Raw genomic sequence first — 57,671 nt, 5'->3', positions numbered from 1 at the left:
TGCTGCTCACCGGCGACCAGCGTGAGTTTCTTGCCGAGCAGTTCTTTTGGCAGATTGAGCCGGCTGATCTCCAGTCGCTCACCACCCCAGGCGTAGCTGTTGAGACCGAAACGCGGGGCCGCGACACTGAACTCGGTTTCGCCGCGATAACGTCGGGCAAGAAAACCGCCGATGACCGGGAAGGTATTGGGGGTGACATCGATATCCAGGCGCAGGTCATCGACCGTTTTGCCGATCACCGCGCGGGACTTGATGATGCCGATTTCGGTCACCGAGGGCGATTGCCCGCCGAGCATGCTGTTGAGATCGGAAAACCCGAGCATGTCGTTCTTCTTCGGCTCGACCTGCACCAGCGCGTTCGCCAGGTACACCGGTGTCGCCAAAACCGCATAGGCAACGCCGGTCACCATAAAGGCTCCGGTGAGCGCGCCGATCAACCATTTCTGATCGATCAAACTGCCAAATATACCGAGAAGATCAATGCTGTCTTGATCGTTGTCGCGGGTGCCGATTACGGACGGTAACTGCATAAGTCTGTTCTTACCATTCATTGATCTGAAGAATATTCATCAACGCGCGAGGCGTTGCGCCCATGAGCTAACAGCATCTTCAATCAATGCATGGGCATGAATAAAAGCGGCCTTGCCTTGACGATATGGATCTTGTATTTCGCGCTCGCTCTGCCATTTACCGAGCAGAAAGACTTTGCCTCTGGCGTGAGAGGCAATATTCAATACTTGTTTTACATGCTGTTTTTCCATGACCAGAATCAGGTCTGACTCATTGACGATGTCGGGCGTCAATTGCCGCGCCTTGAAGGCTTCGGCACAGTGCCCACGGTCTTCGAGAATCTGCCGGGCTGACGCTTCCATGGACTCGCCCACCCTTGCGGACAGCCCTGCGGAGGCCACTGCGATCGTTGTAGAGGCCAGCGCGTCACGCAGCAAAAGCTCTGCTGTCGGACTTCGGCATATATTGCCCACGCAGACGACCAGGATCTTTTTGAACAAGATTTTACTTTCCCGAGTAATGTCAAACGGCCAACATGTCGCGAGGGTTTTAATGAACCCCACGAATCTTCCTGAACTCAGAAATAGATTCACCTGTTAGTACCGAAGCATTAAGTACCACAGCACTTAAAAGGCACCCAACCACAATTAGCGGACTAAAAATAACTGTGATTTTCAGCTGATAGATTTCCGACAAAAAATAACATTCACGCACTTCATACCTGCTTCATTATCGAAACATGAGTAAAGAGATATCTATTCGAAGTTGTCACTTCTCATCAGGAGAGCAGACATGAAATCAGCACATCTCAAACGACTCGGCGCGCTAAGCCTGATCGCGCTGGGTGCAACGACTCAGGTTCAAGCCAGCGAACTGTTCCCTAACCTGCCTACCAAGACCATTGGTGTGCAGGTCAAGATCCAGAGCTTTTCCGCTGCCGACGCCGCGCAGATCAAAGCAGCGGGGTTCAGCTTTGTACGCTTCGGTGTATGGAGCGACAGCCTGACTGCTGCGGCCTATCAGAAACAGGTCAGCGATGCCTTTGCGGCGGCCAGGTCCGCTGGCCTGCCGGTTTTGCTCACCGTACGCGCCATCAAGCCGTTGATGGCCGCGACAGGCAATATCAGTGAGCTGACAACGGCTGGCGAATCGTTTGCCAACACGGTGTCGAGACTGGAAACCTCCTACAGCACGCAGCTGGTGGCGATTGAAATCTGGAATGAACCCGATCTTGAGACCTATTGGCCGACACGCAATTTCGACACGACATTCGTGCCGTTCATGAGCGCCATGTGCAAGTCGCTGCAAGACAAACCGCAATCGGCGCCACGGGTCGGCTTCGGCTTCGCCCGCCCACCGACTGCGGGCTCCGCCTCGACGGTCGCGCTGAACCGCATCGTCAGCGAATACCCGAAATGCCTGAATGCCATCTCCTACCACCCCTATGGCATGACGAGCACCCAGATCAGCAACGCACAGACGTTTATCCAGCAAAACTTCCATTTGCCGGGCGTCATCAGTGAATGGGGTGTTTCGGCGCTCACTTCCAATGGTGGTGCTGAAGGACAAGCCAGCAAAATCGCTTCGTTCATTGCCGATGTGAAACGGCTGAATATCCCGCTGACCTCCATCTACGAATGGAGAAACACTGAATCGGGCAGCAATGACCGGGAGAAGAATTTCGGCCTGCTGACCTCCGACGGCCAACCCAAACCGGCGAAAATCACAGTCGAAACCCACCTGAACGCCGAGTAGCCACCGTGCAATCGCGACCGGTCTGTTCGCAGGTCGGTTGCTTTGAACCTGTGAGCTGTTTTGGCATCGTATTCATCGATACCTCGCCCCGCCTTTAAAACAATCGTTGTCTGGTTGTTGCCGCAGGGGCCATCGATACACGTACACACCCTTGAGTGGCTGTCAGCGCTCGGGTAATGTCATCAGACCCACAGGACAGAGCACGCCCATGACTTCCAAGCTGGAACAACTCAAACAAATGACCACCGTGGTTGCCGACACCGGCGACTTCGAAGCGATCGCTCGCGTTAAGCCGGTAGACGCCACCACCAACCCTTCCCTGCTGCTCAAGGCTGCGGCCATCCCCGCTTATGCCGAACTGCTGAACGCTTGCGTCAATGACTGCAAGGGCGATGTAGGCCTGGCCAGCGACCGATTCGGCGTCGCGGTGGGGCAAGAAATCCTCAAGGTCATTCCGGGCCGTATTTCCACCGAAGTGGATGCACGCCTGTCGTTCGACACCGATGCCGTGCTCAAGCGTGCGCACCGCCTGATCGAACTGTACGAAAAGGCCGGCATTGGCCGCGACCGCGTGCTGATCAAGATCGCCTCCACCTGGGAAGGCATCCGCGCTGCCGAGATCCTGGAAAAGGAAGGCATCCAGACCAACCTGACCCTGCTGTTCTCTTTCGCCCAGGCCGCGGCTTGTGCCGACGCCGGGGTGTTCCTGATTTCGCCGTTCGTGGGCCGCATCTACGACTGGTACAAGAAAGCCACCGGTAACGAGTTCACCGGCGCGGATGATCCGGGCGTGCAATCGGTGACGCGTATCTACAACTACTACAAGGCCAATGACTACAAAACCGTGGTCATGGGCGCCAGCTTCCGCAACCTGAGCCAGATCGAACAACTGGCCGGCTGCGATCGTCTGACCATCAGCCCGGACCTGATCGACAAGCTGGCGGCGGACACCGGCAAGCTGGAGCGCAAACTGGCGCCGGGTCACGCCGGTGAAGCACGCCTGAACCTCAACGAAGCACAGTTCCGCTGGCTGTCCAACGAAGACGCCATGGCGACCGAAAAACTGGCTGAGGGCATTCGTCAGTTTGCTCGTGACCAGGAAAAACTCGAGGCACTGCTGCAAGCCAAGCTGTGATCTGAGTTGGCGTAATGCAAAAAAGGGCGAACCCTGGTGGGTTCGCCCTTTTTTATGGTGCTGTGGCAAATGAGATGTGTGGCGAGGGAGCTTGCTCCCGCTGGGCTGCGAAGCGGCCCCAAAGGCCACAACCGAGTAGCATCAGGCATACAATAGTCGAAGGTTTTACGGCTGCTGCGCAACCGAGCGGGAGCAAGCTCCCTCGCCACAGTTCAGCGGTGTTCTAAAGGTTTACATGGAATCAGTGCCGCTCCAGCGCATTCACCAGGTCATGGAACGCTTCACGGTTGGAATCGTTCAGGCCCATGAGGATCTTGTGCGCTTCGAGCACTTTGATACGCACCACTTCTTCAGACTGATCCTGATCTGGCAGGTCATCCAGGCATTCCGGGCACGGCACAGGCTTGTCAACGATGTTGAACACCTGCTCGAAGCCCATGGATTGCAAAAGACGGGTAATGTCTTCGTGGGTGGTGACGACGGTCGGCAGCAGGCCGACCTTTTGCCGCGAAAGGATCGACAGCTTGGCCAAAAGGCCCAGGGTGGTGCTGTCGATGCTGCGGGTTTCGGTCAGGTCGATCACGATGGCGTTGAAGTTCAACGCCGTGAAGATCCGATCAATAGTCGCATCCAACGCCGAACACAGGGTCAGGCGAACTTCACCGACGAACTTCAGGACAAAGGTGCCGTCCTGCTCGGCGAACTGGATTCTACCGGTACTCATTGAAGATTCCTGCTCAACACCAACAGGGCGATATCATCCGGCATCTCCCCTAGCGTGGCCAATCCAAAAACCTGCCGCAGACCATCCAGGCTGCCGCCCGCTGCCTTGACCCGTTGGGGCAACGCAGCTTCTTTTTCTTTGAGTGTGGGTTCTGGCAAAAGGTCCAGAATGCCATCAGACATCAGCGTCAGGCTGAACGTCGGCGGCAGTTCCAGCACGTGGTCTTCGTAGGTGGCCTCGTTGAAGAGGCCAACCGGCAAACCACGCCCTTCCAGATAACGAACACTGTCGGGTGTGTACAACACTGGCAACGGCAAATGACCGCCGATGCTATAGGTCAACAAACCTGTCTCCTCGTCGATGACTCCACCGACCATTGTGACGTGCTTACCCAGCTTACAACTGATCAGCCCCCGGTTGATATGACCAAGAACTTCTGAAGGCTTGAATTCCGGCAATGTGCCGCTGCGCTTCGATTCGAACAGCAGGCGCGTGGTCATGAACTTCAGCAACACCGTAACGAAGGCTGAAGAGGCGCCATGACCGGAAACGTCGGCCAGATAGAACGCGACTCGACGCTCGTCCACCCGGAAATAGTCGACAAAATCACCCGACAGATACAGAGACGGGATGATCTGGTGGGCGAACTTGAACTCGTCAATGGTCCAGGGGCTGACCGGCAGCATGTTCATCTGTACCTGGCGACCGGCGTTCTGGTCTTCCTGGAGCAGGTTAAGGCTGGCGGCGAGTTCGCGGTTGGCCTTCTCCAGCTTCTCGCGGTAGCGCTGGTTTTCCAGCAGCAGACGCGCTCGATCCAGGGCTCGACGCACAGAGTGCTCGAGCACGGCCAGATCTTCGAGAGGCTTGATCAGGTAATCCGCCGCACCGAGGCGCAAAGCCTCGACCGCATCGTTCATCACACCGGCACCGGATACAACGATCACTGGCGTCTGCGGCGCGAGTTCGGTGACCTGGCGAATGAGTTCGAGTCCGCCCATCTGTGGCATGCGCAGATCGCAGATGACCAAGTCGGGCTTGTCTTGCTCGAATACCTGAAGACCCTGCTGGCCATTGCTGGCCTGCAAGACGCTGAAACCACTGTCTTCCAAATAGGCGGCGAGGCTCGCGCGCACTACTTCGTCATCATCGATTATCAGCAGCGTGGCACTGGTTTTTGGCATGTGGGCAAACGGCGCCAGAATTAGGTTGGCGTAGCGGCTCGGATTTTAGCCCGGCTCACACTACTGGATTCGCTTCTAGCCTCTCTGTTGCACTGTTTTCGAGCATTCGCCCTATTCGCATGTACACCAGAGGTGCCCTTCTAAGGCGCAGACGGTACTCCCATCCGCGAGGCGTTTCAAGCTCACGCCGATGGTCGCTTGACATCCATCCATGTCAAATCACCGGGAGTTATAAAAACCGCCAGAACCGAAACTCAATGTAAGGACCGCAGTCGCTCAAAAACGCAGAAGGCGGCTCGATGGCCGCCTTCTGTCTTAACCGGTAAAGATCAAAAATCGTCTTCAACCTGACCGTCTTTCACCTTGAATTCACGGTTCTGCAAGTACGCATTACGAATGAAGGTGTACTTGTCACCCGTGATCAGCTTCTCGGACGACAACAGGTTCGCGCGAGTATCGACGATGTTCAGACCGAAGATCGAGTTACGCACCGGCACATCGTTGATATAGCGGTACGGGCCGGTGTAACCGTCGACATACTTCGACGGCGCATCACGCAATGTGCTCGGCCCCAGCAGCGGCAGCATCACGTATGGACCACTGCCGACACCCCAGTAACCGAGCGTCTGGCCGAAGTCTTCGTCGTTGCGTTGCAGGCCCATCTTGGTACCGACGTCGAAGAAACCGAGAAGGCCGAAAGTGGTGTTGAAGATCAAACGAGCGGTGTCGACACCGGCCGCCGCAGGTTTGGCCTGCAAGATATCGTTGGCGAGGTTGGTCACTTCACCGACGTTGCGGAACATGTTGTGGATGCCGTCTTCAAGGAACTGAGGCGTCACGAACTGGTACCCCTGGGCCAAAGGCTTCAGGGCATAAGTGTCGAGCACGTCGTTGAATTTGTAGATCGGACGGTTGATGCTTTCCCAAGGGTCGTCTTCCGACGCTGCCTGGGCAACGAACGGAACCAGCAACGCGCTGGCACACACACAAAGCTGAGCGAAATGGTTGCTCCAGCGCATATAAAAACTCCTTGGATTGTACCGTCGCCTAGGACTGAGCCGGGCGCAAAGACCGCTAGTATAAGATGTAAAGGCTACTTTAGGCAGCATCCCCCTTGGGTGCGCTCGGGATTCGTGTGGCTGTCATCGATTCACCTCCGTGTCACTCAACTGTCATCGCTGCCCGCTAGCCTCGAGGCTATTTCAGGGTCGTCGACATGCCGCACGCCGAAACCAAGCCTCAATCTGCGCCAAACCTGACGGCCGTGCTGTTCGGGCTCAGTGGTTGCCTGGTGGATTTCGGCGCTCATACGCGTCTGAACGGCAGTCATTCAGTCGAGCACACCGAAGCCACTCCGGGCGCCCTCGAAAGCCTGCACAGTTTGCAGCGCCAACAAATACCGTGCGCATGGCTTGATGAGCTTTCGCCGGCCATCAGCCGATCCCTGGCGATTGCGTTGCCGGCATGGATCAAATCTTCGCAACACTCTGCAACAAACAACCCCTGGCCGGCTCCAGATGCCTGCTGGCGAGCATTGATGGCACTGAATGTCGAGAGACTGGACGGCTGCGTGCTGGTCAGTGGCGAACCGCGTCTTCTGCAATCGGGGCTGAATGCCGGATTGTGGACCATCGGGCTGGCGTCCTGCGGTTCGCTCTGCGGCTTGTCACCCGCACAATGGCAAGCCCTGTCCCAGCAGGAACGGGATATCAGGCGCGGCAAGGCGACCCTGCAACTGTTTAGCCTGGGGGTGCATTCGGTGATCGATCATCTCGGTGAACTCGACACCTGCCTGGCAGATATCAGCTTGCGCCGGCTCAAAGGCGAAAAGCCCTGATTGCGACCCTATGAAGCATGCAGGTTACGCAGGAGTGGATTAATCTTAAGGTCAGCCATAGACCTTTGGCGCATCGCTGCGGTCTATGCCAGTGCCATTTGAGAGAAGGAAGAACGCCATGCCTGCCCGCGAACTGCAAGAACAGCTCAATGCCCTGCGCGAGCAATTGGAACAGAATCCTCCGCTGTCCGAATCCGAGCGCGAAAACCTGCACGAACTGATGCAACAGATCGAACTCAAGCTCGAACTCGAGACCAAGACCCAGGACGCCAGCCTCGCCGACGGTGTCAACCTGGCCATCGATCGCTTCGAACTCGAACACCCTACCCTTGCCGGCACCTTGCGCAATATCGGCCAGGCCCTGGCCAACATGGGGATCTGACCCGCCAAACGCAAAAAGCCCCGCTAGCGATAGCGGGGCTTTTTAATGTCTGCTGCCTGAAATGCAGTCCACTGTAGCAGCGAGCCTGCTCGCGATGACGGCGTGTCAGTCGACATCAATGGTGTCTGACATACCGCTATCGCGAGCAGGCTCACTCCTACAGGGTTTCGTTACTGACGGACCAGGCGATGGTTCGGCAATTGAACCTCTTCAGTGCTGCGGTACGGGTTGATGTCCAGCCCGCCACGGCGCACATAACGCGCATACACCGTCAGTTTTTCCGGCTTCAGCAAGCGCTGCAGATCGAGGAAAATGCGCTCTACGCACTGTTCGTGGAAGTCCGAGTGCTGGCGGAAGCTGACGATGTATTCAAGCAAACTCGCGTGATCCAGCGCCGCGCCACGGTAATCCACCACCACGCTGCCCCAATCCGGCTGGCTGGTGACCGGGCAATTGGATTTGAGCAAATGGCTGTGCACGCTCTCTTCAACAGTGCGCGAGTCATCACACCGCAGCAGTTCCGGGCGCGGATGCTCGTAGTTGCTGACGCTGATATCCAGTTCGTCGATGCACACGCCGGGCAGCGCCACGACGCCTTCGGCTTCGACATCCTTGAGACTGCGAACGCGCACGCCAACCGGTTTGCCGGCAGCGGCCGACAGGTCTTTGACCAGCGTCGCTTCGAGGGTTGCGGTGTCGGCGAACGGCGTCTGGTTCAACGAGTTGAGATAGAGCTTGAAGGATTTCGACTCGATGATGTTCGGCGAATCCGCCGGAATACTGAACTCACCGATCGCCACCACGGGTTTACCCGAGGGCAACAACCACGACAGCTCGAAACAGTTCCAGAAGTCGACGCCTTTGTAAGGCAAGGTTTCAGCCGTCAAGCCGAGTTCGGCCCACTTCGCGGTACGCGGGATCGGGAACAGCAAGGACGGCGTGTAAGTGGCGATGTATTCGCTGGATTTACCCAGCGGCGAGTGTTCGGCTGCGGGATGCATGGCGGAAACCTGACTGAAGAATCAGCGGATTCTATCAGCCTTTGCTTGCGCCTTTGAGTGCTTACTGACTGACAGTCAATTTGCCGACCATGCCGGCCTGGTAATGACCGGGGATATTGCAGGCAAATTCGAGGTGAGTGGCCTTGTTGAAGGTCCAGGTCAGTTCGGCTGTTTTCCCCGGCTCCACCAACACACTGTTGGGATCGTCGTGTTTCATGCCGCCCTTCATGTCATGTCCCATCGAACTGTGATCCATACTGGCCATTGCACCGTGGTCCATTTCTTTCACCCCAGTAGGCGTGAACATGCCACTTTGCTGCATTTGCACCATTTCCTGCTGGTGCTTGGCATGCATCGACGCGTCACCCAGGTTGAATTCGTGCAGCAATTGGCCTTTATTCACCAGCACGAAACGCACGGTCTCGCCAGATTTGATCGCAATGTTCCCGGGGGTGAACGACATGTCACCCATTACCACTTCAATGCTACGGGTCGCCTTGGCGGCAGAGGCCGGCTGGCCAAAATCGTAAGGGTGCGCCGGCGCAGCCCATGCGGGCGAAGTCAGCGCCATCAAACCCGCGACTGCCGCCAGCGTTTTGCGCAAAAACATAGTCATACTCCAACCAGGTAAGGTTCAGCCTGTGCAAAACTCTAAACGGCGATCACTGCCCGCAACCTGACAGCCAGATTACAACTTTGTCAGGTGGGCCCGCGCCGTTGACGCCCACGGTATAAAGCCTTCTCAATTGACCCGAGCCACCCATGAAACTGCTGATCGTCGAAGACCAACCGAAAACCGGCCACTACCTGCGCCAAGGCCTGGCCGAAGCCGGGTTCAACACCGAACTGGTGGCCGACGGCAACACAGGCCAGCAATTGGCATTGAGCGGCGATTACGCCTTGTTGATTCTCGACGTGATGCTGCCAGGTCGCGATGGCTGGCAGATTTTGCAAGCCGTGCGCAGTGCGGGTCTTGATACACCGGTCCTGTTCCTGACCGCGCGGGATGCGGTGGAAGACCGGGTCCATGGCCTGGAGCTGGGCGCCGACGACTATCTGGTGAAGCCCTTCGCTTTCTCCGAACTGTTGGCACGGGTACGCAGCCTGTTGCGCCGTGGCAGCGCATCGCCCCAGGAAACCAGCCTGCAACTGGCCGATCTGCGCCTGGACCTGATACGCCGTCGGGTAGAACGCAACGGCCAGCGCATCGATCTGACGGCCAAGGAGTTCGCCCTGCTGGAAATGCTCCTGCGTCGCCAGGGTGAAGTCCTGCCCAAATCGCTGATCGCTTCCCAGGTCTGGGACATGAATTTCGACAGTGACACCAATGTCATCGAGGTGGCGATCCGCCGATTACGCCTGAAGGTCGACGATGAATTCCCCAACAAACTCATCCACACCGTGCGCGGCATGGGTTATGTGCTCGAGGAGCGCCCTGCCTGATGCGTCGACTATCCTTGAGCAGTCGTCTGGCGTTGTTGTTCGCGGCATGCACGGCTGTGGTTTCGCTGTTCGCCGGGGTGTTGTTCAGTCGTGCCAGCGAAACGCACTTCATTGAACTCGACCAGCAATTGCTGGATGGCAAGCTAATTGGCCTGCGCCGCGCGCTACACGAAATTCAATCGAGTGACAGCAAAATCAAACTGGCCGATGAGTTGAGCCGCCAGGCTGACCTGTCACTGCGCATCACCGGAAGCGATGGCAAGCGCTGGTACGACAGTTCGGCAAGCCTGCCCGACAATCTCCCGCAACAATCGGGGCTGTCGACAATCAACAACGACGGCACCGATTACCGCGTCCTGAATGCGCCACTATTTACCGACAAGCCCGACTCGCCGCAGTTGACTCTGTTGCTGGACATCACTCACCACCAGCATTTCCTGCAACGCATGCAGCACCTGATCTGGCTGACGGTGGGTCTATCGGCCCTCGCCACTGCACTACTCGGCGCCTGGGCCGCACAAAGCGGTTTGCGGCCGTTGCGGCGCATGAGTGCGGTCGCCAAGGGTGTTTCGGCACAATCGCTCAACGCACGCCTGCCCGAAGCGAACATGCCGCCGGAACTGGCGGAACTGGCCCACCACTTCAACGCCATGCTCGGGCGCCTCGACGACGCCTTTCAGCGGCTATCGGCGTTCTCCGCTGACATCGCCCATGAACTGCGCACTCCACTGTCGAACCTGTTGACTCACACTCAAGTCACCCTCACCCGCCCCCGGCCCATCGAAGATTATCGAGAAGCACTGCACAGCAACCTCGAAGAACTGCAATGGATGGCGCAACTGGTCAATGACATGTTGTATCTGGCGAAAGCCGATCATGGCCTGCTGATGCCCCAGTGCGAACCGTTGGAATTGGCCGACGAAGTCGATTTCTTGCTGGATTTTTTTGCGCCGTTGGCCGAAGACGCGCAGATCAGTTTAAGTCGCGAAGGCCGCGCCCTCATAATGGGGGATCGCAATATGCTGCGCAGGGCATTCTCCAACCTACTGGACAATGCGCTACGTTTTACACCGCCAGACGGTCAGATCCGAGTGGTTATCGTCGACTCGGCTGACAGTTCGATTCTACGTTTTGAAAACACCGGTGATCGTATTCCCGATACCCTGCTTCCACGCTTGTTCGATCGTTTCTATCGTGCGGATCCAGCGCGGCGAAAAGACGACAGTGAACACGCAGGACTGGGTCTGGCAATTACCCAGTCAATTGTCCATGCGCACGGGGGTGAAATCTCCTGCACATCCAGGCAACAATCGACTTCATTCATAATTCAGTTCAACAAGCGCGCATAGTGCCTGCGCACAGCCAACACATAGTTCATTACAAACAACTCCACTCGATAGCTCCTCATTAAATCATCCTCGCTATATAGTTTTTTCACTCCTTACCAAGAGTTCACGAATACCTATTGCGAGAATAAAACCATGGAAGAAAAAACAACCGCAACACTGGTAGCTCAGACAATGCTCGCCAGTGACTTTAACGCACAACTTGGCAACCGAGGTGCTTTCGCAGACGACAGACCTCGCATCACGATCATTGCTGGAGGCGCGTTGATACTGACCGCCGCGCAAAACAAGGCCACGTCCCCGCATGCCCAGTTGTTTTATTTCGGCTTGAATCCAAACATTCGTAGTGGCACCCACACGATTCCTGGGCCAATGATAACAAGCCTGGTCTATCAAGAAAGAAAGGAAAGTCAGTGGACGTCGTTCGGTGCCATAGAGGGTTCAATGACACTGGAACTGGATCAAGTGCGTAAACGTTTTAAAGCGACATGCTCGTTTACTGTTAAAAACATCAACGAATCAATTGAGGGTGTTGCCAACATGGATGTTTATATTAGCGAGTGGCCAACAGCAATCTGATTGAGCAACACTTTTGCAGCAAGCGACGCTCCTGCCGGAGCGTCGCTTGCACTGGTAATCCTTATGAATACCGCAACGCATGCGCCGGCTCGATCTTCGCCGCTCGCCACGCCGGGTAAACCGTGGCCAGGAAGCTCAGGACAAACCCCGCGGTGCAGATCAACGCAACATCAGCACCTTGCAACTCGGACGGCAAGTTGCTGACGAAGTACACATCGGAACTGAAGATGTGCTGCCCGGTTACCCGCTCTACCCAGCCCACCATCTCGCTGACGTTCAACGCCGCGATCACGCCGAGCACACCGCCAATCAGGGTGCCGACGATACCGATAACCGTGCCCTGCACCATGAAGATCGCCATGATCTGCCGTGGCGTGGCACCGATGGTGCGCAGGATCGCGATGTCCGCGCCCTTGTCGTTCACCACCATGATCAGGGTGGCGATGATGTTGAATGCCGCCACCGCAACGATCATCAGCAACAGCAGGCCGATCATGGTTTTTTCCATTTTCATCGCGCTGAACAGGCTGCCCTGGGTGTGGGTCCAGTCATCGGCCTTGTAGGCGGCACCGAGCCCGGTGGCGATATCGCCCGAGACTTTTGGCGCAGCGTACAAATCCTTCACCGCCAGACGCACGCTTTGTACCTGGTTCGGCTCCCAATGCTGCATCTGCGCAGCATCGGCAAGGTGGATAAGCGCCATCGAGCCATCCAGCTCGGCGCCGACCTTGAACACACCGACCACGTTCAGACGCTGCATGCGCGGAGTAATCCCACCCGGTGCAGTGCTGACTTCCGGAACGATCAGGGTGATTTTGTCGCCGACGTTCAGGCGAAAGCGCCGCGCCGTGATCTCGCCGATCACGACGCCGAACTCACCCGGCTTCAACGCATCGAGACGCCCCTGGACGATGTGCTTGGCGACGATCGACACCTGACCTTCCAGCGCCGGATCGACACCGCTGACCTGGATCGGCTGCATCGTGCCCTTGTAGGACAGCATGCCTTCCATCTCGGTGAACGGCACGGCTGCGGTCACTTCCGGGTTTTTCATCGCCGCCGCCGCGACCGGCTGCCAATCATCGATCGGGTTTACACCGACGATGGTGGCGTGCGGCACCATGCCGAGGATGCGCGAGCTCATTTCACGCTGGAAGCCGTTCATCACCGACAGCACCACGATCATCGCCAGCACCCCCAGGGCGAGGCCGATCATCGAAGTCATCGAGATGAAGGAAACGAAGCGATTGCGGCGCTTGGCGCGGGTATAGCGCGTGCCGATAAAGATCGATAACGGTCTGAACATTCGCTGGGGCACCGTATAAAAATAAAAGACCCGAGGCCTGTTCAGGCCTCGGGTTTCAATCCGTCAGATGGGCGTCAGGCAACCTTCCTGCAAGTGCAGGACGCGGTCCATCTGGCGGGCGAGGTTCATGTCGTGGGTCACCACCAGGAACGCTGTGCGCATCGAGGTGCTGAGTTCCAGCATCAAATCCTGAATGCCTTCGGCGGTGTGTGAATCGAGGTTGCCGGTCGGCTCATCGAGCATCACCAGACCCGGATTGTTCACCAGAGCCCGGGCAATCGCCACGCGCTGCCGCTCGCCACCGGACAACTCGGCCGGTTTGTGCTCCAGGCGATGCCCCAGCCCTACCCGCTCCAGCAACGCCGTGGCACGCTGGCGCGCTTCGGGGATCGCAGTCTTGCCGATCAGCAGCGGCATGCAGACGTTTTCCAGCGCGGTGAATTCCGGGAGCAAGTGGTGAAACTGGTACACAAAGCCAAGCGCGCGGTTACGCAGCAAACCGCGCTTCTTCTCGCTCAGCGCCGAGAGTTCTTCACCGTCGAGCCAGACGCTGCCCGTTGACGGCGTATCCAGACCACCCAACAAATTGAGCAAGGTACTCTTGCCCGAACCCGACTTGCCGACAATCGCTACACGCTCACCCGGGTGCAACTCCAGTTGCAGACCGGCCAGTACCTCAACCGACTCCGGGCCTTCCTCGTAGGACTTGCCCAGGCTGCGGCAGCTCAAGATTGCTTTTTCACTCATGCCCGACTCACTCATAACGTAGCGCCTCCGCAGGCTGGGTGCGCGCGGCACGCCAGGCTGGATACAGGGTGGCGAGAAAACTCAGGACCAACGCCGCAGAGCAGACCATCACAACGTCCTGGCTCTGCACCTGCGACGGCAGGTAATCAATGAAGTACACGTCGGCGTTGAGAAACTTGTGCCCGATCAAGCCTTCGAGGGCGGAGATCGCGGCACTGACGTTCAACGCGGCGAAGATCCCGACCACCGCGCCGATCGCCGTGCCGACCACGCCGATGACCGTGCCTTGCACCATGAAAGTGCGCATGATCGTGCCCGGCGTGGCACCCAGCGTGCGAAGGATCGCGATGTCGCCCTTCTTGTCGTTCACCACCATCACCAGGGTGGAAATGATGTTGAAAGCGGCGACGGCAACGATCAGCAGCAGCAACAGGCCGATCATGGCTTTTTCCATGCGGATCGCCTGATACAGGTTGCCGTGGGTGCGCGTCCAGTCGCGGGCGTAGAAATGATCCTCGCCGAGCTCCCGGGCAATATTCCACGCGGTACGCGGTGCCTGGAACAGATCATCGAACTTCAGGCGCAGGCCCTGGACCTGATCCGGTTTCCAGCGATGCAAGCGCGCCAGGTCCTGAAGGTTGGTGATGCCCAGGTAACCATCGAGTTCGCCCGCGCCAACGTGGAAGATGCCCACCACGGTAAAGCGCTTCATGCGCGGGAACATCCCGGCCGGGGTCACCGTGACTTCGGGCGCCACGAACGTCAGCTTGTCGCCAACCGCCGCACCGAGTTTCGCCGCGGCCTTGTCACCGATGACAATGCCGAACTCGCCTGGCACCAGGTCGTCGAGTTTGCCCTGCTGCATGAAGTGATCGATGATCGACACCTGACGCTCCAGCGCCGGGTCAATGGCATTGAGCAGTACTTTCGAGACCTTGCCGTTGTTGGTCAGCAAACCCTGCATTTGTGTAAATGGCGCTACGGCCGTCACCTGCGGGTTCTGCTTGACCTTGGCGGCCAGGCTTTGCCAGTCGCTGATGGCTTCACCGGATTCGATGGTCGCGTGGGGCACCATGCCCAGCACGCGGGTGCGCATCTCATGATCGAAGCCGTTCATGACCGACAGCACGACGATCATCACGACCACGCCGAGGGCGAGCCCGATCATCGAAGTCAGGGAAATGAATGACACAAAATGATTGCGACGCTTTGCACGGGTGTAACGCGTGCCGATAAATACGAAGAGAGGTCTGAACATGTCGGGGCTTGTTCGGAGGGAAAAGGAACGTCCTTGTGGCGGGGGTCGATAACCAGCTTTACACTCAGACCACCGCCGCTACCATGGGTTCGCCATGTCGACATTAGATGAAGAAGATCGCCGCGAATACTACCGTATCGAGGACACGATCGCACTGGAAATTCGGCCCCTGTCCGCTACCGAAGCCACAGGCCAGGAAGTGTTGCAGGATGCTTCCCCACTCTTCAACCTGCTCAGCGAATTGCACCTGAGCGAATTCGAGTCGCAGCACCTGTTGCGCCAGATCAATGAGCGCGACCGCAACATTGCCGCGTTCCTGAAGTCCCAGAACAAACGCATCGATTTGCTGAGCCAGGTCATCGCCCTGACGGTGCTCGGGCAAATTGGCGAACCGCAGCCGGTGATCATCTCCGAGGGTGGCATCGACTTCCAGCACCCCACGCCAATCGCCGCCGGCTCTCGCCTGTCGGTCAAGCTGGTACTGATGCCACAAGCCTTGGGTTTGTTGCTGCGCGCTCGGGTCACTCATTGCGACCGCAAGGGCGATGGTTTTGACGTCGGCACCGAATTCGAACACCTGACCGACGCCCAGCGGCAACTGTTGGCCCGGCATATCTTGCAAAAGCAGGCCCAGGAAAGACGCCTGGCCCGCGAACAACTCGAATCAGGCAATTAATTTAAGGAAGAACCGTGACCCTCATCTACGGCCATCGCGGCGCCAAGGGCGAAGCACCGGAAAATACCCTGACCAGTTTTCAGGAATGTCTCAAGCACGGCGTGCGCCGCTGCGAACTGGACTTGCACCTGTCCAAGGACGGCGAGTTGATGGTCATCCACGACCCGACGCTCAAACGCACCACCGACCGGCGCGGCAAGGTCGCCGAGCACACGGCCGCCGAACTGGTGACGTATGACGCGCGCAAGGGTGGCCCTGGCTGGATCAAGCCGTGCCCGATCCCGACCCTGGAAGAGCTGTTCGAAAAATGCGATTTCGAGCATTGGCAACTGGAAGTCAAAAGCGCCTCACGCACCCGCGCCGCGACCACCGTTCTGGCGATCCGCGAAATGGCGCAACGTCATGGTTTGCTGGACAAGGTGACAATCACCTCAAGCTCCCGTGAAGTGCTCAAGGCCGCGCTGGACCTGGTGCCGGACGTTTCCCGTGGCCTGGTGGCCGAGTACGCCTGGCTCGACCCGTTGAAGGTCGCGGCAAGCTATGGCTGCGAGATTCTGGCGCTGAACTGGACCCTGTGCACGCCGGAACGCCTGCAAAAGGCGCAGCGCCAGGGGCTGCATGTGTCGGTATGGACAGTCAACGAGCCCGCGCTGATGCGCAGACTCGCCGACTTCGGCGTTGACAGCCTGATTACAGACTTTCCCGGTTTGGCCACTGCCACGCTCGAGAATTGCTGAAATCGGTCTCCCCGGCCGGCTCAGGCCACCGGCCGGAGCCGCTCAAAAAAGCCGGTTGAGGCCATCGTACGCCGCGACCCGATAGGCTTCGGCCATGGTCGGGTAGTTGAACGTGGTGTTGACGAAATACTTCAGGGTATTGAGTTCGCCCGGCTGGTTCATGATCGCCTGGCCGATGTGCACGATCTCCGAGGCCTGATAACCGAAGCAGTGCACGCCCAGCACTTCCAGGGTTTCGCGGTGGAACAGGATCTTCAGCATGCCTTGCGGCTCGCCGGCGATCTGCGCACGCGCCATGCTCTTGAAAAACGCCTTGCCCACTTCGTACGGCACCTTGGCCTGGGTCAGTTCTTGCTCGTTCTTGCCGATCGAGCTGATCTCCGGAATGGTGTAGATGCCGGTCGGCACGTCGTTGACGAAACGCCAGCTGCCATTGTCGACGATACTGCCCGCGGCGGAACGGCCCTGGTCATGAGCGGCACTGGCCAGGCTCGGCCAGCCGATCACGTCACCGGCGCCATAAATGTTCTGGATGCCGGTGCGGTAATTTTCGTCGACTTCGATCTGGCCACGGCCATTGACCTTCACGCCGATGTTTTCCAGACCGAGCTGATCAGTATTGCCAGTACGGCCGTTGCACCAGAGCAGGGCATCGGCCTTGATCTTCTTGCCGGACTTGAGGTGCAGGATCACGCCGTTGTCCACGCCTTCGACGCGGTCGTAGTCTTCGTTGTGGCGAACCGTGATGTTGTTGTTGCTGAAGTGGTAGCTCAACGCCTGGGAAATTTCCGAGTCGAGGAAGCTCAACAACTGGCCACGGTTGTCCACCAGTTCAACCAATACACCCAGACCACTGAAGATCGAGGCGTATTCGCAACCGATCACGCCGGCGCCATAAACGATGAGTTTGCGCGGGGTGTGGCCGAGGCTGAGGATGGTGTCGCTATCGTAGATACGCGGGTGGTGGAAATCGATGTCCGCCGGGCGATACGGACGCGAGCCGGTGGCGATGATGATGTGCTTGGCCACCAGTTTCTCGACCACGCCATTGGCGCAGACCACTTCGATGGTTTGCTCGTCGGCGAAGCTGCCGGTGCCGAAGAACACGTCGACGCGATTACGGGCGTAGTAGCCGGTGCGCGAGGCGACTTGTTTGGAGATGACTTTTTCGGCGCTTTTCAGCACGTCCGGGAACGAGAACCAGCGCGGCTCACCAATGGCCCGGAACATCGGGTTGGTGTTGAACTGCATGATCTGCCGGACCGAGTGACGCAGTGCCTTGGACGGGATGGTGCCCAAGTGAGTGCAGTTGCCGCCGACCTGGCGACGGCTATCAACCATCGCCACCTTGCGCCCTGCTTTGGCGGCGTTCATTGCCGCGCCTTCTCCCGCCGGGCCGGAACCCAACACCACCACGTCGTAGTTGTAGACAGCCATGCGTACTCCTCAGAACAGGCCGTGGCGCCATCGGCACCTGCGGCTAAATCACGCCAATCTGTGGCATGAAGGAACAATTTGGGGCCAGTGCAGAACCCGGACACAGTCTATAGAAGCGTCAACGCCGCGCACATTAACCCTTGGTCGCGTCGTAGGCTAGTTTTGCCTGCACTACAACGCCACTTTTCAGTGCTTGAAGCGCCGCAGTCATTCGGTTTTTCCAGCGTTGATGCGTTCAAAAGCGTGACTGGTACGTGTGACGAAACCTGTATCGGCACGGATCACAAAAAATGCGCCGATATCGTGTTTTTCCGCGTAATCCCAACCGCGCTCCGGGCCGAGTATCAACAACAGCGTCGATAAGCCATCGGCCATCAACGCCGAAGGATGAATCACTGTGACCGACGCCAGTGTGTGTGCGACCGGTGTACCGGTGCGGGCATCGAAGGTGTGGGAATAACGCTTTCCATCCTGCTCGAAATAATGGCGGTAGTCGCCGGAAGTGGACAGGCCGTAACCGTCGATGGAGACAATGCGCTCCACCACCTGCTGATTATCTCGTGGTTCTTCCAGTGCGATGCGCCATGGCGAACCGTCGGCCTTGTTGCCGGAGGCCTTGAGTTCACCCGTGACCTCGGCGAGATAGTCGTGGATGCCCATCGCCTCGAGTCGTGCGGCAATCGTGTCCACCGCATAACCGGCGGCGATGCTGTTGAAGTCGACCTCGACGGCGGCGTCCTTGCACAACTGGTCGCCGTCGATACGCAGATGGGCATATCCCACGCGCTGCCGCACTTCGGCAAGCGCTTGGGCGGTTGGGACTTTTTCCTCGCGAGCCTGAGGGCCGAAGCCCCAGAGATTGAGCAGCGGCTCCACGGTCAAATCGAACGAACCTTCACTTTGCTCTGACAGCTGCTCGCCGACGCGAACCAATTCGAGAACCGGCGCGGGCATTTTCTGACAACTGTCGACGGGCAACCGGTTGAAGCGTTCGATATCGGAGTCGCTTCGGTAAGTCGACATTTGCCGATCCACTTCGGCCAGGATCTTTTCGACTTCGACCCGCACCTCTGCCGGAGCGGGAATACCGACGTGACGAACGTATTTGATCGAATACGAGCTACCCATGGCCTGGCCGCCAAAGCTTTCCATGGCGTCGCCATGACCGCAGCCCGCTAATGCCCCGAACAACAGCAGATGCACCCAATGCCAACCTGTCAACAAGCCCGACACTCCCGAAGACATCCCCTGACACCGCGCCAGAGCCCATCATTATGCATGTCCCTGCAAGGGCTGCCCTGCCTGCCCTTCCAGACACTGCACAAACAAAAACGCCCCGACCAAAGCCGGGGCGTTTTCATCTGCAGCTAAAGCTTAGCGCGGAAATGCTGGCGGGTTTACACCGGCCATGTCTTCCATCACGCGAACCACCTGGCAGCTGTAACCGAATTCGTTGTCGTACCAAACGTACAGTACAACGCGGTTGTCTTGGGTGATGGTCGCTTCAGCGTCCACAACGCCTGCGTGGCGAGAGCCAACGAAGTCGGTGGAAACCACTTCCTGAGAGCTGACGTAGTCGATCTGCTTGTGCAGATCCGAATGCATGGCCATCTGGCGCAGGTATTCGTTGATCTCTTCGCGCGTGGTGGCTTTTTCCAGATTCAGGTTCAGGATCGCCATCGACACGTTTGGCGTAGGAACGCGAATCGCGTTACCGGTCAGCTTGCCCTTCAACACTGGCAATGCCTTGGCAGCCGCTGTGGCAGCACCGGTCTCGGTGATAACCATGTTCAGCGGCGCGGCGCGGCCACGACGGCTGCCCTTGTGGAAGTTGTCGATCAGGTTCTGGTCGTTGGTGAACGAGTGAACGGTTTCGACGTGGCCATTGACGATGCCAAACTTGTCGTTGACTGCCTTGAGCACCGGCACGATGGCGTTGGTGGTGCAGGAAGCCGCCGAGATGATCTTGTCATCAGGGGTGATGTCGCCATGGTTGATGCCGTGCACGATGTTCTTCAGCGCGCCCTTGCCAGGTGCGGTGAGGATCACGCGGGCAGCGCCCGGGCAGGCCAGGTGCTGGCCCAGGCCATCGGCGTCACGCCATACACCGGTGTTGTCGACGATCAGCGCGTTTTCGATGCCGTACTGGGTGTAGTCGACTTCGGCCGGGCTCTTGGCGTAGATAACCTGGATCAGGTTGCCGTTGGCGGTGATGGTGTTGTTGGCTTCATCAATGGTGATGGTGCCATCGAACGGGCCATGAACCGAGTCACGACGCAGCAGGCTGGCACGCTTGACCAGATCGTTCTCGGCGCCCTTGCGGACAACGATGGCGCGCAGGCGCAGGCCGTCGCCACCACCGGTTTTCTCGATCAGGATGCGCGCCAGCAGACGGCCGATACGACCGAAGCCGTACAGGACAACGTCAGTGCCTTTGCGGGCGGAAGCGTTCTGCTGGCCAACCACGTCAGCCAGTTCTTCACGAACGAACTGCTCGGCAGTACGGTCTTTGCCTTCGGCCTTGAATTTGGCCGCCAGCTTGCCCAGGTCAACCGAAGCGGCGCCGAGCTTGAGCTCGCTCATCGCTTTGATCAGCGGGAATGTTTCGTGGACGGACAGCTCGGAATCGTCGGACTGACGGTGACGAGCAAAGCGGTGAGCTTTGAGAATCGCAATGACTGAACGATTGATCAGGCTGCGGCCATAGATCGAGCTCACCACGTTGTTATTGCGGTAGAGCTGACCGATAAGCGGAATCATCGCTTCTGCGAGTGCTTCACGGTCGATCCATTCACCAAGACACTGGTCGGGCTTCTGAGTCACGGGAACCTTCCACATGTAGGGGCAGAAAAAAGGGGCTACATTATGCCGCCGAGTGACGCGTGTAGCAATGCGCGCCTGTCGTGCGACCCGTAACATTTTCCTGTTCAAAAAAATTGCGCAGCGCTAAAGCCCAGTAAAACCGGGGCTTTCAGAAGAGTCAATTTTTTGGAGATATCGTTACCTTGTCCGTAACCCTCCGTAACACCCTGACGTTTTACCACTACATAATTGGATTTTTCCGTTAAAAAACCACGGTATTTTGTCTTTACCACTACATTTCACCAAACCTGCGTAATAGACACAGTCTGCAACTGACAGGCGGCACTCCGGGCCGCTACAATTACCGACTTTGTCGCAACGCTTGGAGCTCAACCTTCCGTGCCCGTTCTGCGTCTACCGCTTCTCCCTGCCGCGGCAGGTAAACAGCACTGGGGCAATCTGCCCGGTGCCGCCCTGAGCCTGGCCATTGCCGAGGCCGCCAGCGCTGCCAAGCGCTTCACCCTGCTGCTTACAGCCGACAGCCAAAGTGCCGAACGACTGGAACAGGAGCTGGGGTTCTTCGCCCCGGATTTACCTGTGCTGCATTTCCCCGATTGGGAAACGTTGCCCTACGATCTGTTCTCGCCGCACCAGGACATCATTTCCCAGCGCATCGCCAGCCTGTACCGGCTTCCGGAATTGAGCCATGGCGTGTTGGTGGTGCCGATCACCACGGCCCTGCATCGCCTGGCGCCGACCACCTTCCTGCTGGGCAGCAGCCTGGTGCTGGATGTCGGGCAAAAGCTTGACGTCGAGCAAATGCGCACCCGGCTTGAAGCCAGCGGTTATCGCTATGTCGATACGGTGTACGAACACGGCGAATTCACCGTGCGCGGTTCGCTGATCGATTTGTTCCCGATGGGCAGCAAACTGCCGTATCGCATCGACCTGTTCGACGATGAAATCGAAACCCTGCGCACCTTTGACCCGGAAAACCAACGCTCCATCGACAAGGTCGATTCGGTCAAGCTGCTGCCGGCCAAGGAATTCCCGCTGCAAAAAGAAGCGGTCACACGCTTCAAGGCGCGCTTTCGCGAACGCTTCGATGTCGATTTCCGGCGCTGCCCGATCTTCCAGGACCTGAGCAGCGGCATCACTCCCGCCGGCATCGAGTACTACCTGCCACTGTTTTTTGAAGAAACCTCGACCCTGTTCGATTACCTGCCCCAGGACACGCAAGTGTTCTCGCTGCCCGGCATCGAACAAGCCGCGGAGAACTTCTGGAACGACGTGCGCAATCGCTATGAAGAACGCCGCGTCGACCCGTCCCGTCCTTTATTACCGCCCGCTGAACTGTTCCTGCCGGTTGAAGATTGCTTCGCACGCCTGAAAAACTGGCCGCGCGTAGTGGCCAGTCAACAGGATGTAGAAAGCGGCGCTGGCCGCGAACGCTTTCCCGCCCGGGAGTTGCCGAACCTGGCGATCGAAGCCAAGGCTACCCAACCGCTGGCGGCACTGGCGGGCTTCCTCGATCAGTTCCCGGGCCGCGTGCTGTTTACCGCGGAATCCGCCGGCCGTCGCGAAGTGCTGCTGGAACTGCTTGAGCGTCTGAAGCTGCGACCAAAAACCGTCGACAGCTGGCCGGACTTCGTCGCCGGTAAAGAACGCCTGGCAATCACCATCGCACCGCTGGATGAAGGTTTGTTGCTGGACGATCCAGCCTTGGCGCTGGTGGCCGAAAGCCCGCTGTTCGGTCAGCGCGTGATGCAGCGTCGGCGCCGCGAAAAGCGCGCCGACGCCAACAACGACGCCGTCATCAAGAACCTCACCGAGCTGCGTGAAGGCGCCCCTGTAGTGCATATCGACCACGGCGTCGGGCGCTATCTCGGGCTCGCGACACTGGAAATCGACAGCCAGGCCGCCGAATTCCTCGCTCTGGAGTACGCCGAGGGCGCCAAGCTCTACGTGCCGGTGGCCAACCTGCACTTGATCGCCCGCTACACCGGCAGCGACGACGCCCTCGCCCCGCTGCATCGCCTCGGCTCCGAGACCTGGCAGAAAGCCAAGCGCAAGGCTGCCGAGCAAGTACGCGATGTCGCAGCCGAGCTGCTCGACATCTATGCCCGCCGTGCCGCCCGCGAAGGCTATGCCTTTGCTGACCCAAAAGCCGATTACGCCACCTTCAGCGCCGGTTTCCCTTTCGAAGAAACCCCCGACCAGCAAACCACCATCGAAGCCGTGCGCGAAGACATGCTCGCGCCAAAACCGATGGACCGACTGGTCTGCGGTGACGTGGGTTTCGGCAAGACCGAAGTGGCGATGCGCGCCGCGTTCATCGCCGTGCATGGCGGTCGCCAGGTAGCGATTCTGGTGCCGACCACCCTGCTCGCCCAACAGCATTACAACAGCTTCCGCGACCGCTTCGCCGACTGGCCGGTGACCGTGGAAGTCATGAGCCGCTTCAAGTCGGCCAAGGAAGTGAACGCGGCAGTGGCGGATCTCGCCGAAGGCAAGATCGACATCGTCATCGGCACACACAAGCTGCTGTCCGACGATGTAAAAATCAAAAACCTGGGGCTGGTGATCATCGACGAGGAACACCGATTCGGTGTGCGCCAGAAAGAACAGCTCAAGGCCCTGCGCAGCGAAGTCGACATTCTCACGCTGACCGCCACGCCGATTCCGCGCACGCTGAACATGGCGGTATCGGGCATGCGCGACCTGTCGATCATTGCCACGCCACCGGCCCGACGCCTGTCGGTGCGAACGTTTGTCATGGAGCAGAACAAGAGCACGGTCAAAGAAGCCCTGCTGCGTGAGCTGCTGCGTGGCGGCCAGGTCTATTACCTGCACAACGACGTGAAAACCATTGAAAAATGCGCCGCCGAACTGGCTGAGCTGGTGCCGGAAGCAAGGATCGGCATCGGTCACGGGCAGATGCGCGAACGCGAACTCGAACAGGTGATGAGCGACTTCTACCACAAGCGCTTCAACGTGCTGATCGCCTCGACCATCATCGAGACCGGCATCGACGTGCCGAGCGCCAACACCATCATCATCGAGCGTGCCGACAAGTTCGGCCTGGCCCAACTGCACCAGTTGCGCGGCCGGGTCGGTCGCAGTCACCACCAGGCGTACGCCTACCTGCTGACGCCGCCGCGCCAGCAAATCACCGCGGACGCGGAAAAGCGCCTGGAAGCGATTGCCAACACCCAAGACCTCGGCGCAGGCTTCGTGCTCGCCACCAACGACCTGGAGATCCGTGGCGCCGGCGAACTGCTCGGCGACGGACAAAGCGGGCAGATCCAGGCAGTCGGTTTCACGCTGTACATGGAAATGCTCGAACGCGCGGTGAAGTCGATCCGCAAGGGCGAGCAGCCGAACCTCGATCAACCTTTGGGTGGTGGCCCGGAAGTCAACTTGCGCGTACCGGCGTTGATTCCCGAAGACTATCTGCCGGACGTTCACGCCCGCCTGATTCTCTACAAGCGCATTGCCTCGGCCACCGACGAGGAAGGTCTCAAGGATTTGCAGGTGGAAATGATCGATCGTTTCGGCTTGCTGCCGGAACCCACCAAGAACCTGATGCGCATCACCGCCCTGAAATTGCAGGCCGAGTTGTTGGGCATCAAGAAAGTCGATGGCGGCCCACAAGGGGGGCGCATTGAATTCGCGACACAAACGCCGGTGGACCCGCTGACCCTGATCAAACTGATCCAGAGCCAGCCAAAACGCTACAAGTTCGAAGGAGCCACGATGTTCAAGTTCCAGGTTCCGATGGAGCGCCCGGAAGAGCGCTTTAATACTGTAGAGGCGCTGTTCGAGCGCCTCATTCCGAAAACTGCTTGAAGGACGCCGCATGCGCCTGTTTCGCTCACTGACCCTGCTGATGACTTTGGTCGCACCTACGGCGTTTGCCGATGACCTGTATCAGGTCGAAATGATTCTGGTCCGTCAAAACGCCGTGCCGGCGATTGTCAGCCGTGCCGCACCGGAAGACTGGGATGCCGGCGCCAAGCGCATCGACCCTGACAGCTTTCGCACGCCGAGCCTCAATCCAGAAGTGGAAAAGCTCACCGCCAGTAACGACTACAGCGTCCTGATGCATAAAGCATGGCAGCAGACGCTGGGAGAAACACCGGTCAAGGTGGCGATCAGCGATGGCAAGGAGCAGTTCGGTCAGTTCCCTATCGAAGGCACCCTCGATCTAAAACTGGGGCGCTTCACCGATGTTGACGCCGACTTCTGGGTCAATCAGTTCAACGCCGATGGCCTGGTGACCGCCAGCGAACGCCTGAAACAGGAAAGTCATACCAAAAATGGCCAACTGAACTTCCTCGACGCCGGCCACCTCGGCCTGCTGATCAAGATCACTTCATTGACGGCGCCCGCCCCGCGGGAAGCCCCTGAAGTCGTCCCTGACTGATTGAAGTCCTCATGTCCGCGACCCTGAGCAAACCCCTGGCACCTTCCTGGGTCAGCCGATTCAAGGAACAGAGCCTGGAGCGTGGCCGCCGCTACGCACTGGAAAATCGCGTCAGGATCGTCGAAGCCGGCGACGCCACCATCATCGCGGCTTGCGAAGGCTCTGGCGGTAACGTTTACCGTCAGACCATTCGCCTGCGTGAGTCGGCCAAAGGCACCCTGCTGATGGTCGATGCCATTTGCTCCTGTCCGGTTCACAGCAACTGCAAACACTGCGCTGCGGTACTGCTGCAAGTACAGGAGACCCTCGCCTACCCCGCTGCCGCCAAAGACGCCGAACTCCTGGAAAAACTTCAAGCCGTGCTGGAAAACCGTAGCCCCAAGGCCCCGCCGCAAGTCATGGTGGACAACGTGCAGCCAGTGCCGCGCCTGTGGCTGGCGAGCATAGAGTTCAGTGCCTTCGAGCCGCGCAATGGACGGATGCAGCGCTACATCCAACATCGCGCTGCGCTGTCTTTCAGCTATCTGGACGAATACGTTAGCGGGCAGAAAAACACTGACATCCTGATTCGCCAGGAAACACAGACGCTACGGATAAAACGTCAGCCGGAAGTGGAACAGTCCTACCGTGAACAGCTACGGATCCTCGGTTTCAAAATCGCCACCCGGCAGAGCAAGGCCCTGCCGGAAAGCGCCGGCGAGCTGTTCGAGATGGTCAATGACAGCGCCTGGCTGACCTTCACCCTCAACGATCTGCCCAAGCTTCGAACCCAGGGCTGGGAGCTGCAGATCAACGAGGACTTCGGCTTCGACCTGACGGCCGTGGATGACTGGTACGCCACGGTCGAGCAAACACCGGAACGGGACTGGTTCGATCTGGAACTGGGCATCATCGTCAACGGCGAGCGACTGAGCCTGCTGCCCATCCTGCTGAACCTGATGCGCTCGCACACCGAGCTTCTCAACCCGGAACGTCTGGCTCGGCGTCGTGACGACGAACTGATCCTGGTGAACATTCCAAACCGGCCGAATTCCGAGTACGGCCCCCTGCAAGTCGCCCTGCCTTTCGGTCGCTTGAAACCGGTGCTGGCAACGCTCGGCGAGTTCTATCTGCAAGAGCCGGGCGAAACCACCTTACGCCTGAGCAAGGCCGACGCCACGCGCCTGAATCCGCTGGAGGACCTGCCCCTGCTCTGGGAAGGTGGCGAGCAGATCCGCACCTTTGCCCAGCGTCTGCGCGACATCAAGGATTACACCGCCACCGTCCCCGAAGGCCTGAACGCAACGTTGCGCCCCTATCAGCTTGAAGGCTTGAGCTGGATGCAATCGCTGCGGCAGCTGGAGGTTGGCGGGATTCTCGCCGACGACATGGGCCTGGGTAAAACCCTGCAAACCCTGGCGCATGTGCTCACCGAAAAAATTGCCGGTCGCCTCGACCGCCCGTGCATGGTGGTGATGCCAACCAGCCTGATTCCCAACTGGCTCGACGAGGCGGCGCACTTTACGCCGCAGCTCAAGGTCCTGGCTTTGTATGGCGCCAGCCGCAAAAAGCATTTCGAGCATCTGGCGGATTACGACCTGATCCTGACCACCTACGCCCTGCTGCCCAAGGATGTTGAACGTCTAGCCGCACAGCCGCTGCATGTACTGGTGCTGGACGAAGCGCAATACATCAAGAACCCGAACAGCAAGGCTGCACAAGCGGCCCGGGAACTGAACGCCCGTCAGCGCTTGTGCCTGAGCGGCACGCCTCTGGAAAACCACTTGGGTGAGCTGTGGTCACTGTTTCACTTCCTGTTGCCAGGCTGGCTCGGCGACGTGAAAAGTTTCAATCGTGATTATCGAGTGCCGATTGAAAAGCGCACCAGCGAAGTAAGACTTCAGCACCTCAACGGTCGGATCAAACCTTTCCTGTTACGCCGAACCAAGGAACAGGTTGCTACCGAGCTGCCGCCGAAAACCGAAATCATCCACTGGGTCGAACTCAACGAAGCCCAGCGCGACATGTACGAAACCATGCGCCTGGCCATGGACAAGAAAGTCCGCGACGAGATCACCCGCAAAGGCGTGGCTCGCAGCCAGATCATCATTCTTGAGGCGCTGTTGAAGCTGCGCCAGGTGTGCTGTGATTTGCGCCTGGTCAACGACGCCACCCTACCGACGCGCGGCAGCACGTCAGGCAAGCTCGACAGCCTGATGGAAATGCTCGAAGAATTGTTTGAGGAAGGCCGAAGGATTCTGCTGTTCTCGCAGTTCACTTCAATGTTGTCGCTCATCGAAGACGAACTGAAAAAACGCGGGGTGGACTATGCGTTATTGACGGGCCAGACCCGCGACCGACGTACACCCGTGAAAGATTTTCAAAGCGGCAAGCGTCAGATTTTTCTGATCAGCTTGAAAGCAGGTGGGGTCGGCTTGAACCTGACGGAAGCGGACACCGTGATTCATTACGATCCGTGGTGGAACCCGGCGACGGAAAATCAGGCAACTGACCGCGCCTATCGTATCGGCCAGGAAAAGCCGGTTTTCGTCTACAAGCTGATTGCACGCGGCACGGTCGAAGAGAAAATTCAGCACCTGCAGAAGGAAAAATCCGACCTTGCGGCGGGGGTGCTGGACGGGCGTCAGGCTGGGGACTGGAAACTGCAGAGCGATGATATCGAAGCGTTGTTTGCGCCGTTGCCGGATAAGCTGGAGAAGCGCTGAGATTTTCAGCAGCTCAACTCCCTCTCTTCGCGAGAAGGTTCGCGCCAACAGTGATTCATGTCGGCTTCAATATCAAAGCCAAGCAAAAATCAAAATGTGGGAGCGAGCCCGCTAGCGATGGTGGGCTATTCGATTCAGTCGTCATTCAATCAATTGAGCTTCTCTGAGCGCTCCGACGGCTGCCAGCCAGCGTGGGTCCTGACGATATTCAGTGCTCGCGAACGATTGCCCGCGCATCCGAGCGATGCGTGCGGAGGGCTTGACCTTCAGCCTTTGCGCGGCACTCAGGGCCAACTCGGCCGCAGCACGATCGTTGCATACCAGGCCCATGTCGCAACCCGCCGTCAGCGCCGCCTCAATGCGACTCGCAGCATCGCCCACCACATGGGCGCCAGCCATGGACAGGTCGTCGCTGAAAATCACACCATCGAACTGCAACTCACCGCGCAGGATGTCCTGCAACCAGCGACGGGAGAAGCCCGCAGGCTGGGAATCGACTTGCGGGTAAATCACGTGCGCGGGCATGACAGCGGCCAATTGCTTGCTCAATCTGGCGAACGGCACCAGGTCGTTGGCACGGATGTCGTCAAGACTGCGTTCATCGTTCGGAATCGCGACATGGGAATCCGCCTCAGCCCAACCGTGGCCAGGGAAATGCTTGCCGGTGGCCGCCATGCCGGCGCTGTTCATACCGCGAATGAACGCGCCAGCCAACAGCGCTGCACGCTCGGGATCACTTTCGAACGAACGTGTACCCACCACTGCACTGCGCTGGTAATCAAGGTCCAGCACCGGTGCAAAGCTCAAGTCCAGGCCAACGGCAAGGACTTCGGTGGCCATGATCCAGCCGCACTGTTCGGCCAGGAATTCGGCATTCGGGTTATCGGCGATCGCACGCATGGCGGGCAACCGAACGAATCCCTGACGCAGTCGCTGAACTCGTCCGCCCTCCTGATCCACCGCCAAAAGCAGGTCAGGACGAACGGCACGAATCGCTGCGCTCAGTTCCCGCACCTGGCGCGGATGCTCGATGTTGCGGGCAAAAATGATCAGGCCACCCACTTCGGGTTGACGCAACAGTTGGCGATCTTCAGCCGTCAGCCAGGTACCGGCGACGTCCACCATCAACGAGCCTTGCAGGCCAGCAGTCATAGAGATTCCTTGATAACGATAAACCCGGCTCGCGCCAAATCGCCACCGCAGGCAGTGCCCGGTTGATCGGCGACATTATTTGGCAGCGGGAGCAGAACGAGAGTCGGCATGGGCGGCTAGCTTAGCGGATGTAAGCAGCCGCGCCCACCCGTAAGCGGTCAAACCTTGGCGGCAACCGGTGTCGATTTGCTGCGCGGACGCAATTGTGCGGTAGCCATGGCGGTGTCGGTGACACCTGATTCGGCACGCATGCCGGCGGCGAGGAACGGCACCATCAGGCGCATGACCTGCTCGATGGAGGTGTTCACACCAAAATCGGTCTCGGCAATGGCGCGCAAGGCCTTGATCCCGGACATGCTGAAGGCTGCCGCACCCAGCATGAAGTGCACGCGCCAGAACAGCTCGATCGGTGGGATACGCGGCGCAGCTTCATTGACCAGCATCATGTAACGGCGGAACACCTTGCCGTACATGTCTTCCAGGTAGCGACGCAAATGCCCCTGGCTCTGACTGAACGCCAGACCCAGCAAACGCATGAAGATGGATAGATCGTTACCGCTGCGAGGCTGGACCACCAGCGCTTGCTCGACGAGGATTTCCAGGAGTTCTTCGAGCGTCGGCTTGTTTTCAGGCTTGGCCTGACGACGCTCAAGCTCTTTATCGAGACTGATGCAGAACGGCCCGAGGAATCGCGAGAAAACCGCTTGGATCAGCGCCTTCTTCGATCCGAAGTGATAGTTCACCGCCGCCAGATTGACACCGGCCTTGCTGGTGATCAGACGCAACGAGGTTTCAGCGAAACCTTTTTCCGCGAACAACTGCTCGGCAGCATCAAGGATGCGTTCAACGGTTTCCGACTGGGCCATGGCTACTCCGCCTGACAAACACTTGTTTGAAACATACGTTTCAGCCTGTGCCTTGTCAAGCCTGGCAGTCCGTTTTGGGAACGGTCAGTCAGATATTTAACCATACAAAGGCAAAGCTTCAATCCATTGGCTTATCGACCGTCTGGCGGGCAGTAAAAAAAGGGGCATTGCCAAGACCGTTTCACTGTATATAATCCCAGTCACTGTATAAAAAGACAGAGCGATCAATATGCTAAAGCTGACGCCACGCCAAGCCGAGATTCTGGCCTTCATCAAACGCTGCCTTGAAGACAACGGCTACCCGCCAACCCGCGCGGAAATCGCTCAGGAGCTGGGTTTCAAATCGCCCAACGCGGCGGAAGAACACCTCAAGGCGCTGGCTCGCAAAGGCGCTATCGAGATGACCCCCGGTGCTTCCCGCGGCATTCGCATTCCCGGTTTCGAAGCCAAGGCCGACGATTCCACCCTGCCAATCATTGGCCGGGTTGCAGCCGGAGCGCCAATCCTTGCCCAACAGCACGTCGAAGAATCCTGCAACATCAACCCGGCGTTCTTCCACCCCCGGGCTGATTATCTGCTGCGGGTTCATGGCATGAGCATGAAAGACGTCGGCATTTTCGACGGCGACTTGCTGGCGGTCCATACCACTCGCGAAGCCCGCAACGGCCAGATCGTGGTTGCGCGGATCGGTGACGAAGTGACCGTCAAACGCTTCAAGCGCGATGGCAGCAAGGTCTGGCTGATTGCAGAAAACCCGGAATTTGCGCCTATCGAAGTGAACCTTAAAGATCAGGAACTGGTGATCGAAGGCTTGAGTGTTGGCGTCATTCGCCGCTAAAGGAGGCTTTATGCAGTTCCCACACACACCACAGCAAGCCCAACTGCCTCTGCTGTTCGAAGCGTTCATGGCGCCGCCGCTGGAGCCAATACTGAAGGAAGTGGTCGAGTCGCCGTGGAGCACCGACCCTGAAGTCTTCAGTGAATTGTCTCTGCGTGGTGCTGCCGGGAACTGCCTGAACCTTCTGGCGCCGATTCTCAGGGAGCTGAGCGAGGAACAGGATGCCCGCTGGCTCACACTGATTGCCCCGCCTGCCAGCCTGACCCAGGCCTGGTTACGGGATGCCGGACTTAATCGCGAACGCATTCTGCTGTTGCAACCACGTGGCACACAGAGCGCCCAGCAGCTGACCTGCGAGGCCCTTCGCCTTGGTCGCAGTCATACGGTTGTCAGTTGGTTGAACCCACTGAGTTCAGCGTCGCGGCATCAGTTGATCAGCGCTGCTCGAACCGGGGATGCGCAAAGTTTGAATATTCGACTGGGTTAACTGGAAAGTGGCGCCCACTCGGGCCGCGCCGGGCTTCTCCAAAGACAGAGAAGCCGATATGAATCGAAATGTGAAAAACCGACAGACGGGATCAATGAAGGACCCGCGAACCCTCTTCCTTGTCGAATTCACCTTCCACCAGGCGTCCAGCCATCTGCACGCCAACACTCAACATCGCCTTGGCAACTTCTACATGCTGGCCTTGCAGGAACGCCTTGGCATCCTCGGAGAAATCCAAAGTAACCAGAGAACCCTCGTCCTCAGCCCTTCGCAGCTCGATACGGCCGTCTGGTAACTCAACAATTTCTAGAAAGGACGTTGGCATAAAGGTTTGTTCTCCACGAAAGGCGGGGATTATATAGGCATCGGCCATGCTTCGCTCGGGATCTTGACCAGATGCCATCCCGAAACTGTTTCTGTCAGCACTCGTTCAGGCCTTCACGAAAGCGGATCGCCAACCCCTTCAGATTCTGACGCCAGCTCTCCAACTCCTCACGACTCAGCTCTTGAGGCGCTTGCTCTTCATCGAGATTTACCGCCAGGATCAAAGGCTGAGTCACGTCGCCTTTAGGCTTGTGCGGTGCACGCGGGGGTTGAAACAGCGCCGCGTGGGCCGCCAGCAGCTTGGCCAACCAGGTTTCCGGGTTGTTGGCCAGTTCAACCATCTCGGCCATTTCCGGGATGGCAATGCTGTCCAGCACTTCACGAGTCAGCAACGACTCGGCCCGGGACGCATTGGCTTGAGGCAAGCGATAGAAACCGGCAATCTCATGACACAACCCCAACAGCGCCCCATACAAGTGAAACAGCGCCGATTCGCGTCCGGCCTGAATCAGCGCCAGGGAGTTCATCGCTCGTCCCTCTTCTGCCTTGGCGAGAGCTTCCAGCGACAGGCCGGCGAAGTAAATTTTCTGGTTGGTACGGGTATAGAGTTCGTGGGCCATGACGGCAGCCTCCACAACGAAATAATTGCTTGATGCAGGTCGGACAGTGTCGTGGATCACTCGATCCGACCGCAAGCACAAAACAAAAAGGCCGCATGAAAAACCCGAGGTTTGTCATGCGGCCTTTTCAGTACCCGACGATTTACGCCTTCGCAGTCGGACGCTTGTCTTCGACTTTCCACTTGCCGCCGTCGTAGAACGCTTTCCAGCCCGTCGGTTTGCCGTCGACTTCGGTCTGGACGTATTGCTCCTTGGTCTTGCGGCTGTAGCGGATTACCGCTGGCAGACCGTCCGGGTCTTTCTTCGGCGCTTCGCACAGGAAGTGGTACTTCGGATCGATCTCATCCTTGTGCGGGATGATTTCCATGACCAGAGGGGCACGGGTCTCGCGGTTTTTCGGGAACTGACTGGCCGCCAGGAACAACCCGGAAGCACCGTCGCGCAGGATGTAGGTGTCGTTGACCTTTTCGCATTTCAGCTCAGGCATCTTCACCGGATCCATCTTCGGCGGCGCCGCATCACCACTCTTCAGCAGCTTGCGAGTGTTCTTGCAGGTCGGGTTGGTGCAACCGAAGAACTTGCCGAAACGGCCAGTCTTGAGTTGCATCTCACTGCCGCATTTGTCGCATTCCAGGCTCGGGCCTTCGTAACCCTTGATGCGATAAGTACCCTCTTCGATTTCGTAACCATCGCAGTCCGGGTTGTTACCGCAGATGTGCAACTTGCGCTTTTCATCGAGCAGATAGGCATCCATCGCGGTGCTGCAGATCGGGCAGCGATGCTTGCCGCGCAGGACCAGCGATTCCGACTCACCCTCGTCGTCCGCAGCGATTTCGTCGCCCGGCACCAGGTTGACGGTGGCCTTGCAGCGCTCTTTCGGCGGCAGGCTGTAGCCCGAGCAACCGAGGAATACACCGGTCGACGCGGTACGAATCTGCATCGGACGGCCGCAGGTGGTGCACGGAATGTCAGTCATCACCGGCTGGTTGGCACGCATGCCGCTTTCCGGACTTTCAGCCACTTCGAGTTTTTTCTTGAAGTCGCCGTAGAACTCGTCGAGCACGTTTTTCCAGTCGCGTTCGCCCTGGGCCACGTCATCGAGATGCTCTTCCATGCCGGCGGTGAAGCCGTAGTCCATCAGGTTGGAGAAGCTCTCGGCCAGACGCTCGGTGACGATGTCACCCATCTTTTCCGAGTAGAAGCGACGGTTGTGCAGCGCCACGTAGCCGCGGTCCTGGATGGTCGAAATGATCGCAGCGTAGGTCGAAGGACGACCGATGCCGCGTTTTTCCATTTCTTTAACCAGGCTGGCTTCCGAGTAACGCGCCGGTGGCTTGGTGAAGTGCTGGGTCGGATCAAGCTTGATCAGCTTCATCGCATCGCCCTGGGCCATGTCCGGCAGCACATCGTCATCACCAGGCTTGGCGATTTGTGGCATGACGCGGGTGTAACCGTCGAACTTGAGAATACGGCCCTTGGCGCGCAATTCGAAATCGCCAGCCCCGACAGTCACGGTGGTCGACAGGTACTGCGCCGGGAGCATCTGGCAAGCGAGGAACTGGCGCCAGATCAGCTCGTAGAGACGCTCAGCGTCACGCTCCATGCCCGACAGCTTGCTTGGCTCGGTATTGGCGTCAGATGGACGAATCGCTTCGTGAGCCTCTTGCGCGCCTTCCTTGCTGCTGTAGACGTTCGGAGTTTCCGGCAGATACTTCTTGCCGAACTCACCTTCAATGTAGGTCCGCGCCATCGCCACGGCATCGGTCGACAGGTTGGTGGAGTCGGTACGCATGTAAGTGATGTAGCCGGCTTCGTACAGACGCTGGGCCATCATCATGGTTTTCTTCACGCCGAAGCCCAGCCGGTTGCTTGCGGCCTGCTGCAGGGTGGACGTGATGAACGGTGCCGACGGCTTGCTGCTGGTCGGCTTGTCTTCGCGCTTGACGATGCTGTAGCTGGACGCCTTGAGCTTCTCAAGCGCGGCCATGGCCTGGGCTTCGTTGAGCGGCTTGAAGGCTTCGCCCTTTTCGCGAGCGACGTCGAAACGCACAGTGGCGCCTTTGGCGGTGCCGAGGTCGGCGTGAACTTCCCAGTACTCTTCCGGGATGAACGCACGGATCTCGCGCTCACGCTCAACCACCAGTTTCACCGCAACCGATTGCACACGACCGGCCGACAGACCACGGGCGATCTTGGCCCACAGCAGCGGCGAAACCATGTAACCCACGACGCGATCGAGGAAACGACGCGCCTGCTGGGCGTTGACACGGTCGATGTCGAGTTCACCCGGCTGGGAGAAAGCTTCCTGAATCGCCTTCTTGGTGATTTCGTTGAACACCACACGCTTGTAGCGGCTGTCGTCACCACCGATGGCTTCGCGCAGGTGCCAGGCAATGGCTTCCCCCTCGCGATCCAAGTCGGTTGCGAGATAGATGGTGTCAGCATCCTTGGCGAGCCTGCGCAGCTCTTCGATGACCTTTTCCTTGCCCGGAAGGATCTCGTACTTGGCTTTCCAGCCATGCTCGGGATCGACCCCCATGCGGGCAACCAGCTGCTTGCGCGCCTTTTCTTTGGGCGACAAGGCCGGCGCTTCGCCCGCAGCAGCCTTGCCGCGCTTGGCGGCGGGCTCTTTGCTGGCGCTAGCCGAACCGCTGGTGGGCAGGTCTCGGATATGGCCGATACTCGACTTCACCACGTATTCGTTGCCCAAATACTTGTTGATGGTCTTGGCCTTAGCCGGGGATTCCACAATGACCAGCGATTTGCCCATGGATCAGAAAATTCCTGAATTCGAGAAGTGAAAGGCGGTTGGCGCCTGACGCGGCACCGCTATATATAGTGGCAACAAGGTGAGGTCAAGCGCAGGGTTTTGCGCGCACTCAGCTTATGGCTTGGTAAAAAGGCTTTCTTCGGCCTGCACCAAAGCAAAGCGTGGCACCTGTTCGCCGTCAACCTCGACGGACTCCAGGAACATGCTCAAGGGACGCACCCAAAAGCCGTAATCGCCATACAGGGCTTGGTAGAAGACCACTTCTTCTTCGGTTTCCGAATGCCGCGCAACACTGAAAACGCGGTACTGCGGACCTTTGTAATGTTGGTAGAGCCCTGGTTGTATCGGCATGCTTTGGCCCTCACTCAAATTTTTTCAAAATAAAAACAAAATAAATCCGGAAAAACAAAAACCGGGGCACTTGGCCCCGGCTTCCATCAACGAGACGCTTAAACGCGTTCGAAGACGGTGGAGATGCCTTGGCCGAGACCAATGCACATGGTGGCGACCCCGAGGTTGCCGCCATTTTGCTTCATCACGTTGAGCAAAGTGCCGGAGATACGCGCACCGGAGCAACCAAACGGGTGACCCAGGGCGATCGCGCCGCCGTGCAGGTTAACCTTCTCGTTCATCTTGTCGAGCACTTTCAGATCTTTCAACACTGGCAAGGCCTGTGCGGCGAAAGCTTCGTTGAGCTCGAAGAAGTCGATATCGTTGATGCCAAGGCCCGCGCGCTTCAGTGCTTTCTGTGTGGCCGGTACTGGACCATAGCCCATGATCGCCGGGTCCACACCTGCCACTGCCATCGAACGAATCACAGCCAAAGGCTGAATGCCCAGGTCCTGAGCACGTTGCGCCGACATCACGATCATGCACGAGGCACCGTCGGTGATCTGCGACGAAGTACCGGCTGTCACGGTGCCGCCCTTCGGATTGAACGCTGGCTTGAGAGCCGCCAGGCTTTCCAGGGTGGTTTCCGGACGAATGGTTTCGTCGTAGTCGAAGGTTTTCAGGAAACCGTTCTCGTCGTAGCCCTGCATCGGGATGATTTCGTCTTTGAACTTGCCTTCCACGGTCGCCTTATGGGCGAGTTGGTGGGAGCGCACGCCGAAAGCGTCCTGTTGCTCGCGAGTGATGCCGTGCATTTTGCCCAGCATTTCAGCGGTCAGGCCCATCATGCCCGAGGCTTTCGCCGCGTACAGCGACATGTGCGGGTTCGGATCGACACCGTGCATCATGCTCACGTGGCCCATGTGCTCGACGCCGCCGACGACGAACACGTCACCATTGCCGGTCATGATCGCTTGCGCGGCGGTGTGCAGCGCGCTCATCGACGAACCACACAGACGGCTGACCGTCTGGCCGGCCGACGTGTGCGGGATCTGGGTCATCAGCGACGCCATGCGCGCGATGTTCCAGCCCTGCTCCAGCGTCTGGTTCACACAGCCCCAGATCACGTCTTCGACTTCGCTCGGGTCAACCTTGACGTTACGTTCCAGCAGTTTGCTGATCAGGTGCGCCGACATGTCTTCGGCGCGGGTGTTACGGTGCATGCCGCCCTTGGAGCGGCCCATCGGAGTACGACCGAAGTCGACAATCACGACGTCTCTAGGATTCAAGCTCATAAGTTCACTCTCACTCTAGTTGGGGGCGCTTAACCGAAGAAGCTCTGGCCGTTTTTGGCCATTTCGCGCAGCTTCGCGGTCGGGTGGTACAGCGCGCCCAAATCAGCGTACTGGTCAGCCAGGGCTACGAACTGTGCAACACCGATCGAGTCGATGTAGCGCAATGCACCGCCACGGAATGGAGGGAAACCAATACCGTAGACCAGACCCATGTCGGCTTCGGCGGCGGTTTCGACAATGCCGTCTTCCAGGCAACGCACGGTTTCCAGGCACAACGGGATCATCATCCAGTTGATGATGTCTTCGTCGGTGACTTCACGCTGTTCGAAAACGATTGGCTTGAGCACTTCCAGCACCGACGGGTCGGCCACCTTCTTCTGCTTGCCCTTCTTGTCGGTCTCGTAGGCGTAGAAGCCCTTGCCGTTCTTCTGGCCCAGGCGCTTGGCTTCGTAGAGCACGTCAACGGCCGAGCGACGGTCGTCTTTCATGCGGTCCGGGAAGCCTTCAGCCATGACGTCGCGACCGTGGTGGCCAGTGTCGATGCCAACCACGTCCATCAGGTACGCCGGGCCCATTGGCCAACCGAATTTTTCCATGACTTTGTCGATACGCACGAAGTCCACACCTGCGCTGACCAGCTTGGCGAAACCGCCGAAGTACGGGAACAGTACACGGTTGACCAGGAAGCCCGGGCAGTCATTGACGACGATCGGGTTCTTGCCCATTTTCTTGGCGTAGGCAACGGTGGTGGCAACAGCCAGCTCGCTGGACTTCTCGCCACGGATCACTTCAACCAGCGGCATCATGTGCACCGGGTTGAAGAAGTGCATGCCGACGAAGTTTTCCGGGCGCTTGAGGGCTTTGGCCAGCAAGGTGATGGAAATGGTCGACGTGTTCGAGGCGAGGATGGTGTCCTCTTTGACCTTGTCTTCAACTTCCGCCAGAACGGCTTGCTTGACTTTAGGGTTCTCGACAACCGCTTCCACCACCAGATCCACGTGACCGAAGTCGCCGTAAGACAGGGTTGGACGGATGCCGTTGAGCACTTCAGCCATTTTCGCGGCGGTCATGCGGCCTTTATCAACACGGCCAACCAGCAGCTTGGCGGCTTCGGCCAGACCTTGCTCGATCCCGGCTTCGTTGATGTCTTTCATCAGGATCGGCGTGCCTTTGGACGCCGATTGATAGGCGATACCGCCACCCATGATGCCGGCGCCCAGAACGGCGGCCTGCTTCACGTCCTTGGCGATTTCGTCGTAGGCCTTGGCCTTTTTCTTCAGTTCCTGATCGTTCAGGAACAGACCGATCAAGCTCTGCGCGGCAGAGGTCTTGGCCAGTTTGACGAAACCAGCAGCCTCGACTTCCAGCGCCTTTTCGCGACCGAAGTTCGCGGCTTTCTGGATAGTCTTGATCGCCTCAACCGGCGCCGGGTAGTTCGGGCCGGCTTGACCTGCCACGAAACCTTTGGCGGTTTCGAAAGCCATCATTTGTTCAATGGCGTTCAGCTTGAGCTTTTCAAGCTTCGGCTGGCGCTTGGCCTTGTAGTCGAACTCGCCGGAAATGGCGCGCTTGATCATTTCAAGTGCGGCTTCCTGCAGCTTCTCAGGGGCAACTACTGCGTCCACTGCGCCGACTTTGAGCGCGTCTTCCGGACGGTTTTCCTTGCCAGCGGCAATCCACTCGATGGCGTTGTCGGCACCGATCAGGCGCGGCAGACGCACAGTGCCGCCGAAGCCCGGGTAGATGCCCAGCTTGACTTCCGGCAGACCGATCTTGGCCTTGGTCGACATGACGCGGTAGTCCGCCGCCAGGCACATTTCCAGACCACCACCCAATGCGATGCCGTTGATGGCAACCACTGTCGGGACGTTGAGGTCTTCGAAATCGCTGAAAATCTTGTTGGCTTCGAGGTTGCCTGCAACAAGCTCTGCATCCGGCAGCTTGAAGTTGTCGACAAATTCGGTGATGTCGGCGCCGACGATGAAAACGTCCTTGCCACTGCTGACGATCACACCCTTGATCGAAGCATCTGCCTTGATGGTGTCTACGGCCTGACGCAGTTCGTTCAGGGTTAGACGGTTGAACTTGTTGACGGACTCACCCTTGAGGTCGAATTTCAATTCGACGATGCCACTTTCAAGAGCCTTAACCGTGATGGCTTTACCTTCGTAAATCATCAACTGATCTCCACGATATGGAAGCTGAACAGTACACGTCGGACGCAGGCGAATGGCTCGGCAGGGACGTTAAACGTCGATGCTACGCCCATTCCCCCGGCACACCCGCCAACGCGATAGTCGGGATTCTGTAGGAGCGATCTGAAATACAAACGCTCAATTCATACGCCCGTTTGATTTGGGTACGCCACCTTCACGGAATTTCCGACAATTGTCAATCGCCCAAAATGCGGGTTGAAACTCGACTTTGCGGTCATTTCTGTAAGATGAAGCTCTCTAACACGCGGGTGCATGTGCTGCCATTCATAGAATCAATCATTAGAAAAGTCGCCCTAATTCGCCGCAGCCTCTGTTTAACAAGCTACGCTGGCGGGACTCGATAGAAAATTTTTGAACGCTGCGGTGAATACCCAGCGTAAGATCTGCGCAAACCAAATTACCGGCCTGCCTGGCCACCCCCGCCCGATGATGTTGTCGGGCTTTTTATTGCCTCATCGCTCCTGCGGGGGCCTGGGGTCAGGCGAGCGCCTTGAGGGTCGCATCGATTTGTTGCAAAACTTCGGTTTCGCCCTTCTCGCCCCAATACAAAGTGATCATTTGTTTGTCGGCTTCGATCTTGAAAACGTTACCTGGCAACTTTTCGAAATGAATCAGCAACGCAGGATCTTCACAGAGCTCCTGCCACTGGTTCACCCACACCCCCGGCGTTTTCTGCCAATAACTCCAGCAGGCTGGCTGACTGCCGCGCCGCGGTCGATGGTACTGGGCACAGGGGTTCGGCGGTTCCTGAGCGAGCCAGTGCGGCCACTCCTGGGGCGCCAGTTGCATGGCCAGGCCGATGCGCCGCGCCTCCATGCGCAGGGCCATCCGACCGCTTTGATGACGTGATGGTCGCAACCATGCCAGAGGGCTGAGTACCACCAGCAGGATTGACACCACTATCCAGACCGTCATATCTGTACTCCCGATTTTGAATGAGCGCATTGAGCCACTTTGGAACCACTGCGCTTGAAACCAGCCATACTTACCAATATTGCATCCCTCAGGAGGAGCACCTCATGCCCTACAACCATATTCTGGTCGCTGTAGATCTAACCGAAGAGTGCGACCCTGTAATCCACCGCGCTCGCGAGCTGTCGGTGAGCAACGGTGCGAAGCTGTCCCTGGTGCATATCGTCGAACCGATGGCCATGGCCTTCGGCGGTGATGTGCCGATGGACCTGTCACAACTGCAACAACAGCAGTTCGATCAGGCCAAGGAACGTCTGGAGCGGCTGATCGTCAAGTATCCGGAGCTTTCCCGGGAGTACAGCCATCTGACCTACGGCCAGCCACGCCAGGAAATTCACCATCTGGCCAAGGAACAAGGATGCGACATGATCGTGGTGGGCAGCCATGGCCGACATGGCCTTGCATTGCTGCTGGGGTCCACTGCCAATGACGTGCTCCACGGCGCGCCTTGCGATGTGCTTGCAGTGCGCCTGCAAAGCAAATCCTGATAGCTCGCCCAGACAGGAAACTGATTCAATTCAATGGCATATGAAAAGCCCGACACTCGCGTTACCGAGGTCGGGCTTTTTTATTACACGATCAATCAGGCATCCAGTTCGGCCCAGCGCTCGACCATCACGTCGAGCTCAGCCTGCAACTGCGCCAACTGAGCGATCACCGCCGCGGTTTCAGCCGCCGGCCGCAGATAGAACCCGGCATCCGCCATCTGGGCTTCAACAGCAGCAATCTGCTGCTCCATGGCATCGATCTGGCCCGGCAACGCTTCCAACTCGCGCTGCAACTTGTAGCTGAGTTTTTTCTTCGCTGGTGCTTCGACCGCTGCCACCACTGGCGCGGGCTCAGCCTTGACCACCGCGGAGTTCAAGTCGGCCTTGCCAGACTTGCTCTCGGTCACGCCCAGCAGGCGCGGCGAGCCGCCCTGACGCAGCCAGTCCTGGTAACCACCGACGTACTCACGAACCTTGCCTTCGCCCTCGAAGACCAGGGTGCTGGTGACTACGTTGTCGAGGAATGCCCGGTCGTGGCTGACCATCAGCACGGTGCCATTGAAGGTCAGCAAGACCTCTTCCAGCAGTTCAAGGGTTTCGACGTCGAGGTCGTTCGTCGGTTCGTCGAGTACCAGCAGGTTCGCCGGTTTGCTGAACAGCTTGGCCAGCAACAGACGGGCACGCTCGCCACCGGACAGCGCCTTGACCGGCGTGCGGGCACGCTGCGGGCTGAACAGGAAGTCGCCGAGATAGCTCAGCACGTGACGACTCTGGCCGTCGATATCGATGAAATCGCGACCTTCGGCGACGTTATCGATCACGGTCTTTTCCAGATCCAGCTGGTGGCGCAACTGGTCGAAGTAGGCGACGTCGATCTTCGTGCCCTCTTCCACCTTGCCACTGGTAGGTTGCAGACCGCTGAGCATCAGCTTGAGCAGCGTGGTCTTGCCGGTACCGTTGGCGCCGAGCAGGCCGATACGGTCGCCGCGCTGCAACACCATGGAGAAATCCTTGATCAGGAACGGTCCGCCCGGATGAGCAAAGCTCACGTTCTCGAGCACCATCACCTGCTTGCCGGATTTGTCGGCGGTTTCCAGCTGGATATTGGCCTTGCCGGTGCGCTCGCGACGTTCGCTGCGCTCGACGCGCAACGCTTTCAAGGCACGCACGCGGCCCTCGTTACGGGTCCGGCGAGCCTTGATGCCTTGGCGGATCCACACCTCTTCCTGAGCCAGGCGTTTGTCGAACAGCGCATTGGCAGTGGCCTCGGCGGCCAGCTCGGCTTCTTTATGCACGAGGAAACTGGCGTAGTCGCCGTTCCAGTCGATCAGGCCGCCACGATCCAGTTCGAGGATACGGGTAGCGAGGTTTTGCAGGAAGGAACGGTCGTGCGTGATGAACAGCACGGCGCCCTGAAAATCCTTCAGCGCCTCTTCGAGCCAGGCGATCGCACCGATGTCCAGGTGGTTGGTTGGCTCATCGAGCAGCAGCAGATCCGGTTCGGAAACCAGGGCCTGGGCCAGCAGGACGCGGCGGCGCCAACCACCGGACAACTCGGCCAGGGTCTTGTCTGCCGGTAGCTGCAGGCGGCTCAGCGTGCTGTCGACCAGCGTCTGCAAACGCCAGCCATCGCGGGCTTCGAGGTCGTGCTGGACGTGCATCAGCTTGTCCAGGTCGGCATCGGTGACGATGTTCTGGCTCAGGTGGTGATACTCGGCCAGCAAGGCACCGACACCGTCCAGGCCTTCGGCTACCACATCGAACACGGTCCGCTCGTCGGCTACTGGCAATTCTTGCGGCAATTCACCAATCTTGAGGCCGGGTGCGCGCCAAACCGAGCCATCATCGGGCTTCTGGTCGCCCTTGACGAGCTTCATCATGCTGGACTTGCCAGTGCCGTTGCGGCCGATGATGCACACCCGCTCTCCACGGGCGATCTGCCAGGACACCTTGTCCAACAACGGCATAGCGCCGAAAGCAAGGGACACATCGCTGAATTTGAGCAGGGTCATGAGCTTCTCCAAAAACCGGGCGCGCATTCTACCTGAATCGAGGCTTCAGAAGGCCGGCAATTTCACTGTCGAAGCACTCTGCACAACAAATGTTGCGAACTGATGCAGACAGGTCCGCAAAGCTTTCACCCGCTGCTGGCAAAAGGCTAAGCTACGGATAATTCAGTGCGAGCATCGCCAGCACTCTTGTCATGGTTTATCTGTCCGGACGTCTCATGCGCAGTCGCCTTTTCAATTTTTTGTCGTGTTTTTTACTGTCTGCCGCTGCCGTTCAATCCGCCCAGGCCGTAGACCTCTCCACCCAACGCCAGTATTACGATGAAGCCAAACGCGCCCTGGCCAAGGGCGATAGCGGCCCGTATTTCCGTTACAGCCAGGCCTTGGCCGATTATCCGCTGGAACCCTATCTCGCCTACGATGAGCTGACCGCACGTCTGAAAACCGCGAGCAACGCCGAGATCGAAAAATTTCTCGCCGAGCATGGCGACCTGCCGCAGGCCAACTGGATGAAACTGCGCTGGTTGCGCTGGCTGGCCGAACGGGGTGATTGGGCGACTTTCATCAAGTATTACGACCCCAAGCTCAACTTCACTGAGTTGGACTGCCTGAATGCGCAGTATCAAATCAGCCACAACCTCAAGTCCGAGGGTTACGCCAACGCCAACAAGCTGTGGCTGTCCGGGAAATCGCAACCGGCGGCGTGTGATGCGCTGTTCGGCATGTGGGCCGCCGACGGCCAGTTAACCGAACAGAAACGTTGGGAACGCACCAAGCTCGCCGCTCAGGCGCGCAACTATCCACTGGCCACCAGCCTGGTGAACGGCCTCACCACCCTCGCCCCTCGCGGCCGCTTGCTGATCGATGTGGCGCAAAACCCGGAATTGTTGAATCAGCCATCACGCTTCACGCCAGCTGACGAACCGATGTCCGATGTGGTCAGCCTCGGCCTGCGCCGTCTCGCCCGCCAGGACCCGGACAGGGCCATGAACCTGCTCGACGGGTATGCCAGCAGCATGCATTTCTCCCGGGATGAAAAAGTCGCGATCGCCCGGGAAATCGGATTGACCCTCGCCAAACGCTTCGACAGCCGCGCGCTGGACATGATGACCAGGTACGACCCGGAACTGCGCGACAACACCGTGTCCGAATGGCGTATGCGCCTGTTGTTGCGCCTGGCCCGCTGGGACGACGCCTATCAGTTGACCCGCCGCCTGCCCCAGGACCTCGCCACCACTAACCGCTGGCGTTACTGGCAGGCCCGTAGCCTGGAGCTGGCACAACCGCAAAGCCCAGAACCGCAAAACCTCTACAAAAATCTTGCTCGCGAACGTGACTTCTATGGATTTCTCGCGGCAGATCGTTCGCAATCCGCCTATTCGTTGAACAACAAACCGCTGGTGATGAGCCAGGCGCTGATCAACAAGGTTCGCAACACCCCCGGTATACGCCGTGCTCTGGAATTTCATGCTCGCGGGCAAATTGTCGACGGTCGTCGTGAGTGGTACCACGTCAGTCGCCACTTCAACCGCGACGAAATGGTTGCCCAGGCCAAGCTGGCCTACGACCTCAAATGGTATTTCCCGGCCATTCGCACGATCAGCCAAGCGCAGTATTGGGACGATCTGGATATACGATTCCCGATGGCCCACCGCAACACGCTGGTACGTGAAGCGAAGAATCGCGGCTTACATCCAAGCTGGGCATTCGCCATCACCCGTCAGGAAAGTGCCTTCATGGAAGACGCCCGTTCCGGCGTCGGCGCGTCGGGCCTGATGCAGTTGATGCCCGCCACGGCCAAGGAAACCGCACGCAAGTTCAGCATTCCGTACGCGTCGCCGCAGCAGCTGTTCGACCCGGACAAAAATATTCAGCTCGGTGCCGCCTACCTGAGCCAGGTGCACAGCCAGTTCAACGGCAACCGCGTCCTCGCCTCCGCCGCCTATAACGCCGGCCCCGGGCGTGTTCGTCAGTGGCTGCGCGGTGCCGACCACCTGAGCTTCGACGTGTGGGTGGAAAGCATTCCGTTCGACGAAACCCGCCAGTACGTGCAAAACGTGTTGTCGTACTCGGTGATCTACGGCCAGAAACTCAACTCGCCACAGCCGATCGTGGATTGGCATGAGCGTTATTTCGACGATCAGTAATAGCCCTGTTGGAGCTGGCGAGGCTGCGATCTTTTGATCCGTGCTTCTCCTTGGGACACAAAAATGCCCGCATCGATTGATGCGGGCATTTTTGTTAAATCAAGATCAAAAGATCGCAGCCTTGCTTCACTCGACGGCTCTTACCGGGGGAAGTTCGAGTTCTGCCTGGCCATCACTGAACTGCAACGCCGCCAACCGCGCATACAGCGCATTGCTGGCAATGAGTTCTTGATGCGTGCCCACCGCCACCACTTTCCCTTGGTCCATCACGGCGATACGGTCGGCGTTTTTTACCGTGGCCAGCCGATGGGCGATGACCAGGGTCGTGCGGTTTTTCATCAGGCTCGGCAGGGCTTGCTGGATCAGATGCTCGCTTTGCGCATCGAGGGCGCTGGTGGCTTCGTCAAGCAAGAGGATCGGCGCGTCCACCAGCAGCGCCCGGGCGATCGCCAGACGCTGGCGCTGGCCGCCGGACAAGCCGAGGCCGCCATCGCCCAGATGCGTCTGGTAACCGTTGGGCATGGCTTCGATAAAGTCGTGGGCGTAGGCGATTTTTGCCGCCTCCTGGACCTCGGCAAGCGTCGCCGTCGGATTGCCGTAGCGGATGTTCTCTTCGATGCTGCCGAAAAACAGTGCTGGGGACTGCGAGACCAGGGCGAAACAACGACGCAAATCCAAAGGATCGAACCGGGTCAATTCAGTGCCATCAAGCAGGATGCGTCCCTCGGAGGGGTCGTAGAAGCGCAGCAGCAAGTCATACACGGTCGACTTGCCTGCCCCCGAAGGCCCGACCAATGCCAGGGTTTCGCCCGAGCGGATGCTCAGGCTCAAGCCATCGACCGCATAGCTTTCGGGACGCGACGGGTAGGAAAAACGCACATCCTCAAGCACCAGCTCGCCCTTCACCCGCGCGGGCAAGGCCACTAGACCAGTCGTCGGTGGCCGGATGATATTTTCCGAGCGCAACAATTCGGCGATCCGCTCAGCTGCGCCGGCCGCACGTTGCAATTCGCCAATCACTTCGCTCAAGGTGCCGAATGCACTGCCAACGATCAGGCTGTAAAAAACGAACGCCGCCAGCTCCCCCGCAGAAATGCGCCCGGCAATCACGTCCATGCCGCCGACCCAGAGCATGACCCCGACTGCACCCAGAACCAGGACGATGACCAGGGTAATCAGCCAGGCCCGCTGAAAGATGCGTCTGCGCGCGGTGTTGAATGCGTCTTCCACGGTTACGGCAAACCGCTGCTGGTCCTGGGCCTGGTGGTTGTAGGCCTGCACGGTTTTGATCTGGCTGAGGGTCTCGGAGACATAACTGCCGATATCGGCGATGCGGTCCTGGCTCAAGCGCGACAGGTTGCGCACGCGTCGGCCAAAAATCAGGATCGGCGCAATCACCAATGGCAAGGCGACGACAACGATGCTGGTGAGTTTGGGATTGGTAATGAACAGCAGGACGATCCCGCCGATGACCATCAACAGGTTCCGCAGGAACATCGACAGCGAAGAGCCGATCACCGATTGCAGCAGTGTGGTATCGGCAGTCAGTCGCGATTGAATTTCCGAGCTGCGGTTGTTTTCATAAAACCCTGGATGCAGATAGATCAAATGGTTGAAAACCTGCCGGCGAATATCGGCGACACAGCGCTCGCCGATCCACGACACCAGATAAAACCGGGCGAAGGTGCCGACCGCCAGCCCCAATACCAGCAGCATGAACACGCCGATGGACTGGTTGAGCAAATGCGGTGACTGGGTCATGAAGCCCTGATCCACCAGCATGCGTATGCCCTGCCCCATGGACAGGGTAATGCCCGCCGTGACGACCAACGCCAGCAAGGCACCCAATGCATGCCAGCGATAGGGCGCGATGAAACGGCTGGCCAGACGAATGGCACGGCGGTGGCGAACAGTGAGCATCGGCATCATCCAGGCGAGAGCAACTGAGAAAAGCAACTTACACCGATCAATGGGGTGGAACTTGGTAAATCACAATGAGTCAGGTTAATTATGTCCATCAAGACTAGGGGCTAGACGCTATCGGTCTAAAGTTCGGGTGGCAACACCACGATATTTCTGGTGGACTGATATTGCCGTCCGGGAGTGATCGCAGGGAGATGTCACAGCCTGGTCACCTGGCGGTTTTAGAGTGGGTACACAACCTGATGAGGAGACAGGCCATGTCCTTGCAAAACAGCAGCGATGACAAGATTCAAGTGATCCGCACGCAGCCAGACCAGTCTCTGGGTTGCTCGATTATCGATGAACAGGGCCGCGAAGTACCGATCACTGAAGACATGATCCAGAAAGCTTGCCGCGATCTGGACAAGCGATTGGTCAAGCCTGCCGAAAAAAAGTGATATAGCCACCGTCTTCTTGACCCGGCCCTGGTTGGCCGGGTTTTTTATGCCTGCCTGTTGTGGCAGCTCTACAGTGATGATCTTTAAATAATTGTCGCGCCCAACGCCGCCACAATCTGCCGCAGTACCGGCGCATCCCCTTCGATCCGCACCTGCAAGCCATCGATCTCACGACGCGACGGATAATTCTTGCGTAACAAATCGAATGCCGCACGCTGCTCGCTCACGCTGCCTACAAGGCTGCGGCGAAAATCCGCATCGTCGCGGCGCGGGTCGTACACGCCACGGCACAACATCGCCAATGCCCAGGCCGGATCGCTTTGCGCGTTCAAGGTCACTTGCGACAACCACGGCGCCGGCAACAAATCACTCAAGCGGACCTGGGCCGGTTGCCCGAGGAAATCGCAGTACGCCTGGTAGATTTGCGCGGTACCGCGCTGCTTGCCATCAAGGCTATAGCCGGCAATGTGCGGCGTTGCCAGAACGCAAAGCTCGGCCAGCGCCACATCGACTTCCGGCTCCCCTTCCCAGACATCCAGCACCGCCTGCAGGTCTTCGCGCTCCAGCAACACATCGCGCAAGGCAGCATTGTTGACCACCGGACCACGACTGGCATTGATCAGCCAGGCACCGGGCTTGAGCTGGTTCAAGCGTTTTTTATCAAACAGATGCCAGGTCGACTGCGGGCCTTGCTTGGTTAGCGGTGTGTGCAGGCTGATCACGTCGCACTGCGCGATGATGTCCTCGAGACTGACGTAATCACCACCTTCAACAGCTTGACGTGGCGGGTCGCAGACCAGCACCTTCCAGCCCAGCCCCTGCAGGACCTTGACCAATCGCCCGCCCACTTCGCCGGCCCCGACTACGCCGTAGGTGCGCTGCGTCAGATCGACGCCTTCGATTTCGGCCAGGGTCAACAAGCTGCCGAGCACATAGTCGACCACGCCCCGGGCGTTGCAACCCGGCGCACTGGACCAGGTGATACTGGCCTGCCGGAAGTAATCGAGGTCCAGGTGATCGGTGCCGATGGTGCAGGTGCCGACAAAGCGCACTTTGCTGCCGTCGAGCAACGCGCGGTTGACGTTGGTCACTGAGCGCACCAGCAGCACGTCGGCCTGTTCGACGGTGGCGCGGTCAATGGATCGACCCGGCACCCGGCGGATTTCACCGAAACCTTCGAAGAAGGCATCGAGCAGGGGGATGTTTTCGTCGGCAACAATCAGCATGGCAGGCTCCTTTGGCGGATCGGCAGTGTAGGCGTAGATGGCACATCGCGCCTAGCACGCTGCTGGCAAGTGTTTACAAATCCCTAACACTGGTCTTTTCCTGACCGCTGCGTCAACGCGTAGAATGCGCGCCTGTGCATCAAAACCCTTTTGGACGCTTCGCTATTGAACCCTGTCATTGAAAACACTGTCGCCGCGGCTCCTGCGCGGACGACTCCCGTACGCATGGAGCTCAAAGGCTTGCTCAGCCTGGCTATGCCGATCATGGTCGCGCAATTGGCCACCACCGCCATGGGCTTTGTCGATGCGGTGATGGCCGGCCGCGTCAGCCCGCGGGATCTGGCCTCGGTGGCGCTGGGCAACTCGATCTGGATTCCGGTCTACCTGCTGATGTCCGGCGTTCTGCTGGCCACCACTCCCAAGGTCGCGCAACGTTTTGGCGCCGGGCAGTTTGACCAGATTGGTCCTCTGGTACGCCAGGCATTGTGGCTCGCACTGTGTGTCGGGTTGATCGGCAGTGGTCTGTTGCTCGCGGCCGAGCCGATCCTGCACTGGATGAAAGTCGATGCACAGTTGATCGAACCCAGCATGGGTTACCTGCATGGCATCGCTTTCGGCTTGCCGGGCATGGCCTTTTATTATGTGCTGCGCTGCTACAGCGACGGCATGGGCCGGACACGTCCGAGCATGGTCATTGGCTTGTGCGGCCTGTTACTGAATATCCCGCTGAACTATGCGCTGATCTACGGCCATTTCGGCGCCCCGGCCCTGGGTGGCGTCGGTTGCGGCTGGGCCAGCGGCATCGTGATGTGGTTCATGGCGCTGAGCATGGCCGGCTGGACTTTCTGGGCGCCGTTCTATGCGCGTACTCGCGTATTGGTGCGCTTCGATCGCCCGCAATGGGCGGTGATCAAGCGCCTGGTCGGCATTGGCCTGCCAATCGGTATCGCAGTCTTCGCCGAGTCGAGCATCTTCGCGGTCATCGCCCTGTTGATCGGTAGCCTCGGCTCCACCGTCGTGGCCGGCCACCAGATCGCCCTGAACATCAGCTCGCTACTGTTCATGATTCCTTACTCGCTGGGCATGGCAGTAACCGTGCGGGTCGGCCAGGCATTGGGCGCAGGCAACCCGTGGCAGGCGCGGTTCGCGGCGAAAGTCGGGCTCGGTGCAGCGCTGGTGTTCGCTGCATTTTCGGCGACACTGATCCTCTGCCTGCGCGAACCTATCGCTTCGATCTACACGCCCGACAAGGCAGTGATCCAGATTGCGTCGATGCTGATCGTCTACGCCGCGCTGTATCAGTTCTCGGATGCCATTCAGGTGATCTGCGCCGGAGCGCTGCGTGGCTACCAGGACACGCGGGTGACGATGATCCTGACGTTGTTCGCCTATTGGGGCATCGGGCTGCCGGTTGGGTATGTGCTGGGGCTGACCGATTGGCTCGGCCCGGCCAGCGGCCCGAGCGGGCTGTGGGAAGGCCTGATCGCCGGTTTGAGTTGTGCGGCATTGATGCTGTCGATACGGCTGACCCGCAGTGCGCGCAAACGCATTCGCATCAGCCGCTCGGTGGGCTGATAACCCAAAAAAAGACCTGCTTTTGCAGGTCTTTTTTTTGTCCGTCAAACGGACTTTTTGCGAATCCAGTACAGGTAAGTCCCTGCATCTTCATGTTGGCCCACCAGTTCGTGGTCGAGAAACACGCAGAACTTGGGAATATCGCGACGAGTCGACGGATCGGTGGCGATCACCTTGAGCAAACCGCCGGGGACCAGGTCACGGATGTGCTGGTGCAGCATCATCACCGGTTCCGGACAGTTGAGGCCGGTGGCGTCGAGGGTGCCGTCAACCGGCGTATCAAGCATTTCACTCATGATCAACTCCTGAAACTTGCCGGCATTGTCGCGCATTGCCGAGCTTGACGTCATCTGTGGCAGAACGCCGCCCCCCCCCCTGCCTGATCGTTCCCACGCTCCGCGTGGGAATGCCGCCGGGGACGCTCTGCGTTCCGCTTCCGGATGTGACGCAGAGCGTCACGGGATGCGTTCCCACGCGGAGCGTGGGAACGATCAATTCACAGGGTTTCAGCGGGACTTGGGTTTCTTCACGTCGATCCGACGCAAATGACAGGTCACTTCTTCACGGTCGTGGTACAGCTGCTTGCAGCCGATCTCGACCTTGATGCCCCGGGCCTTGAAGCCATCGGCAATCCGCTCCAGCAGGCGCTTCACCTCGGCATAGCGCTGTTTCATCGGCAGCTTGAGGTTGACCACTGCTTCGCGGCAATGCCCCTCGCCGATCCACTCCTCGAGCATCGCGGCGTTGCGCGCCGGTTTCTCGACGATGTCGCAGACCATCCAGTCCACCGGTTGCTTGGGCTTGAAGGTGAAACCGTCGGCCATCAAGTGCTGCACCAGGCCGGTGTCCATCAGGCTTTCGGCCATCGGCCCGTTGTCGATCGCGGTCACCAGCATGCCGCGGTTGACCAGTTGCCAGGTCCAGCCACCCGGTGCGGCACCGAGGTCGACGCCAGTCATGTCACTGTGCAAGCGTTCGTCCCACTGATCACGCGGGATAAAGTGGTGCCAGGCCTCCTCCAGCTTCAAGGTCGAACGGCTCGGCGCCTCGCGAGGGAACTTCAGACGCGGAATGCCCATCGGCCACATCGCCGAATTATTCGACTCGGCCAGGCCGACGAACACTTCACGCCCGCTCTTGAACGTCAGTAGCAGGCGCGGTTTATTGGCATCATCTACCAGTTTGCCAGCCGCCATCAGCGCTTTGCGCAAATGCACTTCGAACTTTTTGCAGAAGTTCGACAGTTCCTTGCCATCGTTGGTATCGACCATTTCCAGCCAAAGGCTGCCGCACACGGGAAAATCCGCCATGTGTGCGAGGATTACGCTGATGCGGTCGGTTTCCGGCAGATCAATGAAAATACCCCGCGCCCATTGGCGCGGGAAGATCAGTCGTTCAAAACGCTGACCACGCATCAGGCGCTCGGCGCCGTCTTCTTCGGTACAGACAAATTCGGCGCAAGCGCTGGCAGCCTTGGCCTTGGCATAACCGGCCACGTTCAGTTGTGCGGCAAGGTCGGAAATCTCCGAACAGACTTCGCCTTCGAAGCCCGGCCGGCAATGCATGAATAGGGTGTTCATTCTTACTCCTGGGCAGATGGCGAGACATTCAACCACTGCGCGATGCCCAGGCTTGCTCTGCAGCAAAGCCTGTCACGAAAACCGGCGCATGATAGCCGAGATCGGAACCTGGGGTCTGTCCATAGAGTCCAGTTATTAGCCAGCTACTTGAAACAGGGCTAGGTTTAATGCTCTGCCCGTCCCCTCAGTCTGCAGCCGTGCGGACTTAAAGGAGTGATCGTAATGCCGTCCCTCGATAGCCTGAAGACTTTGAAAACCCTGCAAGTCGACGACAAGACCTACCACTATTTCAGCCTGCCCGATGCCGCCAAAAGCCTGGGTGATCTGGACAAGCTGCCCATGTCGTTGAAAGTGCTGCTGGAAAACCTGCTGCGCTGGGAAGATGAAAAAACCGTGACCGGCGCCGATCTCAAGGCGATTGCCGCCTGGCTCAAGGAGCGCCGTTCCGACCGCGAAATCCAGTACCGCCCGGCGCGCGTGCTGATGCAAGACTTCACCGGTGTACCTGCGGTGGTCGACCTGGCCGCCATGCGCGCGGCGATGGCCAAGGCCGGTGGCGATCCGCAGCGGATCAACCCGCTCTCCCCCGTCGACCTGGTGATCGACCATTCGGTGATGGTCGACAAATTCGCCACCAGCAGCGCTTTCGAACAAAACGTCGATATCGAAATGCAACGCAACGGCGAGCGCTACGCGTTCCTGCGCTGGGGCCAAAGCGCCTTTGATAACTTTAGCGTGGTGCCGCCGGGCACCGGCATTTGTCACCAGGTCAACCTGGAATACCTGGGACGCACCGTCTGGACCAAAGACGAGGACGGCCGCACGTACGCCTTCCCGGATACGCTGGTGGGCACCGACTCCCACACCACCATGATCAACGGCCTCGGCGTCCTCGGCTGGGGGGTAGGCGGCATTGAAGCGGAAGCGGCGATGCTCGGGCAACCGGTGTCGATGCTGATCCCGGAAGTGATTGGCTTCAAACTCACCGGCAAACTCAAGGAAGGCATCACCGCCACTGACCTGGTGCTGACCGTGACCCAGATGCTGCGCAAGAAAGGTGTTGTGGGGAAATTCGTCGAGTTCTACGGTGACGGCCTCGCCGACCTGCCGCTGGCCGACCGCGCGACCATTGCCAACATGGCCCCGGAGTACGGCGCCACTTGCGGCTTCTTCCCGGTGGACGACGTGACGCTGGAATACCTGCGCCTGTCCGGGCGCCCGATTGAGACCGTAAAACTGGTCGAGGCCTACAGCAAGGCGCAAGGGTTGTGGCGCCTGCCGGGCAAGGAACCGGTGTTCACCGACAGCCTGGCGCTGGACATGGCCAGTGTCGAAGCCAGCCTCGCCGGACCAAAACGCCCACAAGACCGGGTTTCACTGCCGAATGTCGCGCAAGCGTTCAGCGACTTCCTCGGCCTGCAAATAAAACCTACCAGCAAGGAAGAAGGTCGCCTGGAAAGCGAGGGCGGCGGCGGTGTGGCGGTGGGTAACGCCGATCTGGCCGGTGAAGTGGACTACGACTTTGAAGGGCAAACGGTGCGGCTGAAAAACGGCGCGGTGGTGATTGCCGCGATCACCTCCTGCACCAACACCTCCAACCCGAGCGTGATGATGGCTGCCGGTCTGGTGGCGAAAAAAGCCGTGGAAAAAGGCCTGCGCCGCAAGCCCTGGGTGAAAAGCTCGCTTGCCCCCGGCTCGAAAGTGGTCACCGACTATTACAAGGCTGCCGGCCTGACGCAGTACCTCGATGAACTGGGTTTCGCTCTGGTGGGCTATGGCTGCACCACTTGCATCGGCAACTCTGGCCCGTTGCCGGAACCGATCGAAAAAGCCATCCAGAAAGCCGACCTGACCGTAGCCTCGGTGCTGTCGGGCAACCGTAACTTCGAAGGCCGGGTCCATCCGCTGGTGAAAACCAACTGGCTGGCCTCGCCGCCACTGGTGGTCGCTTATGCACTGGCCGGCACCGTGCGCATCGACCTCAGCCGCGAACCCTTGGGCGAAGACCAGAGCGGCAATCTGGTTTATCTGCGGGACATTTGGCCAAGTACACAGGAAATCGCCGACGCGGTGGAGCAGGTCAACACCGCCATGTTCCACAAGGAGTACGCCGAAGTCTTTGCTGGCGATGAACAGTGGCAAGCCATTGAAGTGCCGCAAGCGGCGACCTACGTCTGGCAGGACGATTCGACTTATATCCAGCACCCGCCGTTCTTCGATGACATCGGCGGACCGCCGCCAGTGGTGAAGGACGTCAACGGCGCGCGCGTGCTTGCGCTGCTCGGCGACTCGGTGACCACCGACCACATTTCCCCGGCCGGCAACATCAAGGCTGACAGCCCGGCGGGCCGCTACCTGCGGGAAAAAGGCGTGGAGCCACGGGACTTCAACTCCTACGGTTCGCGCCGCGGCAATCATGAAGTGATGATGCGCGGCACCTTCGCCAACATCCGTATTCGCAATGAAATGCTGGGTGGTGAAGAAGGTGGCAACACCCTCTACATCCCCACCGCAGAGAAGTTGGCGATCTACGATGCGGCCATGCGTTATCAAGCCGCGGGGACGCCGCTGGTGGTAATCGCAGGGCAAGAATATGGCACCGGCTCGAGCCGTGACTGGGCGGCCAAGGGCACCAATCTGCTGGGGGTCAAAGCGGTCATCGCCGAGAGTTTCGAGCGGATTCACCGCTCCAATCTGGTGGGCATGGGGGTGTTGCCGCTGCAGTTCAAGCTCGATCAAAACCGCAAGAGCCTGAATCTGCGAGGCACTGAAACCCTGGATATTCTCGGCCTGAGCAATGTTGAGCTGACGCCGAGAATGAACCTGACCCTGGTGATCAACCGTGAAAACGGCACCAGTGAAAGGATCGAGGTACTGTGCCGGATCGATACGCTTAATGAAGTGGAGTACTTCAAGTCGGGAGGAATTCTGCATTACGTGTTGCGGCAGTTGATTGCGTCGTAGCCCCTGCGCTGACAGCAACACCGCCTTGATGGCGGTGTTTCTGTTTGGGTCATTAAAATCAATGGGCTAGCGAGCCTGCTCGCGATGACGGTGTACCATTTGCCGCTGATCTTGAACGACACTCCGCTACGTGAGCAGGCTCGCTTCCACAGGGGGCGGGTTCAGGCCCCCTTAAATTTCAGATAAAAGGATTTTCAATGTTCGCCCTGCCATGGACTTTTCTGGCCCTGCTCTCCCTCGGCTATGGCATGGCCCTGGCCTATGGCCGTCTCGGCTGGCTTGTCGGGATTTCCGTCGGCTTGTTACTGATCGCCGGTTTCGCCGTTCGTCAAACGAAGCTGCCGTTCGGCCGCTATCTCGGCCACGGTCTGTTCATCTTCCTGGCGCTGGCATTGGCGATGCACTGGTTGCCGGGCTTCCATAACGGTCGGGTGATCGACCCGCAGCGTTTCACCGACGATGCCGTGCGGTTTTCCATGTACCTGAATCTGGATAAACCCCTGATCGGTTTCTGGCTATTGCTGGTCTGTCCGTGGATTGTCGGTCGGCGTTCACTGCGGCTATTCCTGTATGCCACGCCAGTCGCGCTGGCCCTGAGTGCCGTGCTTGCACTGGGCGGCGCACTGTTGCTGGGCGTCATTGCCTGGGCGCCGAAATGGCCAGACGCTGCCTGGCTATGGCTGCTCAACAATCTTCTGCTGGTGACGCTGGTCGAGGAAGCGCTGTTCCGCGGCTATATCCAGGGCGGCTTGAGCCGATATTTCAAGAACCTGGCTCAGGGGGAAAACCTCGCCCTGTTGCTCGCCTCGCTGGTGTTTGGCTTGGCGCATGCGGGAGCCGGATGGCAATGGGTACTGTTGGCGAGCCTGGCCGGAATCGGCTACGGCCTGGCCTACCGCTTCGGCGGACTGGCCGCCGCCCTCGCCACGCATTTTGGCCTGAATGCCCTGCATTTCGGCTTGTTCACCTATCCGATGCTCGCCGGCTGACGCAAGGGTCATTTTGCAACGGACCGCTGATAATTGAAAAATAAGCTCAACCATTCGCTGGCGATGCCGATACAGCACTTGAAAGCCTTGCGGATTAAAAAAGCCATGCGTAACAACCAGCCAATTACACAACGCGAACGGACCTTCCCGGCCCAGCAACGGTTGATTTCCACCACCGATGCCAAAGGCATGATCACCTACTGCAACGACGACTTCGTCGAGATCAGCGGGTTTTCTCGTGAAGAACTGATCCGTGCGCCGCATAACCTGGTGCGTCACCCCGACGTCCCGGCCGCGGTGTTCTCGCACATGTGGGCGACACTGAAACAAGGCTTGCCATGGATGGGTATTGTCAAGAATCGCTGCAAGAGCGGTGATCACTATTGGGTCAACGCCTACGTGACACCGATCTTCGAAGGCAATCAGGTGATCGGTTACGAGTCGGTGCGGGTCAAGCCCACCGCCGAACAGATCCGCCGCGCCGAAGCGCTCTACCAACGCATCAACCAGGGCAAGTCGGCGATTCCTTCCAGCGATAAATGGTTGCCGGTTCTACAAGACTGGTTGCCGTTCATTCTGGTCAGCCAGTTGAGTTTCATGATTGGTGCCACCCTGACCTCGCAGTGGGGTTTCGCCCTCGCCGCCGCGCTCTCGGTGCCGTTGGGCCTGATGGGCCTGAGCTGGCAGCAGCGTGGCATCAAGCGTTTGTTGCGCCTGGCCGAGCAGACCACGTCCGACCCGTTGATCGCGCAGATGTACACCGACAGCCGCGGCGCCCAGGCGCGCCTTGAGATGTCGATCCTCAGCCAGGAAGCACGCTTGAAAACCTGCCTGACTCGCCTGCAGGATACGGCCGAACACCTGACCGATCAGGCCAGGCAGTCCGACGCCCTGGCCCACAGCAGCTCCACCGGCCTGGAACGTCAGCGCGTCGAAACCGAGCAAGTCGCCACCGCCGTCAATCAAATGGCCGCAACCACCCAGGAAGTCGCCAGCCATGTGCAGCGCACCGCCGATGCCACCCAGGAAGCCAATCGCCTGACCGGGCGCGGGCGCGACATCGCCGGGGAAACCCGCGAAGCCATTCAGCGCCTGTCGGTGGTGGTTGGGGAAACCGGCCTGACCGTGACCCAACTGGCCAAGGACAGCGACGAAATCGGTGGCGTGGTCGACGTGATCAAAGGGATCGCCGACCAGACCAACCTGCTGGCGCTGAACGCCGCCATCGAAGCGGCGCGGGCCGGCGAGATGGGTCGTGGTTTTGCAGTGGTCGCCGACGAAGTGCGTCAGTTGGCGCAACGTACCAGCGAATCCACCGGGCAGATTCATGCGCTGATCGCCAAGCTGCAGCAAACCGCAGGCACTGCCGTACAGACCATGGAAGCCGGGCATCGCCAGGCCGAAGAAGGCGTGGCGCGGGTGCTGGAAGCCGATCAGGCACTGGTGGGGATCAGCGAAGCGGTGGCCAACATCACCGACATGACCACTCAGATCGCTGCCGCCACGGAAGAGCAAAGTGCCGTGGCCGAAGAAATCAGCCGCAACATCAGCAACATCTCTGACCTGGCAGACCAGACCTCGGAACAGGCTCAGAACTCGGCGTTGTTGAGTGAAGAGCTGACCAAAACCGCGAATACGCAATACTCGTTGGTGGAGCGGTTCAATCGCTGAAGGGTGTGCATTGATCGTTCCCCCGCTCTGCGTGGGAATGCAGCCGGGACGCTCTGCGTTCCAAAGCCTGACGCAGAGCGTCACAAGAGGCGTTCCCACGCGGAGCGTGGGAACGATCATCCAAAACCGCCAACACGCAATACTCGTTGGTGGAGCGGTTCAATCGCTGATGGGTGTGCATTGATCGTTCCCCCGCTCTGCGTGGGAATGCAGCCGGGACGCTCTGCGTTCCAAAGCGTGACGCAGAGCGTCACAAGAGGCGTTCCCACGCGGAGCGTGGGAACGATCATCCAAAACCGCCAACACGCAATACTCGTTGGTGGAGCGGTTCAACCNTTGATCGTTCCCACGCTCTGCGTGGGAATGCAGCCGGGACGCTCTGCGTTCCAAAGCGTGACGCAGAGCGTCACAAGAGGCGTTCCCACGCGGAGCGTGGGAACGATCATCCAAAACCGCCAACACGCAATACTCGTTGGTGGAGCGGTTCAACCGCTGATGGGTGTGCACTGATCGTTCCCCCGCTCTGCGTGGGAATGCAGCCCGGGACGCTCTGCGTTCCAAAGCGTGACGCAGAGCGTCACAAGAGGCATTCCCACGCGGAGCGTGGGAACGATCATCCAAAGATTGTCTTTCCCGAACTGGACGACCTGTAGCAATAGCCGCGCGCGCAAAGAGGCTATATAGGCAACCTACCGTTTACTGAAGAAACGCAGCCACCCGCCCCGCCGCAGCCGACAAATGCTGCTCATGGGTAAACCCCGAAGCTTTCAACGGCTTCAGATCGTGATCCCCCGCCACCAGCCAG

The 57,671-nt window shown here is 58.8% G+C and carries 49 protein-coding genes (2 of these 49 cut by a window edge); 21 read left to right on the top strand and 28 right to left on the bottom strand.

What is annotated here, in order from left to right; translation table 11 throughout:
* A protein-coding gene (locus tag ASD60_RS27595; RefSeq protein WP_056857045.1) for a polysaccharide biosynthesis tyrosine autokinase crosses the window boundary here: on the bottom strand, window positions 1-530 show its 5' end (the start). Its footprint begins 1,699 nt before the window's first position; 530 of the gene's 2,229 nt are visible here — the first part of the coding sequence; its start codon is at window positions 528-530; its stop codon lies off the left edge, out of view.
* A gap of 39 nt (window positions 531-569) precedes the next feature.
* The gene (locus ASD60_RS27590) at window positions 570-1,010 is read right to left on the bottom strand and encodes a low molecular weight protein-tyrosine-phosphatase (RefSeq protein WP_056857102.1); all 441 of its coding nucleotides are present in this window, start codon (window positions 1,008-1,010) and stop codon (window positions 570-572) included.
* A 292-nt stretch (window positions 1,011-1,302) separates the two neighbouring features.
* Between ASD60_RS27590 and ASD60_RS27585 the strand changes: the two genes are divergently transcribed.
* Together ASD60_RS27585 and tal are read left to right on the top strand one after the other, a co-directional pair.
* On the top strand, window positions 1,303-2,265 hold the full coding sequence (locus tag ASD60_RS27585) for a glycosyl hydrolase family 5 (protein ID WP_056857044.1): 963 nt from the start codon (window positions 1,303-1,305) through the stop codon (window positions 2,263-2,265).
* A 208-nt stretch (window positions 2,266-2,473) separates the two neighbouring features.
* A complete protein-coding gene (gene tal / locus ASD60_RS27580; RefSeq protein WP_056857043.1) occupies window positions 2,474-3,400 on the top strand; it encodes a transaldolase in 927 nt (308 codons plus the stop codon).
* 241 nt (window positions 3,401-3,641) lie between these two features.
* Here the strand turns inward: tal and rssC are convergent, their stop codons facing one another.
* The 3 genes from rssC to ASD60_RS27565 all read right to left on the bottom strand — a co-directional run bounded on the left by rssC (window position 3,642) and on the right by ASD60_RS27565 (window position 6,324).
* Complete coding sequence (gene rssC, locus ASD60_RS27575; RefSeq protein WP_056857042.1) at window positions 3,642-4,124, bottom strand: anti-sigma factor antagonist RssC; 483 nt, start codon at window positions 4,122-4,124, stop codon at window positions 3,642-3,644.
* A complete protein-coding gene (gene rssB / locus ASD60_RS27570) occupies window positions 4,121-5,305 on the bottom strand; it encodes a two-component system response regulator RssB (protein WP_056857041.1) in 1,185 nt (394 codons plus the stop codon). The genes rssC and rssB overlap by 4 nt, the downstream gene beginning before the upstream one ends.
* A gap of 329 nt (window positions 5,306-5,634) precedes the next feature.
* A complete protein-coding gene (locus ASD60_RS27565) occupies window positions 5,635-6,324 on the bottom strand; it encodes an MlaA family lipoprotein (RefSeq protein ID WP_056857040.1) in 690 nt (229 codons plus the stop codon).
* Window positions 6,325-6,521: 197 nt separating this feature from the next.
* On the opposite strand from ASD60_RS27565, the gene ASD60_RS27560 reads away from it, so the two are divergent.
* Window positions 6,522-7,142, top strand: a complete 621-nt coding sequence (locus tag ASD60_RS27560; RefSeq protein WP_056857039.1) for a phosphatase — start codon at window positions 6,522-6,524, stop codon at window positions 7,140-7,142.
* A 118-nt stretch (window positions 7,143-7,260) separates the two neighbouring features.
* The gene (locus tag ASD60_RS27555; RefSeq protein ID WP_056857038.1) at window positions 7,261-7,524 is read left to right on the top strand and encodes a DUF4404 family protein; all 264 of its coding nucleotides are present in this window, start codon (window positions 7,261-7,263) and stop codon (window positions 7,522-7,524) included.
* A gap of 170 nt (window positions 7,525-7,694) precedes the next feature.
* On the opposite strand, the gene queF is transcribed toward ASD60_RS27555, so the two are convergent.
* Window positions 7,695-8,525, bottom strand: coding sequence for an NADPH-dependent 7-cyano-7-deazaguanine reductase QueF (gene queF / locus ASD60_RS27550; protein WP_056857037.1), 831 nt, complete (start codon window positions 8,523-8,525; stop codon window positions 7,695-7,697).
* Window positions 8,526-8,586: 61 nt separating this feature from the next.
* Window positions 8,587-9,135 (bottom strand): copper-resistant cuproprotein CopI, encoded by a 549-nt coding sequence (gene copI, locus ASD60_RS27545; RefSeq protein WP_056857036.1) that lies wholly within the window; start codon window positions 9,133-9,135, stop codon window positions 8,587-8,589.
* A gap of 152 nt (window positions 9,136-9,287) precedes the next feature.
* Here copI and ASD60_RS27540 point away from each other — a divergent pair, with 152 nt between their 5' ends.
* From ASD60_RS27540 to ASD60_RS27530, 3 genes are all read left to right on the top strand, one after another.
* On the top strand, window positions 9,288-9,968 hold the full coding sequence (locus ASD60_RS27540; RefSeq protein ID WP_056857035.1) for a heavy metal response regulator transcription factor: 681 nt from the start codon (window positions 9,288-9,290) through the stop codon (window positions 9,966-9,968).
* On the top strand, window positions 9,968-11,317 hold the full coding sequence (locus tag ASD60_RS27535) for a heavy metal sensor histidine kinase (protein ID WP_056857034.1): 1,350 nt from the start codon (window positions 9,968-9,970) through the stop codon (window positions 11,315-11,317). The genes ASD60_RS27540 and ASD60_RS27535 overlap by 1 nt, the downstream gene beginning before the upstream one ends.
* A gap of 132 nt (window positions 11,318-11,449) precedes the next feature.
* Window positions 11,450-11,893, top strand: coding sequence for a hypothetical protein (locus tag ASD60_RS27530; RefSeq protein ID WP_056857033.1), 444 nt, complete (start codon window positions 11,450-11,452; stop codon window positions 11,891-11,893).
* A gap of 61 nt (window positions 11,894-11,954) precedes the next feature.
* On the opposite strand, the gene ASD60_RS27525 is transcribed toward ASD60_RS27530, so the two are convergent.
* The 3 genes from ASD60_RS27525 to ASD60_RS27515 form a co-directional block, all read right to left on the bottom strand.
* A complete protein-coding gene (locus ASD60_RS27525; RefSeq protein ID WP_056857032.1) occupies window positions 11,955-13,199 on the bottom strand; it encodes a lipoprotein-releasing ABC transporter permease subunit in 1,245 nt (414 codons plus the stop codon).
* A 63-nt stretch (window positions 13,200-13,262) separates the two neighbouring features.
* The gene (gene lolD, locus ASD60_RS27520; RefSeq protein WP_177336614.1) at window positions 13,263-13,946 is read right to left on the bottom strand and encodes a lipoprotein-releasing ABC transporter ATP-binding protein LolD; all 684 of its coding nucleotides are present in this window, start codon (window positions 13,944-13,946) and stop codon (window positions 13,263-13,265) included.
* A 7-nt stretch (window positions 13,947-13,953) separates the two neighbouring features.
* Window positions 13,954-15,204: a lipoprotein-releasing ABC transporter permease subunit gene (locus ASD60_RS27515; protein ID WP_056857030.1), complete on the bottom strand. Its 1,251-nt coding sequence runs from the start codon at window positions 15,202-15,204 to the stop codon at window positions 13,954-13,956.
* 94 nt (window positions 15,205-15,298) lie between these two features.
* On the opposite strand from ASD60_RS27515, the gene ASD60_RS27510 reads away from it, so the two are divergent.
* Window positions 15,299-15,880, top strand: coding sequence for a PilZ domain-containing protein (locus tag ASD60_RS27510; protein WP_056857029.1), 582 nt, complete (start codon window positions 15,299-15,301; stop codon window positions 15,878-15,880).
* Window positions 15,881-15,894: 14 nt separating this feature from the next.
* Window positions 15,895-16,617, top strand: a complete 723-nt coding sequence (locus ASD60_RS27505; protein ID WP_056857028.1) for a glycerophosphodiester phosphodiesterase — start codon at window positions 15,895-15,897, stop codon at window positions 16,615-16,617.
* A 42-nt stretch (window positions 16,618-16,659) separates the two neighbouring features.
* Here the strand turns inward: ASD60_RS27505 and sthA are convergent, their stop codons facing one another.
* The 3 genes from sthA to ASD60_RS27490 form a co-directional block, all read right to left on the bottom strand.
* Window positions 16,660-18,054: a Si-specific NAD(P)(+) transhydrogenase gene (gene sthA, locus ASD60_RS27500; protein WP_053161582.1), complete on the bottom strand. Its 1,395-nt coding sequence runs from the start codon at window positions 18,052-18,054 to the stop codon at window positions 16,660-16,662.
* A gap of 207 nt (window positions 18,055-18,261) precedes the next feature.
* A complete protein-coding gene (locus ASD60_RS27495; RefSeq protein WP_056857027.1) occupies window positions 18,262-19,299 on the bottom strand; it encodes an FAD:protein FMN transferase in 1,038 nt (345 codons plus the stop codon).
* 129 nt (window positions 19,300-19,428) lie between these two features.
* On the bottom strand, window positions 19,429-20,892 hold the full coding sequence (locus tag ASD60_RS27490; protein WP_056857026.1) for a glyceraldehyde-3-phosphate dehydrogenase: 1,464 nt from the start codon (window positions 20,890-20,892) through the stop codon (window positions 19,429-19,431).
* A gap of 363 nt (window positions 20,893-21,255) precedes the next feature.
* Between ASD60_RS27490 and mfd the strand changes: the two genes are divergently transcribed.
* The 3 genes from mfd to ASD60_RS27475 are packed head-to-tail and all read left to right on the top strand — an operon-like array spanning window position 21,256 to window position 27,987.
* Window positions 21,256-24,705: a transcription-repair coupling factor gene (gene mfd, locus ASD60_RS27485; RefSeq protein ID WP_056857025.1), complete on the top strand. Its 3,450-nt coding sequence runs from the start codon at window positions 21,256-21,258 to the stop codon at window positions 24,703-24,705.
* Between the two features lie 10 nt (window positions 24,706-24,715).
* Complete coding sequence (locus tag ASD60_RS27480; protein ID WP_056857024.1) at window positions 24,716-25,282, top strand: CsiV family protein; 567 nt, start codon at window positions 24,716-24,718, stop codon at window positions 25,280-25,282.
* 11 nt (window positions 25,283-25,293) lie between these two features.
* Window positions 25,294-27,987 carry a DEAD/DEAH box helicase gene (locus ASD60_RS27475; protein ID WP_056857023.1) on the top strand — a complete coding sequence of 898 codons (2,694 nt, stop codon included), beginning with the start codon at window positions 25,294-25,296 and terminating at the stop codon, window positions 27,985-27,987.
* A 141-nt stretch (window positions 27,988-28,128) separates the two neighbouring features.
* On the opposite strand, the gene nagZ is transcribed toward ASD60_RS27475, so the two are convergent.
* Entirely contained in the window at window positions 28,129-29,139 is a 1,011-nt protein-coding gene (nagZ, locus tag ASD60_RS27470) for a beta-N-acetylhexosaminidase (RefSeq protein ID WP_056857022.1), read from the bottom strand.
* 158 nt (window positions 29,140-29,297) lie between these two features.
* Window positions 29,298-30,005, bottom strand: a complete 708-nt coding sequence (locus ASD60_RS27465; RefSeq protein ID WP_056857021.1) for a TetR/AcrR family transcriptional regulator — start codon at window positions 30,003-30,005, stop codon at window positions 29,298-29,300.
* Between the two features lie 229 nt (window positions 30,006-30,234).
* Here ASD60_RS27465 and lexA point away from each other — a divergent pair, with 229 nt between their 5' ends.
* Both lexA and sulA read left to right on the top strand, forming a co-directional pair.
* On the top strand, window positions 30,235-30,843 hold the full coding sequence (gene lexA, locus ASD60_RS27460) for a transcriptional repressor LexA (RefSeq protein WP_056857020.1): 609 nt from the start codon (window positions 30,235-30,237) through the stop codon (window positions 30,841-30,843).
* 10 nt (window positions 30,844-30,853) lie between these two features.
* Window positions 30,854-31,330, top strand: coding sequence for an SOS-induced cell division inhibitor SulA (gene sulA / locus ASD60_RS27455; protein WP_056857019.1), 477 nt, complete (start codon window positions 30,854-30,856; stop codon window positions 31,328-31,330).
* A 91-nt stretch (window positions 31,331-31,421) separates the two neighbouring features.
* Here sulA and ASD60_RS27450 read toward each other — a convergent pair whose 3' ends face one another.
* The 7 genes from ASD60_RS27450 to ASD60_RS27420 all read right to left on the bottom strand — a co-directional run bounded on the left by ASD60_RS27450 (window position 31,422) and on the right by ASD60_RS27420 (window position 39,800).
* Window positions 31,422-31,655 (bottom strand): hypothetical protein, encoded by a 234-nt coding sequence (locus ASD60_RS27450; RefSeq protein WP_046041430.1) that lies wholly within the window; start codon window positions 31,653-31,655, stop codon window positions 31,422-31,424.
* A 94-nt stretch (window positions 31,656-31,749) separates the two neighbouring features.
* Window positions 31,750-32,274 (bottom strand): DUF6586 family protein, encoded by a 525-nt coding sequence (locus ASD60_RS27445; protein WP_056857018.1) that lies wholly within the window; start codon window positions 32,272-32,274, stop codon window positions 31,750-31,752.
* Window positions 32,275-32,416: 142 nt separating this feature from the next.
* Complete coding sequence (gene topA, locus ASD60_RS27440; protein ID WP_056857017.1) at window positions 32,417-35,044, bottom strand: type I DNA topoisomerase; 2,628 nt, start codon at window positions 35,042-35,044, stop codon at window positions 32,417-32,419.
* A gap of 114 nt (window positions 35,045-35,158) precedes the next feature.
* Window positions 35,159-35,395: a DUF1653 domain-containing protein gene (locus tag ASD60_RS27435; protein ID WP_007986363.1), complete on the bottom strand. Its 237-nt coding sequence runs from the start codon at window positions 35,393-35,395 to the stop codon at window positions 35,159-35,161.
* Window positions 35,396-35,493: 98 nt separating this feature from the next.
* The gene (gene fadA / locus ASD60_RS27430) at window positions 35,494-36,669 is read right to left on the bottom strand and encodes an acetyl-CoA C-acyltransferase FadA (protein WP_056857016.1); all 1,176 of its coding nucleotides are present in this window, start codon (window positions 36,667-36,669) and stop codon (window positions 35,494-35,496) included.
* 29 nt (window positions 36,670-36,698) lie between these two features.
* Window positions 36,699-38,846 carry a fatty acid oxidation complex subunit alpha FadB gene (gene fadB, locus ASD60_RS27425; protein WP_056857015.1) on the bottom strand — a complete coding sequence of 716 codons (2,148 nt, stop codon included), beginning with the start codon at window positions 38,844-38,846 and terminating at the stop codon, window positions 36,699-36,701.
* 516 nt (window positions 38,847-39,362) lie between these two features.
* A complete protein-coding gene (locus ASD60_RS27420) occupies window positions 39,363-39,800 on the bottom strand; it encodes a hypothetical protein (protein WP_056857014.1) in 438 nt (145 codons plus the stop codon).
* A gap of 104 nt (window positions 39,801-39,904) precedes the next feature.
* Between ASD60_RS27420 and ASD60_RS27415 the strand changes: the two genes are divergently transcribed.
* Window positions 39,905-40,345: a universal stress protein gene (locus ASD60_RS27415; protein WP_056857013.1), complete on the top strand. Its 441-nt coding sequence runs from the start codon at window positions 39,905-39,907 to the stop codon at window positions 40,343-40,345.
* Between the two features lie 95 nt (window positions 40,346-40,440).
* On the opposite strand, the gene ASD60_RS27410 is transcribed toward ASD60_RS27415, so the two are convergent.
* Window positions 40,441-42,357, bottom strand: coding sequence for an ATP-binding cassette domain-containing protein (locus tag ASD60_RS27410; RefSeq protein WP_056857012.1), 1,917 nt, complete (start codon window positions 42,355-42,357; stop codon window positions 40,441-40,443).
* Between the two features lie 215 nt (window positions 42,358-42,572).
* On the opposite strand from ASD60_RS27410, the gene ASD60_RS27405 reads away from it, so the two are divergent.
* Window positions 42,573-44,501, top strand: coding sequence for a transglycosylase SLT domain-containing protein (locus ASD60_RS27405; protein WP_056857101.1), 1,929 nt, complete (start codon window positions 42,573-42,575; stop codon window positions 44,499-44,501).
* Between the two features lie 126 nt (window positions 44,502-44,627).
* On the opposite strand, the gene ASD60_RS27400 is transcribed toward ASD60_RS27405, so the two are convergent.
* Window positions 44,628-46,421, bottom strand: a complete 1,794-nt coding sequence (locus tag ASD60_RS27400) for an ABC transporter transmembrane domain-containing protein (protein WP_056857011.1) — start codon at window positions 46,419-46,421, stop codon at window positions 44,628-44,630.
* Window positions 46,422-46,681: 260 nt separating this feature from the next.
* Here ASD60_RS27400 and ASD60_RS27395 point away from each other — a divergent pair, with 260 nt between their 5' ends.
* Window positions 46,682-46,861, top strand: a complete 180-nt coding sequence (locus ASD60_RS27395) for a PA1571 family protein (RefSeq protein ID WP_056857010.1) — start codon at window positions 46,682-46,684, stop codon at window positions 46,859-46,861.
* A gap of 83 nt (window positions 46,862-46,944) precedes the next feature.
* On the opposite strand, the gene pdxB is transcribed toward ASD60_RS27395, so the two are convergent.
* Window positions 46,945-48,087 carry a 4-phosphoerythronate dehydrogenase PdxB gene (pdxB, locus tag ASD60_RS27390; protein ID WP_056857009.1) on the bottom strand — a complete coding sequence of 381 codons (1,143 nt, stop codon included), beginning with the start codon at window positions 48,085-48,087 and terminating at the stop codon, window positions 46,945-46,947.
* Between the two features lie 225 nt (window positions 48,088-48,312).
* Here pdxB and ASD60_RS27385 point away from each other — a divergent pair, with 225 nt between their 5' ends.
* Complete coding sequence (locus ASD60_RS27385) at window positions 48,313-49,662, top strand: MATE family efflux transporter (RefSeq protein ID WP_156386309.1); 1,350 nt, start codon at window positions 48,313-48,315, stop codon at window positions 49,660-49,662.
* Window positions 49,663-49,706: 44 nt separating this feature from the next.
* Here the strand turns inward: ASD60_RS27385 and tusA are convergent, their stop codons facing one another.
* Together tusA and rlmM are read right to left on the bottom strand one after the other, a co-directional pair.
* The gene (gene tusA, locus ASD60_RS27380; RefSeq protein ID WP_056857100.1) at window positions 49,707-49,958 is read right to left on the bottom strand and encodes a sulfurtransferase TusA; all 252 of its coding nucleotides are present in this window, start codon (window positions 49,956-49,958) and stop codon (window positions 49,707-49,709) included.
* A 210-nt stretch (window positions 49,959-50,168) separates the two neighbouring features.
* Window positions 50,169-51,242, bottom strand: coding sequence for a 23S rRNA (cytidine(2498)-2'-O)-methyltransferase RlmM (gene rlmM / locus ASD60_RS27375; RefSeq protein ID WP_056857007.1), 1,074 nt, complete (start codon window positions 51,240-51,242; stop codon window positions 50,169-50,171).
* Window positions 51,243-51,464: 222 nt separating this feature from the next.
* On the opposite strand from rlmM, the gene acnA reads away from it, so the two are divergent.
* From acnA to ASD60_RS27360, 3 genes are all read left to right on the top strand, one after another.
* Complete coding sequence (gene acnA, locus ASD60_RS27370; RefSeq protein WP_056857006.1) at window positions 51,465-54,206, top strand: aconitate hydratase AcnA; 2,742 nt, start codon at window positions 51,465-51,467, stop codon at window positions 54,204-54,206.
* A gap of 197 nt (window positions 54,207-54,403) precedes the next feature.
* Window positions 54,404-55,195, top strand: a complete 792-nt coding sequence (locus tag ASD60_RS27365) for a CPBP family intramembrane glutamic endopeptidase (protein ID WP_056857005.1) — start codon at window positions 54,404-54,406, stop codon at window positions 55,193-55,195.
* Between the two features lie 105 nt (window positions 55,196-55,300).
* Window positions 55,301-56,866 (top strand): methyl-accepting chemotaxis protein, encoded by a 1,566-nt coding sequence (locus ASD60_RS27360; RefSeq protein ID WP_056857099.1) that lies wholly within the window; start codon window positions 55,301-55,303, stop codon window positions 56,864-56,866.
* Window positions 56,867-57,562: 696 nt separating this feature from the next.
* Here the strand turns inward: ASD60_RS27360 and ASD60_RS27355 are convergent.
* Window positions 57,563-57,671 carry the end of an alpha/beta fold hydrolase gene (locus ASD60_RS27355; protein ID WP_056857004.1) on the bottom strand. Its footprint extends 569 nt past the window's final position, so 109 of the gene's 678 nt are visible here — the last part of the coding sequence; its start codon lies off the right edge, out of view; the stop codon is at window positions 57,563-57,565.

It is taken from the genome of Pseudomonas sp. Root562 (assembly GCF_001427125.1).
Classification (GTDB): domain Bacteria; phylum Pseudomonadota; class Gammaproteobacteria; order Pseudomonadales; family Pseudomonadaceae; genus Aquipseudomonas.
Note: the sequence above shows the minus strand (reverse complement) of the source record. Positions and strands in the feature narration are given on the sequence as shown.

Excerpts from the sequence above, each read along its gene's own strand:
- ASD60_RS27420 (WP_056857014.1), bottom strand. The coding sequence starts at position 39,800 with ATGACGGTCTGGATAGTGGTGTCAATCCTGCTGGTGGTACTCAGCCCT.
- ASD60_RS27530 (WP_056857033.1), top strand. The coding sequence starts at position 11,450 with ATGGAAGAAAAAACAACCGCAACACTGGTAGCTCAGACAATGCTCGCC.
- ASD60_RS27410 (WP_056857012.1), bottom strand. The coding sequence starts at position 42,357 with ATGACCCTGCTCAAATTCAGCGATGTGTCCCTTGCTTTCGGCGCTATG.
- tal (WP_056857043.1), top strand. The coding sequence starts at position 2,474 with ATGACTTCCAAGCTGGAACAACTCAAACAAATGACCACCGTGGTTGCC.
- nagZ (WP_056857022.1), bottom strand. The coding sequence starts at position 29,139 with ATGACTGCTGGCCTGCAAGGCTCGTTGATGGTGGACGTCGCCGGTACC.
- ASD60_RS27510 (WP_056857029.1), top strand. The coding sequence starts at position 15,299 with ATGTCGACATTAGATGAAGAAGATCGCCGCGAATACTACCGTATCGAG.
- rssB (WP_056857041.1), bottom strand. The coding sequence starts at position 5,305 with ATGCCAAAAACCAGTGCCACGCTGCTGATAATCGATGATGACGAAGTA.
- ASD60_RS27360 (WP_056857099.1), top strand. The coding sequence starts at position 55,301 with ATGCGTAACAACCAGCCAATTACACAACGCGAACGGACCTTCCCGGCC.
- sulA (WP_056857019.1), top strand. The coding sequence starts at position 30,854 with ATGCAGTTCCCACACACACCACAGCAAGCCCAACTGCCTCTGCTGTTC.
- ASD60_RS27415 (WP_056857013.1), top strand. The coding sequence starts at position 39,905 with ATGCCCTACAACCATATTCTGGTCGCTGTAGATCTAACCGAAGAGTGC.
- ASD60_RS27490 (WP_056857026.1), bottom strand. The coding sequence starts at position 20,892 with ATGTGGAAGGTTCCCGTGACTCAGAAGCCCGACCAGTGTCTTGGTGAA.
- sthA (WP_053161582.1), bottom strand. The coding sequence starts at position 18,054 with ATGGCTGTCTACAACTACGACGTGGTGGTGTTGGGTTCCGGCCCGGCG.
- rssC (WP_056857042.1), bottom strand. The coding sequence starts at position 4,124 with ATGAGTACCGGTAGAATCCAGTTCGCCGAGCAGGACGGCACCTTTGTC.
- ASD60_RS27450 (WP_046041430.1), bottom strand. The coding sequence starts at position 31,655 with ATGCCAACGTCCTTTCTAGAAATTGTTGAGTTACCAGACGGCCGTATC.
- ASD60_RS27445 (WP_056857018.1), bottom strand. The coding sequence starts at position 32,274 with ATGGCCCACGAACTCTATACCCGTACCAACCAGAAAATTTACTTCGCC.
- ASD60_RS27565 (WP_056857040.1), bottom strand. The coding sequence starts at position 6,324 with ATGCGCTGGAGCAACCATTTCGCTCAGCTTTGTGTGTGTGCCAGCGCG.
- ASD60_RS27475 (WP_056857023.1), top strand. The coding sequence starts at position 25,294 with ATGTCCGCGACCCTGAGCAAACCCCTGGCACCTTCCTGGGTCAGCCGA.
- ASD60_RS27400 (WP_056857011.1), bottom strand. The coding sequence starts at position 46,421 with ATGCTCACTGTTCGCCACCGCCGTGCCATTCGTCTGGCCAGCCGTTTC.
- ASD60_RS27495 (WP_056857027.1), bottom strand. The coding sequence starts at position 19,299 with ATGTCTTCGGGAGTGTCGGGCTTGTTGACAGGTTGGCATTGGGTGCAT.
- topA (WP_056857017.1), bottom strand. The coding sequence starts at position 35,044 with ATGGGCAAATCGCTGGTCATTGTGGAATCCCCGGCTAAGGCCAAGACC.
- rlmM (WP_056857007.1), bottom strand. The coding sequence starts at position 51,242 with ATGAACACCCTATTCATGCATTGCCGGCCGGGCTTCGAAGGCGAAGTC.
- lexA (WP_056857020.1), top strand. The coding sequence starts at position 30,235 with ATGCTAAAGCTGACGCCACGCCAAGCCGAGATTCTGGCCTTCATCAAA.
- ASD60_RS27435 (WP_007986363.1), bottom strand. The coding sequence starts at position 35,395 with ATGCCGATACAACCAGGGCTCTACCAACATTACAAAGGTCCGCAGTAC.
- ASD60_RS27560 (WP_056857039.1), top strand. The coding sequence starts at position 6,522 with ATGCCGCACGCCGAAACCAAGCCTCAATCTGCGCCAAACCTGACGGCC.
- fadB (WP_056857015.1), bottom strand. The coding sequence starts at position 38,846 with ATGATTTACGAAGGTAAAGCCATCACGGTTAAGGCTCTTGAAAGTGGC.
- ASD60_RS27515 (WP_056857030.1), bottom strand. The coding sequence starts at position 15,204 with ATGTTCAGACCTCTCTTCGTATTTATCGGCACGCGTTACACCCGTGCA.
- ASD60_RS27525 (WP_056857032.1), bottom strand. The coding sequence starts at position 13,199 with ATGTTCAGACCGTTATCGATCTTTATCGGCACGCGCTATACCCGCGCC.
- ASD60_RS27540 (WP_056857035.1), top strand. The coding sequence starts at position 9,288 with ATGAAACTGCTGATCGTCGAAGACCAACCGAAAACCGGCCACTACCTG.
- queF (WP_056857037.1), bottom strand. The coding sequence starts at position 8,525 with ATGCATCCCGCAGCCGAACACTCGCCGCTGGGTAAATCCAGCGAATAC.
- acnA (WP_056857006.1), top strand. The coding sequence starts at position 51,465 with ATGCCGTCCCTCGATAGCCTGAAGACTTTGAAAACCCTGCAAGTCGAC.
- ASD60_RS27480 (WP_056857024.1), top strand. The coding sequence starts at position 24,716 with ATGCGCCTGTTTCGCTCACTGACCCTGCTGATGACTTTGGTCGCACCT.
- tusA (WP_056857100.1), bottom strand. The coding sequence starts at position 49,958 with ATGAGTGAAATGCTTGATACGCCGGTTGACGGCACCCTCGACGCCACC.
- ASD60_RS27585 (WP_056857044.1), top strand. The coding sequence starts at position 1,303 with ATGAAATCAGCACATCTCAAACGACTCGGCGCGCTAAGCCTGATCGCG.
- copI (WP_056857036.1), bottom strand. The coding sequence starts at position 9,135 with ATGTTTTTGCGCAAAACGCTGGCGGCAGTCGCGGGTTTGATGGCGCTG.
- ASD60_RS27555 (WP_056857038.1), top strand. The coding sequence starts at position 7,261 with ATGCCTGCCCGCGAACTGCAAGAACAGCTCAATGCCCTGCGCGAGCAA.
- ASD60_RS27465 (WP_056857021.1), bottom strand. The coding sequence starts at position 30,005 with ATGGCCCAGTCGGAAACCGTTGAACGCATCCTTGATGCTGCCGAGCAG.
- ASD60_RS27385 (WP_156386309.1), top strand. The coding sequence starts at position 48,313 with ATGGAGCTCAAAGGCTTGCTCAGCCTGGCTATGCCGATCATGGTCGCG.
- ASD60_RS27365 (WP_056857005.1), top strand. The coding sequence starts at position 54,404 with ATGTTCGCCCTGCCATGGACTTTTCTGGCCCTGCTCTCCCTCGGCTAT.
- ASD60_RS27405 (WP_056857101.1), top strand. The coding sequence starts at position 42,573 with ATGCGCAGTCGCCTTTTCAATTTTTTGTCGTGTTTTTTACTGTCTGCC.
- ASD60_RS27395 (WP_056857010.1), top strand. The coding sequence starts at position 46,682 with ATGTCCTTGCAAAACAGCAGCGATGACAAGATTCAAGTGATCCGCACG.
- lolD (WP_177336614.1), bottom strand. The coding sequence starts at position 13,946 with ATGAGTGAAAAAGCAATCTTGAGCTGCCGCAGCCTGGGCAAGTCCTAC.
- pdxB (WP_056857009.1), bottom strand. The coding sequence starts at position 48,087 with ATGCTGATTGTTGCCGACGAAAACATCCCCCTGCTCGATGCCTTCTTC.
- fadA (WP_056857016.1), bottom strand. The coding sequence starts at position 36,669 with ATGAGCTTGAATCCTAGAGACGTCGTGATTGTCGACTTCGGTCGTACT.
- ASD60_RS27535 (WP_056857034.1), top strand. The coding sequence starts at position 9,968 with ATGCGTCGACTATCCTTGAGCAGTCGTCTGGCGTTGTTGTTCGCGGCA.